General features: G+C 37.8%; 52 protein-coding genes (1 of these 52 running past the window's edge). 13 read left to right on the top strand and 39 right to left on the bottom strand.

Annotated elements, in window-relative coordinates:
- Positions 1 to 535: 535 nt before the first annotated feature.
- Entirely contained in the window at positions 536 to 745 is a 210-nt protein-coding gene (locus ACFSKV_RS16415) for a hypothetical protein (protein WP_380805151.1), read from the bottom strand.
- 631 nt (positions 746 to 1376) lie between these two features.
- Here ACFSKV_RS16415 and ACFSKV_RS16420 point away from each other — a divergent pair.
- Both ACFSKV_RS16420 and ACFSKV_RS16425 read left to right on the top strand, forming a co-directional pair.
- A complete protein-coding gene (locus ACFSKV_RS16420) occupies positions 1377 to 1535 on the top strand; it encodes a hypothetical protein (RefSeq protein ID WP_380805154.1) in 159 nt (52 codons plus the stop codon).
- 11 nt (positions 1536 to 1546) lie between these two features.
- Positions 1547 to 1909 (top strand): hypothetical protein, encoded by a 363-nt coding sequence (locus tag ACFSKV_RS16425; protein ID WP_380805157.1) that lies wholly within the window; start codon positions 1547 to 1549, stop codon positions 1907 to 1909.
- A 139-nt stretch (positions 1910 to 2048) separates the two neighbouring features.
- On the opposite strand, the gene ACFSKV_RS16430 is transcribed toward ACFSKV_RS16425, so the two are convergent.
- Positions 2049 to 2642, bottom strand: a complete 594-nt coding sequence (locus tag ACFSKV_RS16430) for an NYN domain-containing protein (RefSeq protein ID WP_380805158.1) — start codon at positions 2640 to 2642, stop codon at positions 2049 to 2051.
- A 314-nt stretch (positions 2643 to 2956) separates the two neighbouring features.
- On the opposite strand from ACFSKV_RS16430, the gene ACFSKV_RS16435 reads away from it, so the two are divergent.
- Complete coding sequence (locus ACFSKV_RS16435) at positions 2957 to 3232, top strand: hypothetical protein (RefSeq protein WP_380805160.1); 276 nt, start codon at positions 2957 to 2959, stop codon at positions 3230 to 3232.
- Between the two features lie 18 nt (positions 3233 to 3250).
- On the opposite strand, the gene ACFSKV_RS16440 is transcribed toward ACFSKV_RS16435, so the two are convergent.
- The gene (locus ACFSKV_RS16440) at positions 3251 to 3463 is read right to left on the bottom strand and encodes a helix-turn-helix domain-containing protein (protein ID WP_380805162.1); all 213 of its coding nucleotides are present in this window, start codon (positions 3461 to 3463) and stop codon (positions 3251 to 3253) included.
- Positions 3464 to 4239: 776 nt separating this feature from the next.
- Here ACFSKV_RS16440 and ACFSKV_RS16445 point away from each other — a divergent pair.
- The 4 genes from ACFSKV_RS16445 (at position 4240) to ACFSKV_RS16460 (ending at position 11012) form a co-directional block, all read left to right on the top strand.
- Positions 4240 to 4452: a hypothetical protein gene (locus ACFSKV_RS16445; RefSeq protein ID WP_380805165.1), complete on the top strand. Its 213-nt coding sequence runs from the start codon at positions 4240 to 4242 to the stop codon at positions 4450 to 4452.
- Positions 4453 to 4790: 338 nt separating this feature from the next.
- Complete coding sequence (locus ACFSKV_RS16450) at positions 4791 to 6446, top strand: TlpA family protein disulfide reductase (protein WP_380805167.1); 1656 nt, start codon at positions 4791 to 4793, stop codon at positions 6444 to 6446.
- 4 nt (positions 6447 to 6450) lie between these two features.
- A complete protein-coding gene (locus ACFSKV_RS16455; RefSeq protein ID WP_380805170.1) occupies positions 6451 to 9645 on the top strand; it encodes a SusC/RagA family TonB-linked outer membrane protein in 3195 nt (1064 codons plus the stop codon).
- A gap of 11 nt (positions 9646 to 9656) precedes the next feature.
- On the top strand, positions 9657 to 11012 hold the full coding sequence (locus tag ACFSKV_RS16460; RefSeq protein WP_380805174.1) for a RagB/SusD family nutrient uptake outer membrane protein: 1356 nt from the start codon (positions 9657 to 9659) through the stop codon (positions 11010 to 11012).
- An 88-nt stretch (positions 11013 to 11100) separates the two neighbouring features.
- Here the strand turns inward: ACFSKV_RS16460 and ACFSKV_RS16465 are convergent, their stop codons facing one another.
- From ACFSKV_RS16465 to ACFSKV_RS16615, 31 genes are all read right to left on the bottom strand, one after another.
- The gene (locus tag ACFSKV_RS16465) at positions 11101 to 11337 is read right to left on the bottom strand and encodes a DUF6520 family protein (protein WP_380805177.1); all 237 of its coding nucleotides are present in this window, start codon (positions 11335 to 11337) and stop codon (positions 11101 to 11103) included.
- Between the two features lie 1377 nt (positions 11338 to 12714).
- Entirely contained in the window at positions 12715 to 12849 is a 135-nt protein-coding gene (locus tag ACFSKV_RS16470; RefSeq protein WP_380805180.1) for a hypothetical protein, read from the bottom strand.
- A 233-nt stretch (positions 12850 to 13082) separates the two neighbouring features.
- A complete protein-coding gene (locus tag ACFSKV_RS16475; protein ID WP_380805184.1) occupies positions 13083 to 14303 on the bottom strand; it encodes a hypothetical protein in 1221 nt (406 codons plus the stop codon).
- 811 nt (positions 14304 to 15114) lie between these two features.
- Positions 15115 to 15792 carry a haloacid dehalogenase-like hydrolase gene (locus ACFSKV_RS16480; RefSeq protein ID WP_380805187.1) on the bottom strand — a complete coding sequence of 226 codons (678 nt, stop codon included), beginning with the start codon at positions 15790 to 15792 and terminating at the stop codon, positions 15115 to 15117.
- Positions 15779 to 16963 carry a glycosyltransferase family protein gene (locus tag ACFSKV_RS16485; protein WP_380805189.1) on the bottom strand — a complete coding sequence of 395 codons (1185 nt, stop codon included), beginning with the start codon at positions 16961 to 16963 and terminating at the stop codon, positions 15779 to 15781. The genes ACFSKV_RS16480 and ACFSKV_RS16485 overlap by 14 nt, the downstream gene beginning before the upstream one ends.
- A 15-nt stretch (positions 16964 to 16978) precedes the next feature.
- Complete coding sequence (locus ACFSKV_RS16490; RefSeq protein WP_380805194.1) at positions 16979 to 18106, bottom strand: glycosyltransferase; 1128 nt, start codon at positions 18104 to 18106, stop codon at positions 16979 to 16981.
- Positions 18107 to 18228: 122 nt separating this feature from the next.
- The gene (locus ACFSKV_RS16495; protein WP_380805198.1) at positions 18229 to 18615 is read right to left on the bottom strand and encodes an endonuclease domain-containing protein; all 387 of its coding nucleotides are present in this window, start codon (positions 18613 to 18615) and stop codon (positions 18229 to 18231) included.
- A gap of 123 nt (positions 18616 to 18738) precedes the next feature.
- Positions 18739 to 19950 carry a glycosyltransferase gene (locus ACFSKV_RS16500; RefSeq protein ID WP_380805201.1) on the bottom strand — a complete coding sequence of 404 codons (1212 nt, stop codon included), beginning with the start codon at positions 19948 to 19950 and terminating at the stop codon, positions 18739 to 18741.
- Position 19951: 1 nt separating this feature from the next.
- Positions 19952 to 20782, bottom strand: a complete 831-nt coding sequence (locus tag ACFSKV_RS16505; protein WP_380805203.1) for a glycosyltransferase family 2 protein — start codon at positions 20780 to 20782, stop codon at positions 19952 to 19954.
- 161 nt (positions 20783 to 20943) lie between these two features.
- Positions 20944 to 21654: a sulfotransferase gene (locus ACFSKV_RS16510; RefSeq protein WP_380805206.1), complete on the bottom strand. Its 711-nt coding sequence runs from the start codon at positions 21652 to 21654 to the stop codon at positions 20944 to 20946.
- A gap of 109 nt (positions 21655 to 21763) precedes the next feature.
- Positions 21764 to 22843 carry a glycosyltransferase gene (locus ACFSKV_RS16515; protein ID WP_380805209.1) on the bottom strand — a complete coding sequence of 360 codons (1080 nt, stop codon included), beginning with the start codon at positions 22841 to 22843 and terminating at the stop codon, positions 21764 to 21766.
- The gene (locus ACFSKV_RS16520) at positions 22844 to 23758 is read right to left on the bottom strand and encodes a glycosyltransferase family 2 protein (protein WP_380805211.1); all 915 of its coding nucleotides are present in this window, start codon (positions 23756 to 23758) and stop codon (positions 22844 to 22846) included.
- Positions 23759 to 23890: 132 nt separating this feature from the next.
- Entirely contained in the window at positions 23891 to 25255 is a 1365-nt protein-coding gene (locus ACFSKV_RS16525; RefSeq protein ID WP_380805214.1) for a hypothetical protein, read from the bottom strand.
- A gap of 408 nt (positions 25256 to 25663) precedes the next feature.
- On the bottom strand, positions 25664 to 26269 hold the full coding sequence (locus tag ACFSKV_RS16530; protein ID WP_380805217.1) for an acetyltransferase: 606 nt from the start codon (positions 26267 to 26269) through the stop codon (positions 25664 to 25666).
- Between the two features lie 3 nt (positions 26270 to 26272).
- Positions 26273 to 27349, bottom strand: coding sequence for a DegT/DnrJ/EryC1/StrS family aminotransferase (locus ACFSKV_RS16535; RefSeq protein WP_380805219.1), 1077 nt, complete (start codon positions 27347 to 27349; stop codon positions 26273 to 26275).
- 1 nt (position 27350) lies between these two features.
- A complete protein-coding gene (locus ACFSKV_RS16540) occupies positions 27351 to 29060 on the bottom strand; it encodes an ABC transporter ATP-binding protein (RefSeq protein ID WP_380805222.1) in 1710 nt (569 codons plus the stop codon).
- A 123-nt stretch (positions 29061 to 29183) separates the two neighbouring features.
- Positions 29184 to 29825: a methyltransferase domain-containing protein gene (locus tag ACFSKV_RS16545; protein WP_380805224.1), complete on the bottom strand. Its 642-nt coding sequence runs from the start codon at positions 29823 to 29825 to the stop codon at positions 29184 to 29186.
- 161 nt (positions 29826 to 29986) lie between these two features.
- Positions 29987 to 30907: a hypothetical protein gene (locus tag ACFSKV_RS16550; protein WP_380805227.1), complete on the bottom strand. Its 921-nt coding sequence runs from the start codon at positions 30905 to 30907 to the stop codon at positions 29987 to 29989.
- Positions 30908 to 30910: 3 nt separating this feature from the next.
- Positions 30911 to 32353 carry an MBOAT family O-acyltransferase gene (locus ACFSKV_RS16555; protein ID WP_380805230.1) on the bottom strand — a complete coding sequence of 481 codons (1443 nt, stop codon included), beginning with the start codon at positions 32351 to 32353 and terminating at the stop codon, positions 30911 to 30913.
- A 4-nt stretch (positions 32354 to 32357) separates the two neighbouring features.
- Positions 32358 to 33533: a hypothetical protein gene (locus ACFSKV_RS16560; RefSeq protein WP_380805232.1), complete on the bottom strand. Its 1176-nt coding sequence runs from the start codon at positions 33531 to 33533 to the stop codon at positions 32358 to 32360.
- On the bottom strand, positions 33523 to 34035 hold the full coding sequence (locus ACFSKV_RS16565) for a hypothetical protein (protein WP_380805234.1): 513 nt from the start codon (positions 34033 to 34035) through the stop codon (positions 33523 to 33525). The genes ACFSKV_RS16560 and ACFSKV_RS16565 overlap by 11 nt, the downstream gene beginning before the upstream one ends.
- 709 nt (positions 34036 to 34744) lie before the next feature.
- Positions 34745 to 35743 carry a hypothetical protein gene (locus ACFSKV_RS16570; RefSeq protein WP_380805237.1) on the bottom strand — a complete coding sequence of 333 codons (999 nt, stop codon included), beginning with the start codon at positions 35741 to 35743 and terminating at the stop codon, positions 34745 to 34747.
- Entirely contained in the window at positions 35740 to 36414 is a 675-nt protein-coding gene (locus ACFSKV_RS16575; RefSeq protein WP_380805240.1) for an FkbM family methyltransferase, read from the bottom strand. The genes ACFSKV_RS16570 and ACFSKV_RS16575 overlap by 4 nt, the downstream gene beginning before the upstream one ends.
- A 149-nt stretch (positions 36415 to 36563) precedes the next feature.
- Positions 36564 to 36992, bottom strand: coding sequence for a sugar 3,4-ketoisomerase (locus tag ACFSKV_RS16580; protein WP_380805244.1), 429 nt, complete (start codon positions 36990 to 36992; stop codon positions 36564 to 36566).
- 534 nt (positions 36993 to 37526) lie between these two features.
- Complete coding sequence (locus ACFSKV_RS16585; RefSeq protein WP_380805246.1) at positions 37527 to 37751, bottom strand: hypothetical protein; 225 nt, start codon at positions 37749 to 37751, stop codon at positions 37527 to 37529.
- Positions 37752 to 37806: 55 nt separating this feature from the next.
- Positions 37807 to 37980, bottom strand: a complete 174-nt coding sequence (locus tag ACFSKV_RS16590) for a hypothetical protein (protein WP_380805249.1) — start codon at positions 37978 to 37980, stop codon at positions 37807 to 37809.
- 13 nt (positions 37981 to 37993) lie between these two features.
- Positions 37994 to 38221 (bottom strand): type II toxin-antitoxin system MqsA family antitoxin, encoded by a 228-nt coding sequence (locus ACFSKV_RS16595; protein WP_380805252.1) that lies wholly within the window; start codon positions 38219 to 38221, stop codon positions 37994 to 37996.
- 682 nt (positions 38222 to 38903) lie between these two features.
- The gene (locus ACFSKV_RS16600; protein ID WP_380805254.1) at positions 38904 to 40316 is read right to left on the bottom strand and encodes a hypothetical protein; all 1413 of its coding nucleotides are present in this window, start codon (positions 40314 to 40316) and stop codon (positions 38904 to 38906) included.
- 1026 nt (positions 40317 to 41342) lie between these two features.
- Positions 41343 to 42284: a UDP-glucuronic acid decarboxylase family protein gene (locus tag ACFSKV_RS16605; protein WP_380805256.1), complete on the bottom strand. Its 942-nt coding sequence runs from the start codon at positions 42282 to 42284 to the stop codon at positions 41343 to 41345.
- A gap of 205 nt (positions 42285 to 42489) precedes the next feature.
- Positions 42490 to 42690: a hypothetical protein gene (locus ACFSKV_RS16610; protein ID WP_380805258.1), complete on the bottom strand. Its 201-nt coding sequence runs from the start codon at positions 42688 to 42690 to the stop codon at positions 42490 to 42492.
- A 402-nt stretch (positions 42691 to 43092) separates the two neighbouring features.
- Positions 43093 to 43599: a winged helix-turn-helix domain-containing protein gene (locus ACFSKV_RS16615; protein ID WP_380805261.1), complete on the bottom strand. Its 507-nt coding sequence runs from the start codon at positions 43597 to 43599 to the stop codon at positions 43093 to 43095.
- Positions 43600 to 43758: 159 nt separating this feature from the next.
- Here ACFSKV_RS16615 and ACFSKV_RS16620 point away from each other — a divergent pair, with 159 nt between their 5' ends.
- On the top strand, positions 43759 to 44109 hold the full coding sequence (locus tag ACFSKV_RS16620) for a four helix bundle protein (RefSeq protein ID WP_380805263.1): 351 nt from the start codon (positions 43759 to 43761) through the stop codon (positions 44107 to 44109).
- Between the two features lie 503 nt (positions 44110 to 44612).
- On the opposite strand, the gene ACFSKV_RS16625 is transcribed toward ACFSKV_RS16620, so the two are convergent.
- Entirely contained in the window at positions 44613 to 45581 is a 969-nt protein-coding gene (locus tag ACFSKV_RS16625; RefSeq protein WP_380805266.1) for a UDP-glucuronic acid decarboxylase family protein, read from the bottom strand.
- Between the two features lie 1180 nt (positions 45582 to 46761).
- Here ACFSKV_RS16625 and ACFSKV_RS16630 point away from each other — a divergent pair.
- A complete protein-coding gene (locus ACFSKV_RS16630) occupies positions 46762 to 47964 on the top strand; it encodes a DEAD/DEAH box helicase (RefSeq protein WP_380805269.1) in 1203 nt (400 codons plus the stop codon).
- Between the two features lie 447 nt (positions 47965 to 48411).
- Here the strand turns inward: ACFSKV_RS16630 and ACFSKV_RS16635 are convergent, their stop codons facing one another.
- On the bottom strand, positions 48412 to 49251 hold the full coding sequence (locus ACFSKV_RS16635) for an alpha/beta hydrolase (protein ID WP_380805271.1): 840 nt from the start codon (positions 49249 to 49251) through the stop codon (positions 48412 to 48414).
- Positions 49252 to 49680: 429 nt separating this feature from the next.
- Here ACFSKV_RS16635 and ACFSKV_RS16640 point away from each other — a divergent pair, with 429 nt between their 5' ends.
- Positions 49681 to 50022 carry a hypothetical protein gene (locus tag ACFSKV_RS16640; RefSeq protein WP_380805274.1) on the top strand — a complete coding sequence of 114 codons (342 nt, stop codon included), beginning with the start codon at positions 49681 to 49683 and terminating at the stop codon, positions 50020 to 50022.
- 634 nt (positions 50023 to 50656) lie between these two features.
- Here ACFSKV_RS16640 and ACFSKV_RS16645 read toward each other — a convergent pair.
- A complete protein-coding gene (locus ACFSKV_RS16645; protein WP_380805277.1) occupies positions 50657 to 51496 on the bottom strand; it encodes a 1,4-dihydroxy-2-naphthoyl-CoA synthase in 840 nt (279 codons plus the stop codon).
- Between the two features lie 82 nt (positions 51497 to 51578).
- Here ACFSKV_RS16645 and ACFSKV_RS16650 point away from each other — a divergent pair, with 82 nt between their 5' ends.
- Positions 51579 to 52646 carry an AMP-binding protein gene (locus tag ACFSKV_RS16650; protein WP_380805280.1) on the top strand — a complete coding sequence of 356 codons (1068 nt, stop codon included), beginning with the start codon at positions 51579 to 51581 and terminating at the stop codon, positions 52644 to 52646.
- Positions 52643 to 53065, top strand: coding sequence for a DUF2141 domain-containing protein (locus tag ACFSKV_RS16655; protein WP_380805282.1), 423 nt, complete (start codon positions 52643 to 52645; stop codon positions 53063 to 53065). Before ACFSKV_RS16650 ends, ACFSKV_RS16655 begins: the two co-directional genes overlap by 4 nt.
- A gap of 1 nt (position 53066) precedes the next feature.
- Here the strand turns inward: ACFSKV_RS16655 and ACFSKV_RS16660 are convergent, their stop codons facing one another.
- On the bottom strand, positions 53067 to 54206 hold the full coding sequence (locus tag ACFSKV_RS16660; protein WP_380805283.1) for a DEAD/DEAH box helicase: 1140 nt from the start codon (positions 54204 to 54206) through the stop codon (positions 53067 to 53069).
- Between the two features lie 1051 nt (positions 54207 to 55257).
- Between ACFSKV_RS16660 and ACFSKV_RS16665 the strand changes: the two genes are divergently transcribed.
- A complete protein-coding gene (locus tag ACFSKV_RS16665; protein WP_380805287.1) occupies positions 55258 to 56439 on the top strand; it encodes an ATP-grasp domain-containing protein in 1182 nt (393 codons plus the stop codon).
- Positions 56440 to 56854: 415 nt separating this feature from the next.
- On the opposite strand, the gene ACFSKV_RS16670 is transcribed toward ACFSKV_RS16665, so the two are convergent.
- Positions 56855 to 57671, bottom strand: the final stretch of a protein-coding gene (locus ACFSKV_RS16670; protein ID WP_380805290.1) for a M16 family metallopeptidase. The gene runs 1922 nt beyond the window's last position; the window shows 817 of its 2739 coding nt (coding positions 1923–2739); its start codon lies beyond the right edge, outside the window; its stop codon occupies positions 56855 to 56857.

Genomic DNA, 57671 nt, shown 5'->3' on the forward strand with positions numbered 1-57671 from the left:
AAACTGCTTTCGAGAATCTTTGCTGTCATAGATAGAGATTCACCATATGTGGACATTTATAAGTACGCAGCTTGAAAATAATTAACAAAATTGTACTATTCCACTTGCTTTAACCTTAGAATACAGACAGGCCTGCCTTTGTCGAAGACAGGCCTGCAAAAGCATTCAGGCAGGCTTGGGCCCTATCACTGTAGTCTCCTGACTGCTTCCTAAAAATTCACATTGCTTATCGCCGGCGATCCCAACCATTCTCTGATCTCACTTACCGCGCCGGCCTGCCTGACTGGCAAAGGCAGGCTCTGGGGTCGGCCTGGCATTATCAACCTGGGGCTGCGGGCATTCTGCCCTTACCCCAGGTTATTATATCTATCGCCCCTACAGGGCTATTTCGTTCAAGTTCATGCTCTAGTATACAACTAGGGATTCGTGTCAATCCGCAAGCTTCGCGCCTAATCCCTTTTCACATTCCCCTTCAAATGCACATTTTCATCAAAGTCTATCCAGATGCCAAACATAAGATTCAAAATTTGTGTAATTAGTGTAATTTGTGGTTCAATAAATCCTTTTCCCCAATAGTACCGAGCTCCCCAATTCTCAAAGCTCCCACTTTTCCGAAATCCCCCCTTCGAATTCCGAAATTCCTCCCTTCATTCAGTATCGCCGGCGATTCTATCCATTCTCCGATTCCATTTAGAGCGCCGGCCTGCCCGCCCGAATGGGGGCTCTGTGGTCGGGCTCGCATCATCAACCCAGGGTTCCGGTCGTTCCTCCCTCACCCTGGGCTACCGATAGACCGCCCCGCCTGATCGGACGGGCAGGCCCTACAGGGCGGTTCCAAGCTCATTCCAAATAACATCTCTTGAAAAGTAAGAGTGAAATTTCAAGGTTTCTAACCACGACACTTGTCAGACGTGGCGGAACAATGACAACCTTTCCCCTTCATTCCTCACTCACACTCCATTCTACATTTTTAATTCATCATTCTAAATTCTGTCCCCCCTCTGTGTTACTCTGTGCCTCCTCTGTGTAACTCGGTGTAATCAAAAAAATCATTCTTAAACAGAACCGATCTCCCCAACTCACAAAGCTCCAACCACGACACTTGTCCGCTACGCCACAGGCGCACAAGCGTGGCGGAATAATGACAACCTTTCCCCTTCATTCTTCTTACTTCATCCTTCATTTAATTCTTAATTCATCATTCTTCACTCATCACTCTAGATTCTCAACCCTTTTGCCTAGGCTCTTAAATACACATTTATCACTATCTGCTGCTCCCCAATCCCCCATCATCTTTAGTTTTGAATTTCAAATAATCTTATATAACTTGTTTAAATGGAATACGTTAATCAATTTTGTAATCCGATTTAACTTATATGGCATTAACGATTAAGAGCATTCCTGTTCTAAAAGAAAAGGAAGCCGAAAATTTTGTAAAAAAGGCAGAAAAGGCCGCTTCAAAGAGCTCTACTGTAGATTTCAGTAAGGAGTTGAAAAAAACACATGCCATTTTAAAAAAAGCAAACATGATGTAAACATTTGAATATTGGGCTTTTTACTTGATAAATGTACTTTTTCTCTCCTAAATAGGGAAGTTCTAAATAATACGAATCATTTTGATTGCGGTCACCAAGATCTCAATGACTTTTTTAAAAATGATGTACTTGATTACTCTTCACAGCTATTGGGAAAGTCTTATTGCTTTTTATTGGATCAAGACCCAAAGACTATTGTTTGTGCTTTCTCCATATCCAATGATAGCATTAAAGTGAATTTTTTACCGAATAATAGCTTTAAATTTTTGTTTGGAGATGAGGCACAAGAAGGTCAATATACTGGAATTGCAGAAGAAAAACCTGTTAAAACAAGGCTCATGTATTATGATTTGATTGAATTAGTGGCAAAATGATTATTCCAATTACTTAATAATTCAAGTACAAGAATCCCCATCAATTAAAAATCCCCAATCATAGATAATTATCAATTCATTTAACATCCAAATGTGGAAAGCAATAATGATTTGTTAATTCATTGCTTGCCACATTTCCTCAATTTTGAATTTTTGGTCTCCTGATTTTTGAAACTAATCCGTCAATGTGTTCAAAAAGATGTGGCTTTATAGGATTCCACATGGGGTCAAGTAAAAAATCTATATCTTCCCTACGTGCCAATTTTGCAGCCGGTACGAAATCGCTGTCCCCAGAAATTAAGATAATTTGATCAACCTGCCTCTTTAAAGTAATGGATGCTATATCTAATCCTATTTTAATATCTACCATTTTTTGGTTAAAGTCAAATTGCACATCATCTTCTGTCAGGTCGTCCACTGCAATTTGTTTGGAAAGTAGTTCCTTGGTTTTAGATGGTTTAATAATCCATCTTTTCCTATCTTCTAAAATTCCAAGACGAAGAGCTATCTTTCTCTTCTTCTTTAGTTCTTCAAAAAATGCATATTGAAATTTATACTGATCAGTCTTTGAAAAATCAATGGACTTACCCGTAATTGGGTTATGCTGCTTTTTGTTATAGGGTAAACAATCATAATAGAAAATCCTGTATAAATCGTAAGTTTCAGACTTGGCTTGGGTCAGGTGTTTCAAGCACATTTCCCAAAGGTCTTTTGCTGTCCTTTCAGGATCCATGTTCTTAATTTTATTTATGGTTCGATACCGTTTAAGAAAGAATCCTCCGTCAACTAATATTGCTGTTCTTCTTTTCATTTTAAAAAAAAAGCTCCAGGTTCGGCATTCTCGCTATTTTATAAAGAATTGAGAATACTTTGCCAAGAGCATTATATAAAACAAATTTATATAAATTAGTCCAAGATTGCAAGTCCATATTGCTTTACTCTGAGTTTGCATGACTATAAGTCCACTTGAAACCCTTTTCCAATAGGATCTTTTTTTGAACAGGGTTTGATTATTTTATCCCTTTTCCTATGCAAATTTTTAAACCTATGAAATGGGATTATACTTGTAAAGACTGTGGTGTCAACACCAAGAAAGGGAAGATCAATTTTTATGGAGTGACCGAAGAATTATGGGGAAAATACGGAGTGGGTAAGGGGATGCTTTGCCTGGAATGTTTCAAAAAAAGATTAGGTAGGGAATTTGTCAGGGAAGATTTTATTCCATGTTTTTTGAATTATTTTGTAAATCCGGTTGTAAGGGACATTATTAAGCCTACGGAGGAAGAAGTTAACTGTTTATTTCATAAGTTAAGGAAATACTAAATTTTTTAAAACAATAAACTAAGTTTTATTGGATACAATTAAGATTCTAACATCTACATCCAAAAATTCTGCTATTTCAAATAACCTTTGTAAAGATGGTTGTGCTTTATTTGACATCCATCTTGAAACTGTCTCTTCTTGAATTTTGAAATGTTCAGCTATGTCCTTATTTGATTTCCCTGAATCAGCTAAAACTGCTTTAATTCTATTATAGCGTTTGATTTTATCCATTAGAAAACTGCCAAGTTTCCCAAATATAAAAAGTTTTGGAAACTTGAATTTTCTTAAAAATTGATTATTTAAGTCAAATAAATATTTTTTTTAATCAATTAATTGACTTTAAAAATCATTTTAACTAATTTAGTAGCGGATTTAAAAATTAAACATTTAAATCTTTATATCATTAATTTGCGAATTCTTCGATAAAGTATTCGATAGCATTTGCACTTTAACGTCTCGTCTTAGAAAACTGCCAATTTTCCATTAAGACACGGGAAGTAAAGTGAAAATGCTCACGCCTTTGGCGTGGGCTCACTTTTCGTGTCTAAGGTATGGCAGTACCACTAAGTCGGTAAGTTGAGTCCCACGCCTCTTTTTTGGCAAAACTCTCCTACTAAGACGTTCTATATAAATCATAATTCTATGGAACAGGTATTTATTTGTTTTACTTCAAATCAAGAAAGCCTCACACGTTTGTCATTAGGAGTGCAAGTAAACCTGTACCAACTTTTCTCTCGAAACCTATCCCAATCTGAACTCCAAAAGAACGTCATCAAATCTCCGGTTTGATGATATAGCTTTCTGGTAAGGAAAGATAGCCTGATCTCTTCAGCCTAAATACCGGCTTGGCCCTTTCCTTTCTACCTGTCCGCTGCAGAGGATAGGGTATTCAAAGTACAAATCTTATTTCTGAACGATCAGTAGCCGCCAAAATGGTAGCCTGGAAGAACTTTGTCCGGTCATTTTCAGGCACCCTTCCGCGCTGCTTCTGATCCTAAACTGACTGCATGAAAAAATTGATACAATCATGCTTCCTGGGACTCCCATGTCTCTACCGGAGTATCAAGTACGGAAGAAATCACAAACTGGGACATTATACCTGCCCCAATGAAAGTTTCCGGGCCATGGTATACCTGGGCAGAAAACATCCCTATCTCCTCTGCATATCCAAATCCATCATAGTGAAATACCTGGAGACCAAAGCCAGACTAAAAACATAACCACAACAAAAATGAACCCACTTACAACCACTGCAATCATAGGATTGCTATTTGACGACAGCTGAAAAGTTGCTGGTCACCCCCATAGGACCCCCACCGTGTCTTTTCTCATAAAGGTAAACGATACAATAGACCCAAATGTAGCTAACGGAAACACAGAAGGTGACGGTACTACAGCGGTGCGGGGCCGGCCATAATGCCCCAAATCCAGATAATCAGGACAAGGCAGGCCGGAGCCTGGAGCTGGATCGGAATCTATTGGTGATCAGTCCAATAGTACGACTGCCCTCTCCCGGCTTCCTTTTAATCAAATTCAGAATCAAAAATGAACCAAACTTATGTCTAAAAATAAACCGGGACTGTTCCATCAAAAAGCGAATTACCGTGCCATACACAATCCAATGTTATTCATGGTCATTTTCTTCTTCCTATCCGGGAATTGGCTTTTTGCCCAAAACCAAGGAACATCCAAGTCCATCAATTTTTATCTGGAAATTGATTCCCAGGAAGATCCGGGAGAAGTGCAGGCTTTTCTCTTTACAGATTTTCTTTGGTCAAGCCCTAATCTCTTTCCGCACCAGATAAAAAAAAGTGCTCCCAAAACGGGGGAATTTATCCTTGGAACCTTCGGGAAAAAAGTATTCAGCTGGACATCTTCTCCTATCGAATCTCCAGGTTATCTGAGCCTGAAAATTGGCAAATCCATGATTTTCCGGGATTACCTAATCCTCCCGGGAGATAGTGTATTTATGTTGATGGATGATAAAACAAAGAAAATTGTTTTTTCCGGTCCTCATGCAGCTGGCTTTGAACTTCAGAGAGCAATACAGGAAAAAACACTGGAAAATACATTTTCCACCCAGAGAATGATTCTTTCCAATGATCCTGAATCACTGCTCAATGATGAAAAAAACCAGATTGCCCTGCAAAAAAATAAAGGCGGGTTTTCAATTCCCGTTCATATCAAAAAACTGGACCATTGGGAAAAGTTCGGGAATCTAAAAAACTTCGATCCTGATCAACACCTGACCCTGTGGGATGAATTTTCTTCCACCTTTCCCGTAAATGAAGAGGACTTAAGAGGGCAAATCCTTAAAACGGATTTTATTTCACAAACTCTTCTAGCACATTCTCTTGAATTCAGAATGCTCTTTCAAACAGCGTCGAACCTGTCAGATAAGGTTCTGTTGGACAGTCTTGAATCCCTCTACCGGGTCCAATATGCAAAGATCAAACCCCGGCCTGTTACCGCAGAAGCAGCTTACCATTCAGCAGCCTTTTCAAAAGCATTCGTAGATTGGGCCAAACTTGAAAATTACTTTTCAGACGGTGAACTGGTATCTATCCTCTACCGGGAATTAGACCACTTAGCCTTCCCCCCATTAAAAGAAAAGGTTCTGGCTTACTGTCTTGCAAGGAATTCCAAAATATTGGACAATCCCGCCAGGCAGGTATCACAGCTGCTGGACAGTACCCAAACCCCTTGGATACGTGAAAGGTTGACCGATCTGGAGGCCTCACTCCAAATCGGAAAAGAAGTATCCGGATATAAATTTACAGTTAGCCAGGGTGTGACTATTGATCTTGCCCAGTTTAAAGGCAAAGTCCTCCTTTTAGACTTCTGGTTTACCGGCTGCAGCGCCTGTGTCAAACTCTATTCTGACATTCTATCCAAACTGGAATACCATTACAAAGATAATCCTGACTTTGCTATAATATCTATCAATACAGATAAAAGTGAAAATTCCTGGCGTAAAAGTATTCAGTCAGGAAAATACACCTCCCAGGAGGGATATAATCTATATGCCGGTTCTGAGGGACATCCAATAATTAAAGACTTCAGAATTTTCAGTTATCCCTTTAAGCTGCTTTTAGACCATAATTTAATGCTCATCCATTCGGGATCCTTTCCCGAAGACCTCGAAGGGTATATCTCAATGATTGACCATGCCCTTTCCAAAATTGAAACCCCTTTCATTCACCAAATCGACTAACACTATGATAAAAAACCTACAGATAACCATCATCATGTTTTTTCTGTCAATCATTGCCTTTGGACAGACCAGATATAAACTTTCCGGAACTGTTATCGATGCTGTTTCCAACGATCCCATCCCGGGGGCATTGATTAGGGTCCATGATAGCCCGACAGCAACAGTTTCAAATGCTGATGGCAATTTTGAACTCTCCTTAGAACCCGGCAAATATCCCATTTTGATCAGTTTCATAGGCTATCAAAGCCAAATGATAAATTTGGAGATACCATATCCTGAAACTTTGGTCATCAGCCTTGCTCCCCAGGACATCAACCTTGAGGGAGTAGAAATATTCAGTACTGGATTTCAGACCTTAAGCAAAGAGAGAGCAACAGGCTCATTTGTGGCTATTGACAATGAACTCGTAAACAGGCGGGTAAGTACCAATATTTTGGACAGATTGGAAGATATCACCTCCGGACTGATCTTTAACAGGGCCGGGGCAACATCTGACCTCATAAGTATCAGGGGAAGAAGTACAATATTTGCCAATGCCCAGCCTTTGATTGTCATTGACAATTTTCCATATGACGGCCCCCTGGAAAACATCAATCCCAATGATGTGGAATCCATGACAGTCCTCCGCGATGCAGCTGCCGCATCAATCTGGGGGGCACGGGCCGGAAATGGAGTTATAGTAATCACTACAAAAAGTGGAAAGCAAAACCAAAAACAAAGAATCTCTTTCAACATCAACACCAATATCATTGAATCTCCGGATCTCTTTTATGAACCAATCATGTCAAGCGCCGAATTGGTAGATGTGCATAGCCTCCTTTTCTCTAAGGGTGTCTTTGCAAACAATGAGCTCTCACCTTTCAGGTTTCCTTTGCCACCGGCAGTTGAAACTCTGATCGCTGCCAGAGACGGTATTATCAGTGAAGAACAGAAATTAATGGAACTTGATGCGTTCAGGGCCAATGATTCCAGAAGGGACCTGGAAAAGTATTTTTATAGACCGGCCGTGAATCAGCAGTACGCTCTGAATTTTACAGGTGGCGGCAAAAATCATGGCTATGCTTTTTCGGTAGGCTATGACAATAACAGGGAACCAATTGTCGGAAACCGTAATGACCGGCTTACTTTGAATTCTAGAAATAACTGGAAACTTTTTTCAGAAAAATTATCAGTTGATCTTGGGATTTATTATGCCCAGACAGGAAGTTTTAAGACAACCGAACCGCCGGGACCTTTGGAACCTGTTCTTTATGAAAGGCTTTCTGACGGATCAGGCACCCCACTTCCTATCGTAAGAGGATACAGCACACGTTTCGTAAACAGTCTGGATGACAGGTTACTGGACTGGCGTTATTTCCCTTTGGAAGAAATCGGAGCCCTGGACCACAGGAACAGTTTCAGGGATATCAGACTTAATGCAGGGCTTTCTTACAAAATACATGAGGACCTGAAAATTGAAGCCCTCCACCAATTCTGGCAGGGTGTCAGAACACTGGAAGATCATAGTCCGATCAATACATATTTTACAAGGAACCTGATCAACTTATTTACCCAAACACTTGAGGATGGAGGTTTACTGAATGCCGTTCCTGTCGGGGATATCCTCCAATGGGGGCTCTCCCAATCAAAGAGCCACAATTTCAGAAGTCAGTTACACTACAACAAATCCATCAATGATCACGAGATTACGGCCTTGGGTGGAATTGAAATCAAAGATTGGGTTACAGAGGCCAGAACTACCAGGTTCTATGGTTACAACAGGGACCTTGGAACCAATCTACCTGTCGATTATGCCAACCTATACCGTAACTTCCATTTTCCCTTGCTCCAGACCCGCATTCCTTCTGGGGAATCTTCCACAGGGACAACCGAAAGATTTGTTTCATATTATATGAACGCTGCTTACCATTTCAAAAGAAAATACGGATTATCAGCTTCGGCAAGGCGAGATGCCTCCAATCTGTTCGGGGTTGAAACAAATCAAAAGGCTGTACCCCTTTGGTCAGTAGGAGGATCATGGATGTTGAGTGAGGAAAGATTTTTCAGTTCCTCAAAAATTGATTTTCTAAAATTTAGGACAACCTACGGGTACAACGGTAATGTGGACAGAACTGTATCATCACTGACAACCGCTTTATTCTTTGGCGGCGGAGCCAATAGATTGACAGGACTGCCATTTGCCCAGGTTTCCAACCCGCCCAATCCCAACCTCAGATGGGAGCGGATAGCAATTACTAACCTGGGATTGGATTTTGCGGCTTTTTCCGATAAAATATCCGGTAATATTGAATACTACCGAAAAAGGGGATCCGATCTTATAGGAGTCAGACCGTTCCCATCATCTTCCGGTGTTTCCACCTTCAGGGGAAATTTTGCAGATACAAAAACTACCGGGATTGACCTGGTACTCAATTCCCTGAACATTAATACACCGAATTTTAGCTGGAATACTACTTTCCTATATAGTTGGATCAATGAAAAGGTTACTTCCTACGATCAGGAATCACCTGTTTTGACCTATATGTCCCTTGCTGATGGATCAGGACCTGCCACACCCTTAATGGGACGTCCCTTATTTTCGGTGTACAGTTTTCCCTGGGGAGGGCTTGACCCGTCCACCGGCCAGCCTATGGGGATTTTAAACGGAGAACCCAGCATGGATTATGGCGCTATCATTTCTTCCACCTCACCGGAAAATATGATCTTTCACGGATCCGCCCGCCCGACACATTTTGGAGCCGTAAGAAACGACCTGAACTATAAAGGATTCTCCCTTTCTGTAAATGTGGCTTTTCGGTTGGGCTATTATTTCAGAAACAGGTCGGTAGATTATAATGAACTCCTAAATGGCAGGTTAACCCATGCAGATTTCTCAGAAAGGTGGCAGGGGCCAGGAGATGAATCAATCACCTATGTTCCATCTTTTCCTGATGGTCTGAATCCAAACAGGGATAACATCTATCGGTTTTCAAGCATCCATGTAGAAAGGGGAGACCATTTTAGGCTTCAGGATATAAGGTTTTCTTATTCCTGGCCGGTTTTCCAAAATAAGTCAGTATCTATAAAAAATGCAGAAGTATACGCTTATGCCAATAACTTGGGGATTATCTGGAAGGCAACAAAAGCTGAAATTGACCCAGATTTTCCTTTTACAAGACCTCTTAGAAGTATAGCCTTTGGACTCCGTTTATCACTTTAAAATCAAAAATTATGAATAGATATAAATTCCCCATTCTGTTAAACCTGACCCTGATATTTCTTTTTGTATCATGTGATGATTTCCTTGATGAAAAACCCAATAGGGCACTGGTGACCATGGATTCATTGAATGACCTTCAGGGGCTGTTGGACAATACCCTCAACGTGATGAATCAAAAAGCCTTTCTTCAGCTGTTTGTTTCCGATGAGTTTTACACAAACAGCCAGGGACTTGCCGGCCTCCAACCTTATCTCCAGAAAGCTTTTACTTACCAACACCCACCCTTTGAACAGGACCTTAACCTGTTGGACTGGAGGACTTTTTACAGACAAATATTTTATGCAAATATTGTCCTGGATGAAATAAATAAAATTGTTCCGGTAAACAGCAATGAGGAAGAAATTCAGAATCAAATAAAGGGACAGGCCCATTTTCACAGAGCATTTGCCTATTTCGGTTTGGTCCAACTGTTTTCTCCTCCATTTGGGCCTGCGGAAAACAATAGTCAAAGGTCAATACCGGTGAGAAAATCACCTGATCCCAACGTTTTACCCATGAGGCCGGACCTTTCTGAGATTTATGGGTTAATTGCTGAGGACTTAAACTTAAGTGTACAATTATTACCTGATAAATTTGAGCCTAAAACCAGGCCATCAAAAATGGCTGCACATGCTATGCTCGCAAGGACCTATCTCACCAAAAGTGAATACCAGAATGCAAAAAAGCATGCAGAGGCTGCTTTGGCAATAGAAAGTACACTTATAGATTTCAATTCTCTTAATCTCTCACTTTTGAACCCTTTTGCACCCTTTAACATAGAAACTGTTTTTTACGTGGAAAACCAGTTCAACTCCTTCCTCACCGGACAATTGGCAATGGTCAACCCATTATATCTCTCTTTATATAAGGATGGAGATTTAAGAAGATCAGCTTATTTCACAGAAAGACCTACAGGATGGGTCAATTTCACGGGCTATCTTACAGGGACCAATAGATATTTTGCAGGAATTTCCACTTCTGAAATTTATCTCATTCTTTCAGAATGTTATATCAGAGAGGGGGATTTTTTGGCAGCAACCGAATTATTAAAGAAACTGGAAAAATCCAGGTTCAAAGAGGGCTTTTCTACAGAACTGGAAATCAATAGTGAACAGGAAGGCTTGGAGTATATAATGGAAGAGAGAATAAGAGAACTTTTTGGAAGAGGGACGGTATGGACGGATATCAGAAGGTTCAATTTAGACTCAAGGTTCCAAAGGTCAATTTCGAAAACAATTGATGATACGGTATATGAATTGCCTTTAAATGATCCCAGGTTTACCCTTCCGGTTCCCCCAAGAGAAGTTGAGCTGGATAATTTAAACTAGGAATTACTCCTTTCTATATCAGTCAGAAAAAAATTAAAGTCCAAAACTAAAAAAGAGCCGACAAATAATCGGCTCTTTTGACAATTGATCACTGAAGCTCAAACTTTCCCATTTCAAGGGGAGTACTGAAATCAGGGCTTGCATAGGTACAAACCTCTTCAATTTCCCTATCACAGTCATAATTGAGATTGGACACTTCTGTCCAGACCCCGTTAATTTGCTGATAGGCTGGCTGGTTTGAAACCGACTGCGTAAACGCAAACGCAAATACTGCTGCCAAAACGAATACTCCTGCACGTAGCAGGTTTTTAATTGAATTTTTCATAACTTTAAAATTACATTTAGTAAATGATCCCGGTCGTTTCGATCCTGACCTGTTGACCTTTGGAGAGGAACGGCCGGTTTGATCCCCTCACTCCCCGATCCCCTACCTCGTAAAAAAACCGGAAGATTTATGCCTCATATCTTCTTTCTTTTCTGGTTCAAGTCTCTGACTTGGACCCCAACAACGCAGTATCTTGACTGCTTCCTTACAAATTCACATTCCATATCGCCGGCGATCCCAACCATTCTCTGATCTCACTTACTGCGCCGGCTCTGTGGTCGGGCCCGCATCATCAACCCAGGGTTCCGGTCGTTCCTCCCTCACCCTGGGCTACCAATAGGCCGCCCCGCCTGATCGGACGGGCAGGCCCTACAGGGCGGTTCCAAGCTCATTCCAAATAACATCTCTTGAAAAGTAAGAGTGAAATTTCAAGGTTTCTAACCCCGACACTTGTCAGACGTGGCGGAACAATGACAACCTTTCCCCTTCATTCCTCACTCACACTCCATTCTACATTTTTAATTCATCATTCTAAATTCTGTCCCCCCTCTGTGTTACTCTGTGCCTCCTCGGTGTAACTCGGTGATATTAAAAAAATCATTCTTAAACAGAACCAAGCTCCCCAATTCTCAAAGCTCCAACTATGACAACGCGAAGCAGACAACCATGACATCCACAAATCTCCACTTGAAACCAATTCATTCTTAATTCAAAATTCTTCATTCAACATTCCCCACCCTTCCCCTATACTTACCCTATACATACGCCTATGAAACAACAAAATCCAAGATTTCATTGTACTTTTCCAAGAGGATTATTTTTGGCAATTTACCCTCATAATCTGACTACTTCCTAAAAATTCAAATTGCTTATCGCCGTCGATTCCATCCATTCTCCGATTCCACTTAAAGCGCCGGCCTGCCCGCCCGAATGGGGGGCTCTGTGGTCGGGCCCGCATCATCAACCCAGGGTTCCGGTCGTTCCTCCCTCACCCTGGGCTACCGATAGACCGCCCCGCCTGATCGGACGGGCAGGCCCTACAGGGCGGTTCCAAGCTCATTCCAAATAACATCTCTTGAAAAGTAAGAGTGAAATTTCCAGTTTTCTAACCACGACACTTGTCAGACGTGGCGGAACAATGACAACCTTTCCCCTTCATTCCTCACTCACACTCCATTCTACATTTTTAATTCATCATTCTAAATTCTGTCCCCCCTCTGTGTTACTCTGTGCCTCCTCTGTGTAACTCGGTGTAATCAAAAAAATCCTTCTCCTACAGAACCAATCTCCCAAACTTACAAAGCTCCAACTATGACAACGCGAAGCAGACAACCATGACATCCACAAATCTCCACTTGAAACCAATTCATTCTTAATTCAAAATTCCGCATTCAACATTCTTTCCACTTCCCTCCTCATCACCTCAAAATTCCCCTCCACCGTAAACCGCTCCTTCACCAATTCCAACCCCTTCTCCCCCATCCTTTTCCTCAACTCCGCATCCAGGATCAAGGTTTTTAAGGCCTTGATTGTAATCCCATATTAGGTTTAATAGTCCATTTCATACTCCCAAAAACAAAAAAATCCGCCATGCGGACTTTTTGAGATTGGTTAATACAATGACTTAATATTATAATAATTGGTCGGTAGAATGAATTAAAAAACCAATTTGCCAAACCTGCAAAGCTCCTACTTACCGAAATCCCCCTTTCGAAATCCGAAATTCCTCACTCTTCATTCTACATTCATCCCCCCACTTTCCTCGCTATCGCATCCCTTTTCTTTTGAGCAAACGCAATCTTACTCATAATATATTCCCTGCGCTCCAACAAATGAACCTGATAAATATAGATCAAGAAAATCAAGAAATAAACAAAAGTCATATTCTTCATCCTTACCATTATCCCGAAATTACTCATAGCACCTGCAAAGGCAATGGAAGACAACAAGAATGTCAAAAACATAATTTTAATAGCATTGGGTGCTTTTTGATATCCTTTTATGGGATTGACTTTTGTGAAGATTGCGATTGTCAATAATAGACAAATCAGGTTCTCTACGGAATTCAACAAACTGGAAAAATTATGAGCATCAAAGAATAATGGCCTGTACAGAAATGTAAAAACTTTCAGTGGATAAGGATAACCTGACATATCTACAAAAGACTTTCCGTAACTCAAATTCCCACTGGATGTATTGAAAACACCCTCAATGTTTTCAACATTCAATTCATCAATCCTCAAAAACTTTAAGACCTCATCATAGATAAAGATAAACCCTACAATAGCCAATGCAAAAAACACGAGCTTATAAGACAAATGGAGTTTACTATCTAAAATCAACATGATGGAAGTGGACAATAAAACGATAAAAGCCATATGAGGGCGAACGTGATAGAGTAATACCGCACTCAGAAATACCAAAAACACATATTTTCTCAAATCCCTTATCCCATAAAAAAACATGGCGATAAATAGAAAAACCAAAGAGTCTTTCCCAATTCCAGAAGACCAGAAGTGAAGGCTTGGCAATAAAAGAATATTAGGCCAAATATTGAAAGCTTGGAGGCTGACTTTATTAGCTTTTAACAAATCCTGACCTGCCAAAAACAGTAAAATAAAAGCCCATGCTGAAACACTGGCATATAAGAAAGTTCCGGTCCAGAAATCCAAGCCCAGTGTTCTGGAGAAGGGATAATTGATAAAAAACACAAAATAATTATGGGTACCATATGCATCCCACCAAGATTCAAAATTGAAGTGGCGAAATTTATCCCCCAAATTCCAATAAAAACTGGTATCCGTTCCCTTGGCAAACCATCCATAATAAAATCCAATTAGAATATGGTAGTGCACCAATAAAATTGAAAAATTTACTCCATTTGAATTTGTTCTATGCCTAACAAATTCAGAAATCAAGATTAAATTGATCACATACATAATAATTCCAAAAAATATATCTCCCATATTTTATCAAGTCATGCTTTCCCTTGAATACTTCCCTGTCCCCATTAGCAACAAAATTCCCAATCTAAAAACAAAAAAATAGGCGGTACTGTAAATAAAAATGGGTGTAAGACCTAGCCCAAAAGTTAAGAAGAAGGCTAACATTAATGTTACTGTATAATATTTAACGCGAAAATAATCCAAGGAACCTATCATTTTTTTCAACCATACTATTTTATACTTGGGCTTCACAGCATGTTCTAAGGTTCTTAAAATGGGAAAAGAAATTAGAATTACAATAAATGGTTCAAAACCAAATTTCAATCCTAAAAAAACCAATGGAAAAATTGAATATTTCAATAAACACAAAACAAAATAAGTAAGAATGTTCCATCTAGATCGAATTTGATTGTGCATGTAAAAAAATAACCTTGCCAATATTACCAGTGATATCAATAAAAAAAGTTGTCCATTGGATAACAAACCTGACAAAAAGAAGATCAGAATTATCACCCCGAAAATTAAAAATCTAGCAATTAAAATGTCCTTGAAATTTTCCTCTATAAAATTTATTTCCTTTTCTTGAATCCTTAGATTAGGATGGGTTTCCTTTTTAATAGTTATTGCATCATTTTCCAAATACCCAATCTCATAAATACTCATCCAGGCGACAAATGCCATAAGAAAAGAAAAGAGATGAGGAATAACTTCAACCTGATAAAAACCAAAAAGAAAAACCATCAAAAAAAGTGGATAAATCCATATCAGAGATAACTTCTCTGGAAGACTTTTTAATCGGGAATAAGTCAGGTAATAAAAAGGGATGACGAACTTATACATGTAAAATTTCAGCATGTGGATGGGAGGCCAATAATCTTTCCCATTTTTTTAAATTCCGTTTTTTGGAAATGACAAAAGCTTTTTCAGCTATTTCAATCAATGCAATATCATCCAAATTATCGGTGTACACAAAAAATTCGCCTGCCTGAATACTAAAATTCCTTTTTATGGTTATTAGTTTTTGTCCCTTTAGGTCATGAGCCAATTTTCCAGAATAAATGCCATCCTCTGATGTTTCCAAGGTTGACGCAAAGTATTCATTCACCTGGAAACTATCAGCAATAGCTTTGACAACCGGTCCCAAAGATGCGCTTACCAAAACTACCCTCTTATTTTCTTCTTGGGCTTTCTTCAAGATGCTTTGTGTTTTTAAGAACCTTTTTGAATTCAACACATCAGACACAAAAAGATTTGCACAACGTTCTACCTCATACGAATTTTCATGCCTTAGCAACCCAATCAAAAAAGATCGTAAATCTGCTTTTATGCCAATCTTAGATAAAGCAACAATAATTACCTTTCCCGGCAAGGACAATAAAATCCGGATCAACCAATATTTGAATCTATCCTTATCTCTAAAATAATATTCCAAAAAGCTATAGGTGGTATTGGCATGATAAAGCGTACCGCAAACATCAAAAAGATAAATATCCTCTTTACCCTTCTCCATATTGTAATGCTTGGTGATACAAGACTGCTGATCTTTCCAAAGAAAAATGTTCTTGAGCAAATTGGATCACTTGGTCTCTTCTATCCTGATTCACGATTCTTTTGATCCAATCAACCAAACTTTCAGGATCAACAGCTTTCATTGGATCTAGGGAAAAGGCAAATTCCTGAGTTCCCAAAAGCTCATCCAAATCTCCAATTCCAGGATTATAGATCAAAGGCAAGCCTGCACTGATGTATTCCACCACTTTAATCGGGGCAACTCCCTGCATGGAAAAACTTGGTTTGCGGAATGAAATACCAATATGCGCCTTTGCCAACTCTTCCTTTACCTGCGCTGCATGAACAGATTTAATCTCCACACTGGAGAATATCTGGGGATAATTTTGCTGAATATAATCCCGGGCTTGCCCGATTTGAAAGGTCAAGATTTTGAACATGGCATCGGGAAAAGTTGTTTTGATGATTTGGAAGGTTTCCATCATTTCTGGAAACATATATTGCGGTCCTAAGGATCCTGCATATACCAAGGTGAGTTGTTTTGGCTTAACTATCAAAGTGGCATTTTCACCACTTATAAAAGTCCCATTATTTACCACAAAAACTTTACCTCTATCAAATCCTTTTCCACCATTTTGAACAATTATTTCTTTGGCTTTTTGAGTTCTGCAGATTATAGAAGCTGCTTGATGATAGGCCTGATACTCGATTCTTTTAAAAAACTGGTACCGCCAACTATTTTTGGATAATCCTGCAAAATCAATTCGCTCCTCTAAAGGAAAGCCATCTGCATCCCAGACCAAGAGATATTTTTGATTTTGAAATAAGGCTTTTACAATAAAATAGGCATTGACTGCTCTCGGCATAATAACTTCTATTCCATGCTTTTCTGCATATTTTTTGACCCGATAAATATCCAGGAATTTGGCATTCAACATCCCCAATAAAGCTGATTTTGGGGAAGTTGGAATACCCAAATAACGAATCCCTCTTGATTCTAAATCTTCTTTTCTTTGCTTAATTTTTTTTTTGTTTGTTGAAGTAAACTGGATAATATGAAATTCGTATCCATACCTCTCTTTAAGCTTATAAAAAATAGGGGCAAACAAGTTTTCCAAATAGGTCACTTCCGGCCCATCCCAACTCACAAACAAAACTTTTGTAAACTTCAAGATATGAATAGTTTTTCAGGAAATTAATCCCTTTTCCTTTAAAAGCTGTAAGTACAAATTTTCCACCTCCTGACAGTAACGATCAGCAGTATAATTCGCCATGGCCCTTTCATAGGCTTTTTCTCCCATTAATTTTCGCAGTTCAGGATCTTCAATCAGGATTTTTAACTTTTTAGCAATTTGATCTGGTGAAAAAGGAGGTACCAAAAATCCTGTCTCTCCATCTATTACAATATCCTGAAGCCCTCCAACCTTGGTAGCTATTACTGGCAATCTTTGTAACATTCCCTCAGCAGCCACCAAACCAAACCCTTCATGTGCCGAAGGCAAACAGAAAACATCCATAATCTGATAATATGAATCTGGTTTTTCCTGAAACCCTACCGGAATAAATTGATCTTGGATTCCTAATTGGTTAGAAAATTTCTTTAACTCATCAAAATCTGGACCCTGTCCTACCAACAAAAATTTAAGTTTAGGATTATCCAATAGCTTTATTGCCTGCAAAATATCTGAAAACCTTTTTACGCTATCATGTACCCTTCCCACAGATCCAATCACCAAATCATCCTTTTCAATTCTGAGGCTTTTTCTAATATGAAATATCTCCTGATCTGAACAAGTTTCTGGAATATCTACTCCATTATTAATCAAAACAACCTTTGAAGAAGAAATCTTTACTTTTTCCTTTAAAAACAAAACCACCGAAGGAGCAATACCGATTACCTTATCCGCAAAAATTGAATAAACTCTCTGTAAAAAAAGTGCTTTTTTCGACCGTGTTGACGGAAAAGATGTTTCCTCCAAAATGACTATTGGTACTTTACCAAATAATCCTCCAACCGTGGCCATACTCATCCCTTCAAATACAGCCCCATGGATTATATGTGGTTGATATTTACGAATTACATCTAGCACCTTTTTGTACTTTCCCCACTCAAAAGGGCCCTTAAATGGTCCCACTTCAATGATCTCAACCCCTAGCCTTTCTAATTGATCTTTGATCGGTCCTACAGCTTTTGTACAAATAATTTTTAATTCGTATTTGTTAAAATCCAAACTCTTGGCAAAAGTCAGCCTGATCCTTTCTACCCCACCAGAGGAAATCGTCTCGATACAATGTAAAAGGCGGATTTTTTGCATATTTTTCACCCCATCCCCGACCCTTCCCCTGAATGGGAAGGGAGGATGGTTCCAATTGAAGTTTAATCTTAAAGTTACTAACACACGTCTTCGAAGACGTACAAGTCCCCCATGTGGGGGATTTAGGGGGTAGTCAAAGAAATAACCTTACTCCTCAAAACAAACAACACCTTTTCCATTTCCTTTTCTACTTCTTCATTTTGAAACCTTAAGACCTGTAATCCCAATTCTTCCAATTCATAAGTCCTACCTTCATCATATTCTTTGGAATCATTGGATTCATGAATATCACCATCTATCTCGATCACCAATTTCAGTTCATGGCAATAAAAGTCCACAATAAAATTCCCTATGGGATGCTGCCTTCTAAACTTAAACCCCAGAAAATTTTTATTTGAAACCTCATTCCAAAAAAGGGATTCTGAATGAGTCATCTTTTTTCTTAACTCCCTTGCTCTTTCGAGAACCAAGGGACTAGCTCCATAAAAAAGATTTTCATTGTAACTCATTTCTTTCTCCACATCCCCGACTCTTTCCCTGAATGGGAAGGGAGAATGGTTTCAATTGAAACTTAATCTTTAAAATTATTAATACTCGAATTCGAAGACGCATAGGTCCGCCTACAGGGGGATTTAGGGGGTGGTATAAACCTCCATCAACCTCTTCACATAATTCTCCACTGAGTACTTTTTCCCAGCCTCTTGCGCCTTCTCACCAATTAATTGCCTTTGTTCATTAGACAATTTCAAAACCTCGAGCATTTTACTTTTTATATCATAAGCTTTAAGAGGGTTTATCAAAAACCCTGTTTTACCGTCCTCCACAATTTCCCTTGGCCCACCCTGATTGGTCACAATGCTAGGCAATCCACAAAGCATAGCCTCAACCAATGAAATGGAAAAGCCTTCAGAAAAAGAAGGTAAAACAAAGGCATCTGCTTCTTCCAAATATGGAACTACATCCTCATGAAAACCCCAAAAAAATACATTTTCTTGAATTCCAAGATCCTTTGCCAAAACTTCTAAAGTTCCTTTTTCTGGTCCATCTCCCACTATCCATAATTTCAAATCCAAGTCTTGATTCTCCTCAACAATCTCCGCGAATACTTTAACTAAAGTATCCAAATTCTTCACCGGCACCAACCTACATGTCGTCACAAACACAAATGGCTTTTTACTTTCCCCATTGTTTACGTCACTCTGCCTGCCTGCCTTTTCGGCAGGAGCAAAACGAAGAGCCCCCTCAACTTTAGAACTTTCTGCCACATCTCCTTCCTCTTTCCCTGAATTCTCTTCCTTTTCTCCGATCCCCCTTTCACCTTTTCCCTTTTCCCTTTCCCCTAAACTCACAGGATTATACACCACCTCCACCTTCTCTTCCTCCACTTCCCCCAATTCCACAATTCTATCCTTTACTGCCTGAGAAATTGCTATCACCTTCGTCGCAGACTTATAAACCCATTTAAAAATCAACCTCCATTTCCAGTCATGCTTAGGAAAACCAATTTCTTCTCCAATTCTAACTGGCACACGCGCCATTTTTGCAGCGATCAACCCATGAAAATTGGCCTCTGCAGCTGATGTATGCACAACATCTGGTCGAATATTTTTAAGTAATCTATATAACTTAAAAATCAATAAGATATTAGGTATTTTAAAATTTTGATTAAGATGAATTGGATGTGTCCCCATTGACTTAAGATCTTCAGAAATCTTGCCTTTTTTACCTAACACCACAACACTAAGTGACTGATTTGAAAATAACTTAAAGCCAATTACAGTATGTTTAACTCTCTTTTCCACTCCCCCAAAATCCAATAAAGGTATGATTCTTATGATCTCCAATCTAAAAATATTTGAAATTAAATTGATCTTTTGCCAGTCCCTTGATTGTATAGTATGAATTAGCAAGTATTTGCTTTGTTAACTCAAAAACACAAAGAAAATCAAATCTTCCTCTCTTTAACATTTCTAATAATAATAGAAATCTTGCTTTAGTTTGATGAAAGTAATATGAACTACTTGTATTAGAACTTATTCGCCTATGCCCTCTTCTAACCAGATAAATAATTTCTTTCAAATTATAAATTTGAGAATGTTCCAAATCCAAAAGTGCTATACTATTCATCAACCATTCCTGAGAATTCATTAAAGAATTTGAAAATGGTTCTTGATTTAATGCTTCTTTTTTCCAAAGAATAGCTCCTAAATGCCACCTAATATTGTTCTTTATATGATCATAAAAGAAATTATTTGATTCAAATGATCTTGACCATAAATCCTTGAGGTTATCCTTATTCTTAAAAAAATTTTGGCTATACCCTAAACAAACTTTTATGTTCCTATTTTCCTTTAAGACTTTTATTTGTAATTCTAAATTATTTTCCTTTAAAAGATCATCCGAATCAACCCATTTTATGAAAGTTCCAGAAGCCAGGGATAAACCATAATTTCTGCAAGCATTTGCACCTTTTGGCAAATTATTTGGCCTCTTAAAATACTTTATTCTACTATCTTGTTTTTCATATTTTTCAACGATTTCATGAGTGTTATCAGAAGATTCATCGTCAATTATTAATAATTCCCAAAAAGGATAACTTTGACCAATAATGCTATCTATTGTTTCTCTTAACAATTCCCCTCTGTTATATGTAGGGATTATAATTGATACGGTCATACTTTTTTTAAAAGTTTTTTAAGTATACTGAATGGGGAAACTTAAAACTACAAGCACTTAAAAATATTCGATATCAAAGAATTAATTAAATTATTGATCTCCGTTTTTTCATTAGGAAGTAAGTCTTTCAAAATATTATTATCGAATAGAATTATATTCTCTTATGTTGTTTTATTCAAATGTGGGAATTTATTTGAGTTGGTTTGTACATTTAAAAAATTTGCAAGCCTTTTATAATCTCCGGGGTTTCCAACATTTATTTTTATAAAATTATTGGGTCTATTATCAAAATAGCTTTCCACATCTTTATTATGTTTTAAATAATTATTGATATAATATTCTCTATCATATAAATCAACTTCTGGATAATTATAAAATATTTTTTTTGAATCAAGTGGCATACCTTTATATCTATAAATGGCTTCCTCCAAATCTTTTGGAGTTGGTGGAAGCTCCTTATTTGAAGACCAAAGCTTACTATGAAATCTTACTAAAGAATTGAACCATTGATTTTCATCGTCTCTAACGGTTAAAATGAATTTTGAATTTGGGAAGGACAAATCTAATTTTTTATAAAGGTTCGGTCTTGAAAAAGGAGAATCTTGAAAAGCATCGGCTGAGTGACAATATTTTATTATTTTTTCTTCATTTCCTGTTTTGCCCCACTCAAGCCCTAATATTTCAGCAATAGGTTGGTTTCCAATATTAAAACCAAAGTCATGCAGTACTTTTTTTACGGTAGTTGTTCCAGTTTTATTAAAACCAATCACAAAAACTTTATTATAACTTCGGTCAGTGATCTTACTCTCAGTTTTTTGAGGTATTTTATTTATCCTAATTGAAATTGGTAAAAAGGGAAGTTTAAATTCCATAAAATGACTATTTAGATTTAATGTTAAATCAAAATTGTACTAAAATTGCCAAGAAATAAAAAATTACCTTGACTCAATAAGCTATTCATTAAATCAAAAAGTGTTATTCTTACTTATTTACTTTTAAAACTTGAGTGAATAAATCAAGCCATTTTTTCATAATTATTTCAGTTGAATATTCCTTGGCTTTTTCTTTTGCACTAAAAACAATCTTATTTCTCAACTTTTTATTACTAATTAATTCCTTCATACTAATAGCAAGGTGGTCTATGTTATTCATTTTTACGAGAACACCAGTTTCTTTACTTAACAAGGTAATGGGACCGGAAAAGGTTTCATAAGAGATCACAGCATTATAACTGTTAAACGCTTCGAGAATCATGATTGAAAAGCTTTCTGATTTTGAGGTAAGAACTAAAATCGATGATTCTTTCAATTTATTTGGGAAATTATTTACCGCAGGGAAAATTTTTAAGGTTGAACATTTCTTATCAATCAAATTAAAATATTCTTGTAAATTCTCTTCTTCATCATTTATATAAATATGATATTCCCAGTCATCAAATTCATTAAAAAGTTTATTCCAAGCCTTAATCTGATGTTCGTATTGTTTTAATTTATCATTCCTGCCTCCTGAAATAATGATATTTTGTTTTTTTAAATCATTAAAATTATAATCACTAATTGATAGGAAATTGGGAATTACAGCGATATTATTTAAGTTATATTTAGATTTTTCTAATTCATTAAGGACAACCACTTTTGAATAAAGCTTGTAAAAAAATCTTTTGACAAAAAATGATTGTTGAATAACAATCGTCGCTGAGGCGTGAATTTCTAAAATTTTTGGTATGCTTGTTTTTACAAATGGAAGAATGAAAAAATCTATACTTGAAAGCAAACTAATGCAAATATCAGCATTAAAGTCAGAAATAATTTTTCGAACCTTTTTGTAAAAATAATATCCATATTGAATTTTTTGAAGAAAATTTAATCCGTGATAGGTTTTTTCAATATTGTAAATTTTCAACTTTCCATCATACCTTTCTTCAAAAGGTAAAGAATGCCTTTTCACAATAACACAAACATCGTACCCCTGATTATTTATAAGCCAGTCTACTTTTTTGTTAGTAATAGTTGATATTCCCCCTAAATCATTTAAACTATTTAGCAAGTAAACAACTCTCATCTATTTTTTCTTCATTAAATTTCTAAAGTATAAAATCAAATATTTTACCGAATAACTTCTGAAAAATAATTTCATAATAGTGGATATCGATTTTGAATATTCTCCACTATTGAATAATGCATCAGAATAAAACAATAAGTACTTATAATATTTATTTTTTAATGATCTGACATTTTTATTTTTAAAGTATAATTCCTGATAACATTTTAATCCAATCTCTGTCCTTTCAAGGTATGATTTGGATGAATAAACTCCATTTTCATGAATTCTGTAAACTGAAGTAAAGGAACTGATAATAGCTACCTTTCCCTTTAACAGGAAATAGTAAAAAAGATGTACATCTCTAAAATATTCATACCTTTCATTTTCGTTAAAATCAAAGCATTCTTTTCTAAACATTAATGTTTGAGTACCAAGATGCCATCCCTTTTCTAACTTTTCAATATCTAATTCTATAAAATCTTGGTCTATGAAAAACTTTTCATAGCTATCATTTTTAAAAATGTTTTCTCTTTCATGAAGTAATTTAAACCTAGTGAAAATTAAAGAATAAGACTTGTTCATTTCCAGGAAGTTGACTTGTTTATGAAGTTTATACGGGTCAGTCCAATAATCATCTCCTTCGCAAAATGCGATATATTTACCAGTACACTTCTTTAAAGCCCAATAAAAATTTTTTGACATCCCTATATTTTTTGAATGTCTAAAATATTCTATGGAATGTTTACCGGATTGTTTTTTTAAAATTTCCTGAATGATTTCACCTGTTTTATCAGTGGAGGCATCATCTGCTATAATCAATTCCACTTCAAAGTCACATTTTTGCATGAGAATACTTTCAATAGCTTGGATAATAAATCTCTCATGATTAAATGTAATCATACAAACTGAAACCTTGGGAAAATTTTCAGTCATAATGTTCAAATGATTTTACCTTCAAAATCAATAAAATTTTAATAAGGTTTCTTGAGTTATACTACCCAAAATTTCATATTGAAGAGTTTATAGAAAAAATAATATTTAAACTTTAACACTATTCTAGGTTTATTATAATAACTGTTTTTTAATTGTATAAATTTCAATTGAAGATTCTAAAGAAGTCTTCGTTAATTCAAAATCTTCTAGGATATTATCATTTTCAATTTCAAACAATATGTTTGCTGCTAGTTTATTGGTTTTTCCCATAAATCTAGTATTAATTGAAGATGAATAATTTGCAGCTTTTGAAAATACTGGTTGAAAAACAATATAATTTTTAATAAATTTTATGATTTCTTCAATCTTATTAAAATTACCGATTACAATTCCATTTTTTACATATCCATAATAATCACTTAATTCTGGAACTAAATCAAAATATAAAGTAGGTGTATTTGTAAATAATGCTTCTTCAATAATACTGCTATTCCCTGCTACCTGAAGATCGATATCCTTTAAACATTCAAAAGAATTTTCGATAAAAAAATCACTAAGTTGAATTTTACTGTCAACTAATTCAAACTTTTCGCCAGAAATGGAAGGATGTAGTCTAATTTTAATGAATTTCACATCTTCCAATTTCGCCAGCTTAAGAGCTAAATCTTCATAAAGTTTGACCTCATGTGATTTATTAACTGATAAAAGAATTTTTTTTTGTTTTGGATTAAACTCTCTTTTTTTATTCAAATACCTATCTGCTTTCATATTACCAATGCAAAATATCTTCGTTTTTGAATGGCTAATTTCAAAATAAACTTCCGCAGCTAATTCTGAATTCAATAAAGCATAATCAAATTTTAGAGGGGGAAATATTTCAGAAACATTAGCATGTTGAAAATAAACAGATTTAATTCCATTATTTCTTGCTGCATACAAAATTCCAACATTAATATTAGTATGGTCATTAGCCATAATTATAATTTTTGGCTTTTTTATTTTGAAAATAATATTAAAGAAATGGAAACATGAAATAGTAAAAAATATTGTTTCAAATATTTTTTTACCAGGAATCTTATTTCCAAAATTCTCAATCAAATACCTATTATTGGAATTGTATAAAAATGGCAAGATGAAAACTTGGATTAAGTAAATATAGAATATTGGTAAATTTGAAAATTCAACAATATTATCCTTATCAATAAATTTATTCTTAATCCCTGTGAAATTGCCTTCTAATTCAGTAAATAAAGGTTCTAAAGCAACATACTGATTATTTGACCCTAGGAAAAATAAAAATTTTTTAAACTTAAAAGGATTAGTAATTCCAAAATTAAATTTTGCAATTTGTTTAAATAATTTCCAAATTGAAGAAATCCAAATCTTTAAAAAAGTTTCGAATGGATTATTAAAAGTTGAATGTACACCTTTTTTTTCAGCTAATTTTGAAGTGACAAAAAGTGAATGATCAATTATTTCTTTGTATAATACATTCATGAAACTACAAATTTTCCTTACTCAAAACACAGTCTTTAAAATTAGCTATGAACTAATTTTATAAATGATCTTGAACCATCTAAATTTTAGTCCTTTTTTCTTGTATTTCCTTAATTGATTTTTTTTCCCACTTTAAATAAAAAAACACATAAAAGCACAAAAATCCTTTGCTTTTTATTTATATTTTTAAATTCATATTCAGTCATTTTTCCCTCAATTCTTACACTCAGAAACAAATATTTACAGTACATCCACTATCATGAAAAATTATTAAACCTGGAGCTTAGAAAATCATAGCTAGCAAAAAAGATAAGAACGTTTGTTCGTTCCAGTTTCATAAAAAACAATCCAAAAGAACTGGAATATTACTAATAAAAGTAATTCTTAAGAAATATAAAGCGTAATATTCTAATATTTCCCAGGCACACCTTTAACAATTACGCCATCAGGAATATCATTAGTAACAACACTTCCTGCCCCAACAATAACATTATTACCAACTTTAACATTAGGCAAAACCGTTGCATTTGCACCAATCGATGTAAAATTCCCAATTTGCACTTTCCCTAAGATAACTGCACCAGGATTGACTTCACTAAAGTTTCCTATTTCAACTTCATGATGAACTTGAGCACCAGTGTTTATCAAAGTTCCAATCCCTATTTTTGTATTAGATCCTACAAAACAAAAATTTAAAATATCTACTTGATCAATTATCGAAAATTTCGAAATAATAGAACCTTCTCCAAAAATGGGGAAACAGACCCCACCTAAGGATTCCATGAATTTATACAGCTTATATCTGTATTCAGGGTTTCCAGTACCTAAAATAAATCTGGAATCTCTTTTGAAATGGCTTATGACTTGATCTTCCGAATTCAAAATAGGATATTTTTCATTAAAAATCTTAATTGAATTGATATTGTCAAAAAAGAATAGATCTTCGGTCATTTCTCTTGAAATTAATATATCTAAAAGTTCCAAGGCATGACCACCTGCTCCAGCTACAATCATCAATTAGTTATTTTGAATCCTTAATAAAATCCTAGCTATCATCCTTTGTTCTTCCTTAGTTAAGGTATGATAGAGTGGTAAACATAAAACCCTTTTTGAAATCTCATCCGATATCGGACAGTTGCCTTCCGTATAGCCAAGTTGGTTCAATCCTGGGAAGAAATACCTCCTTGATCCAATCCCCTGATCCTCTAAGGCTTTCATGCTTTTCTCAAGTTGCAACTCATTGGAAAATAGAACTGGAAAATAGGCATAATTATAATATTCAATCTGATCGGTTTTTGGATAACCTACCCTTAATCCCGATAAAATTTCATAGTAGTATACCGCTTGCTTTTTTTTCTTTTCCAAAATATTGTCCACATGATTCAAAACAGCGAGTCCCATTGCCGCATGGAATTCAGAGTTTTTCCCATTGATCCCAATACCATTAAACCTTTCAAATCCATCATGCCCAAAATTCCTCAAATAGGCCATCTTTTTCAATATTTCAGGGTCTTTGGTCACAACTCCTCCACCCTCAATGGTATGAAAAAGCTTGGTCGCATGAAAACTGCAAGTTGAAATGTCACCGTATTCAAAAATGGATTTTCCTTTAAGTTTTACACCAAAAGCATGTGCTCCATCATAGATGACTTTTAAGCGATATTTATCCGCAATCTGTTGAATTTTTTCCACCTCACAGGGGATTCCATAAACATGCGTTGCGAGGATAGCAGAAGTTTTATCAGTAATCGCTGCTTCAATCAGATCAGGATTGATAGTGAGCTTATCTGGAAGTATATCTACAAATACCGGCTCACATCCTTCCCATATAATACTTGTAGTAGTCGCTACATATGAAAATGGCGTAGTAATGATTTCTCCTTTTAAGCCTAAGGCTTTAATCGCAAGTTGAAGTGCGATGGTTCCATTGGACACAAAAAGTAAATGATCCAATCTTAAATACTCCTTCAATCTTAACTCAAGCTCATTGACCAAGGGGCCGTTATTGGTTAGCCAATTTCGGTTCCAAATGCCATCTATGTACCGATCATATTCTTCTCTAGGAGGAAGAAAGGGCTTTGTTACTGGTATCATATTATAATTTTTGAAGTCTCACCATTTCCTTAAACTTATCGTTTATTTCAAGCAGTTCATAAAAATTAGAAACTGATTCAATCTTTCCATGATTAAATAAAACTACTTGATCGGTGTTTTTGATAGTTGATAGTCTATGAGCTATGATTATGATAGTAAGTTTACCTTTATATGAATCTATATTTCTTTGAATGATTTTCTCAGTTTCTGAATCCAATGATGAAGTGGCCTCATCCAAGATCAAAAGGTCTATCTCTTTAAAAAACTCCCTGGCTATGGAAATTCGTTGCTTTTGCCCACCACTCAAATTAATTCCGTTATTACCTAATAAAGTATTTTCTTTATTTCCCAAACTCATGACAAAGTCAGTAATTGCTGCCTCTTCCATGACTTTCCAAAACCTTTCCAAATTTTCAGGTTTAGATTCTGACCATAAAGTAACGTTGTTAAATATGGTATCATTAAAAACAATTGGTTCTTGGGTAATATAACCAATTCTCTTTTGGAATTTAAACAAATTCAAATTGGAATAATTAACTCCATCCAAGAGGATTTTACCCTCACTTGGAGGCATTAATCCTGCAATTAAGTTGACCAAAGTTGTTTTACCTGAACCTGATTCTCCAACAAAAGCAAATGTTTGGTTTTTGGATAAATTCAGGTTAATATTTTTTAAAATCAGTTCATTTCCATAGCTAAATGAAACATTTTTTAATTCGAATCCTTTTTTAAGAACCTCAAAATTTGATTTTCCGAATTTTTGCTGTTCTTTTTTAAGTGTCATTTGAAAATCACTAATATTTTCCAAAGAACCTGACATATTCAAAAAACTGTTCCAGGAAGTTTGCAGAGCCATTAAAAAAGTCAAAGACCTATAAAAAAAGAGCAGGGACAAAATAATCAGACCTAAGGCCTGATCAAAATAACTAACTTGGACTAGAATAACAACTACCACTAAAGCGATAGTAATTGGTTCCCTTATCGCTTGCAATATAGCACTGTAATATCCTGTTTTAAGGTTATGATTTTCGATTATTTGAACTGCTTTCTTCAGTTTTTCTGAAAAAAGATGGTTAATACCTGTCGCTTTCAAATACTTAAAAAATGCTACTTTTTGGATCAATAAGCCCTGGTAATTATGACTTTCAGAAGTTATTTTTCTCGATAATTCTTTGGTTCTTTTATAAATAAGCTTAAAAATAAGGTTGGATAATATACCTCCTAAACTCACCAAAATTGCAAATTGTGGATTGGCCAATACCGCAAGAAAAATATAAACAAACAGCATGACTGCCATTTGCATGGACATAAAATACGACCTATATGCAGCAGCCACCCTTTCTGTTTCCCCACTTAGCGAATTCTGAATTCTACCTGCATCGGCAGTTACAAAAGCTTTGTAATTGTAATGCGTCAGGTAATCAATATTCTCCAAACGAAGCTTTTTGATAAAATACTGCTGGACAATCACCCGGTAATAAATCTCTGCAAACTTGGCAATACCTTTTAAAACAAAAAATAAAAGCATAACCAGCAAAACTGTTTTCAAGTCTAAGGTTAAACCAAAAGTCTTCAACCCTTTAACTAAGAATCCCAAATTACCCATAGCTTCGGAACTAGCCTCCGCTTTTCCATCTACCATTTCTAACAATGGTAAAAACATGGCCAATCCAAACCCATCCAATAAGCCAACTAGAATACTTAATGACAAAGCAAAAAAAATTCTATGCCTTAGATGAATGTAGAAATAAGTAAAATGTGTGAAAAGTTTTTTTACAATCTTCTTAAGAAAAACCATGAAAATTGATTACATAATTTAATAGAATATGAATCCCTATTTCGAGTAAAAATAAAAATCTGCAAATGAAGAAATTTCATTATTACCGTTGAAAGGATATCTGTTAGGTACTACAGCTACAAGGTTAAAACCTTTAATATTACTTTCAATCCAATCTGTAAATTTTCTGTGTTTAACATGAGCCGATGTGTTATTATCCTCGAAATTTGAGGAATAAATAATAACTTTCTTTTCAGCAGCATTAAATAATTGTTTCATGTATTTTTCAAACACATTATCCTCTACCAAATGAAAAATCACATCTAGAGACAACACTAGTTCTGCCTTTTCTGCTCGATAGTCGCTTAAATGTTTAAAAGTTTTAGTTGGATCTTCGGAAAATTTATTCTTGCAAATATTAATCGCTTCAAAGGAGACATCAAAGCCTGAATAATTTTGAATTAGAAGCAAATGAAGTTGATTTCCATCCCCACAACCAAATTCGACTACATTATTAATATTATTTTCTTTAATAAAGGAATTGATAACTTCTCCTTTAAACTCAGCCAATTTACCATACGATCCTGGCCCGGAATTTCCTCCCTTTTTATATCGTTGGTTCCAATAATTCCCAGAATTGAAGAATAACTTATTCTTTAATCTCTTAATTTTCTGTTTAATCCTGTTTAAATTACTCATCTCTAATGTTTATCCTAAAATATATTATAACAATAGATTTTCTATATTTAAATTGATTTGAAAAAACTATTTAAGTGATTTTTTAAATTAAGCAAACAAAATTTGTTTTATGAAAAACATAAAATACGAAGATTTAAATCCTCAAAAACAATTACCCATTTTTATTGATTTTTTATGATCCAATCTGAAATAAGCTTTGTTACGTCTTTGGCTGAACCTGATGTCAAATGATTACCGTCAGTATACTCAAAATCTGAGGCCATTGAACTTAAATTTAAAAACGGTACATTAAATTGAAGTGACAATTGTTCCATTTTTCTTTCAAAATCAGGAATCATTTTTTCGTCAATTTCCAAAATCGCTGGGTCACTTGGAAGCCTGACCAAGTAAACATCACCTTTCATTGATAATTCATCAATCAAACTTTTTAAACTTAAAAATCTTGTTTCTGAGAAAGACTTAGTATTTAAATAATTGGAATATTGCGCTAGCTTTGATTTTAGGACCTTTTCATAATTTTTTTCTTTTATACCCTGGATCTCAAGCCAGCCGTCTTTGTGTAAAATCATTGAGTTATTAGTGAAATAACGCAATAATATTTCATAATAAGAATTTATGTAATGAAAAAATAGATAATCAAGATTAAAAATAACACCATTAACCGATTCGATTGAATTTAAAAACAAGCCATTTTCTACAAAAAGATCCTCATTTTCAGGATCAATTTTTTCCGAAACCAAACTCCAAGGATCGATTGTTAAGATGAAAATACAGTTTAAACAATTAGAATCTAGCTTTTCTAAAATTCTTTTTTTGTAAACTTTTCCATAAGGAGAATGAATCACAGTAAACGAGAAATTAAAAATCTCATCTTCTCCAATTAATCCTAACTTTTCATTTAAAACAGAAGGAACAAGTCCTTGTGCCGAAGTTGATGTTCCTAGTATAAGGTTTCTTTTCTTTCCTGTTATTAATCTCTGATAAAATGGATCTGCTGTTCCATTTTCTAATAGAAAAATTACTAAAAGACTAAAAATAGTCAAAAAAGAAAACCATGTAGTTTTAAGGATAAACCTATTCAAAACCTAAAACTGAAAATAAATAAACTCCTGAGATCTTCTTGCAAATAAAAACACAATCATCACCAGACTGTAATATAAACCATACCTATAAATAGCTGGCTTGGCGAAAGCCATTTTTTGAATGGCAAAGTCATGCTTTCTTCCCATCCATTCCATAATTACAAAAAACAAAACAATACCGGCAAATAAGTAAACTCGCATGTTCATTTGAGGCATTGAAAACAGATCAATAGAAAATAATCCGAATAAATAATCAATTGCAAAACTTACATCTGGCGATCGGAAAAACACCCAGGTTAAAGTCGTCAACAAGAAAGTAATCAGGATTTGGGTAAATTCTTTTAAACTTGGCAGCATGGTATTTTCAGCCACCAAATCGGTATTGATCCTGTTTTTCTTACTCAAATAAAGCGGTAGAAAATAGATGGCATTTAAGCCACCCCAAACAATAAACGTCCAGTTCGCCCCATGCCAAAAACCGGATACCAGGAAGATGATAAAGATATTCCGGATTGCCAAACCCCTACTTACCCTCGACCCTCCTAAAGGGATATACACATAGTCCCTGAACCAAGTGGACAATGAAATATGCCATCGCCTCCAAAACTCCGCAATATCCCTTGAAAAATTCGGATAGGCAAAATTCCGCATCAGATCAAAACCCAAGAGTTTTCCTGTTCCGATCGCAATATTGGAATACCCTCCGAAATCCCCATAGATCTGGAAACTGAAAAACACTGCTCCTATCAGAAGATTGATTCCAGGTTGACTTTCCGGATTTTTGAATGCCTGATCTACAAATACCGCACAGTTGTCCGCAATCACCATTTTCATGAAAAAACCCCAAAGGATCTGCCGCATGCCGTCCATGGCTTTGGTATAATTGAATACCCTATGCTTGAAAAACTGTGGCAAGAGATTGGATGCCCTTTCTATTGGTCCAGCTACCAGTTGAGGGAAAAAGCTGACATAGGCAAAGAAAGCCACCGGGTCTTTGGTGGGCTGGATTTGTTTCCTGTAGATATCGATTGTATAACTCATCGTCTGAAAAGTATAAAAACTGATCCCCACCGGTAGAATCAATTGTAATGAATACTCATTGGCCTGAAACCCTAAAGCATTGATGGCCTGTATGGTAGAATCAATAAAGAAATTGAAATACTTAAAGAAACCTAATAATCCAAGATTCACACCCAAACTAATCCCCAAATAGACTTTTCTCTTAAAAGTCTCTTCTTCCTGTCCAAGCTTTAACCCTGTCCAATAATCCACCAAAGAACTAAACGCAATCAAACCCAAAAACCGCCAATCCCACCAGCCATAAAACACATAACTGGTTACCAGAATAAAAGCATTCTGAGCTTTCAAATGCTTCTGAAACACAAACCAGTACAGCAAGAATACTACCGGAAAAAATAGAAGAAATTCGAAAGAGTTAAAGAGCATAATTTTATCTTAAAATTTTAATCTCTTCCAATAAAAAATAAACAGGTAAATTGATCAAAAATGATATAAAAACAAAAGAATATAAGGCTAGTTTTTGATATTTTTTGCCCTCTATGTTCTTAAGAATACTTTGGAAAAACACAATAAAAAGAATCAAAGATACAGGGGATAATATTCTATAATTGAAACTATCAAACGGTGAAATTGACCGAAGTATTATAATCATGACAAAGTAAAATCCTGCAGAAAAAACCATTAACCTTTGACCTAAATCTAAGTTAAATTTAACTCCTCGGTAAACGAAAATTATTACTAAAATCTGTAAAAGAAGCAGTCCTATAGCAAATGAATCTTTATTACCTACAAACCAAAGGTTCCTTGCAAATGCGAAAACATTCAGCAATCCCCTAAAGAGATAATATGTAAAATCAGTCCAAGACTCCAGTCCAATATACACCCTCTCTGCTCCCGTCATAAATCCTGTTTTTATGTAGTTGATTGCTAGATAACCTACAATAAAAAGCCCTGAAATCATTAATGAAACCAACAATCTTCTTGCGTCCACATACTCTTTTCTAGTGTATTGATAAATCATATATCCCAAAATAAATAACCAAAAAATAATCCCTGCATACCTAAGTAAAAAAAGACAGGTTAGACTTAATCCTACATGAAAGAGCTGCTTTTTCTCTTGCTCTTGGTTCAAGCCATAAAACAAAAGCAAGACGAAAAACAAAAAAGGCCCTTCAGACCAAGTGTAGGAATACACTTCTGTAAGTCCATAAGAGAAATAAGCAAAACTTGCCCAAATAGCTGACTGCTTATATTGAATGTATAATAAGACGAAAGATGCCCCAAGAAAAAACAAGTTGACTGCTTTACTGGCCCATAATAAATTCGGTATAACTAAACCAAAAAGTGCTATTAAACAGGGATATCCAGCTGGCCAAATCGCAAAATAACTTTCAACAGATTCTTGATTAAAAGGAAAACTAGTTGGCCCTGCAAAACCTTTTCCTTTCAGAATATTTTCAGCTACTTTTAAATAAAAAAATGAATCCGGAGATTGGTAATTTGTCGCTTCTGCATTAACCCGTAGAATTATACTTAATAATAGGCTTAAAAATAGAATTAGAAGTAGCCAAAATTCTTTATCGAACTTTACGTTATTATTTCCCATCCTTTGAACTAAGTACACTTCTTGAACTAAGTATAAAAAGGATAGGTAAAACAGGTAATAAAAACCTTCCGTCCCAATCCACCGACATCATACATACACTTAATGCATGGAATACTATGTATATTAATGCGGAAATTTTCAATCCTTTAGAATGATTACTGTTAAAAATCCCCCTAATGAAGTAAACATAAATTGGGACAAGAAATAGAATAGAAAACATATTATGCCAAAAAGACCAAAATGGCCTGACATGCCCAAAAAACAGAAACAGTTTTCCAAAGAAGAGTTTTAACCAATAGACCGGCTGATGATAAATAAAGCAAAGCATTTGAACCAAAGGTAATTGATCATTATTGGGTAAAATCATGTTTTCCGGCCTATCGATAATTAGCAAATCATAATAAGGAATATTTGAATATTGGGTCACCCCATAAATCAATTCACCAATTTTATAATTTTCGATAAATCCAAAAGTACTGACCATTTGATTGGCTAAAGCCAAAATAAGGATTAGTCCAATAAAACCAAACAACCATTTTAACTTGGTATTCGAATGATTTTTAAAACCAAAATAAGATAAGCTAAAAACCAAAGCTCCCAATAAAGCTATTCCTGTTGGTTTGGTAAATATAGTTAGCCCTAAAATCAGAATTCCTAAAATCTTTTCAAGGAAAGAAATTTTTCTCTTATATAATCTAGTTAAAAAATATAGGGATATACAGGTCAGGCTGATAAATATAGATTCACATAGGATGTATGAATTAAACAAACTTATTTTAAAAAATAACAAGAAAAGGAAACAAGTTAAAAAAGCTAGTCTTTCATTCTTATACAAGACTAGGCTCGTTTGATATAAACTCATTAATCCAAAAAATGCCAATATATATTGACCTATTATAATTGAGGCAATACTATCATTGATTAATGTAGTTAAAAGAATAAATAATACATAGGTGATATACCAAATATTATGTGGGTCTATAAAAAATCCTTCATTTTTAATTTCAGAGGCATATTCCAAATACCTTGGAGAATCATTGACTACTTTAATACCTAGTTCATAAAGTAAAATACCATTAATGAAAATAAAAAAAGCAGTCAGTATTAAGATATTATTACTTCTTTTATCAAAAAAATTTTCTCCAATATCAATTACTTTAAAATCCAATTTTTGAATTAATTAAAGAAATAAAATTTAATTAACTGGGAAATCATAAGGATTCTGAATTCAACAAATCTGTAAAAAAGGAATATACACTAACTATAATTGGCTTACCCCCGAAACTTTCTTTCCAATTTACTAATCCTTGATTGATCATTCCTGTTACCGGAAAATGGGACACCCCCATATTGAAAAAGGATTTATGAGAAAATTCTTCTTCTATCAAATGGCTCATCAAATAATCTAAACACCTTAATTTCTTTCCTAAAGGTAAAGCAGCCGTGTACTGTAAATGAGCTGTTGTATCAGTTGAAAATACCAGAGCACCCCCAAGCATCTTTTCACCAGAAAAAACAGCATAAAAAAGGATTTGATCAGGAAAAATCGATTTCAAATACTCAATCTCTTGAAGGGAATGGGTTGGCTTTACCCCATGACGTTTTTCAAGATTCGGTACTAATATCTCTTCCCAAAATGATTTCAGATCTGAAGATTCTCTTATTTCAATCCCATTTGCTATTGCTTTTTTTCTTCCCCATTTTTTCCCCCTATCTTTTACCCTAAAAGGAAGTGAGGTACAATGATGGACAGCAGTAAAAACGGATTTCCCTCCGGTGTTTTGAATCGCTATCTTTAATTCTTTTTGCGATTCCTTTGCGAAAAAATCCGGCACCATTCTGACTTCCAAGCGCTCTATTCCCAGATTTTGATAGAATGCTTGAGTGTTTTCAATTATTTCCTGTATATCCTTTAATCTCAATCCATCCAGCATAAGCCATCCAGCATAAGTCAAACCCCTGTGGGAAAATACAGTATTTCCCTCCCTTTCAGCAGGAAAAATAGCCACAGGAACATCTTCATGATAAATCACCAGAGAAGCATCCTCAAACCTGTCCCCGTGGTACTCTATAAATTCCCTGCGGTGCAGAAAGGTGCCATTGATGCTGTTGTCCAGCACCAGATCCCAGTCTTTTTTCAAATGAGCTTGGTAGGATTTAATAGCGTATTTCAAATCCTTGGAGAGAAGAATGCCTGAATCTGTCATCATGAATCCGAAGGCATAAAGTACAAGTTCTTCAAGACATACCCCTTAAGATCGTAACCCTTTTGCTGCATAAAAAAGACCATAGGATGTATTGCTCTATTCCGAAAATCAAAAGTCTCATCTTCCACCACCACCAATCTGGGGCGGTACCGATTCCAATCCATTCCTTTTAAAACTTCGAGATCATGCTCCTCCGCATCTACGCCCAATAAATCAAAGTCTTTCGGTGCATGGTACCTATCCAAAATATCTGTTAGGGTGGTACTCTGCATCACCTCTTCCTTAACTTCCAATCCTTCTTGTTCAAAGTCTCTCAAAAATCGGGCATCAGTGGTGGATAAAACATTGTTTTGAACCTGATAGAATGTTCGGCTTGTAGCAATGTCTGAAACCAGGGCGTGTACAGCATGGTCTTTAGGCCTAAAAAACTCATATTTTTTGATCAAGTTCTTATTGGCATCAATGCAAATCCCCCTCCATCCTTTTCTATACAAGCTGTAGGTATTTGAGAGAAATTTGGGATGATTGGCCCCTACGTCCACATAAAAACCGTTATAGGTGATTTTAGCTTTGAGCAGGGATTCAATAATCCTATCCTCTCCCGTGAATGCAAAAGAATATTTAAGACTCCTTCCCAGCACCAGTCTGTTGAGGCTGGAAAATATTATTCCCAAGGTCCTGAATAAGCTGGATATTGGAAAACGGAACGTATAGAATTGACGAAAACAGCCCTTGATTTCTTTCCATACCAGTCCATAGAGAGTAAAAAAGGCTCTACTGAAAGAATTTTTATATAAAAGGTTTTGAATAAACCTGTTTTGAATCACGCTGGATATATGTTTTTCAATTTCCAGTCCATAAATACCTCCCAATCCTTCAAATAATCCCCCTCCTCAAACTTCTCCGAACAAAGCACCAGGCAAATGGCATCTTCCGAAAAATCGAAAACTTCACGCCAGATTCCTTCCCGCACTAAAAGTCCCTCATTCGGCTGATCCAAGTTGAAGGTCCGTGTTTCTTGACCATCATACAACCTGACCTTAAAACTCCCCTTGACCGCTACCATCACCTGTTGGTTTTGGATATTAGCATGTTGCCCACTTTTCCTTTCTGCTGTCACATCATAGAGATAGTACACCCGCTGCACTTCGAATGGAATTTCCTGAAAGCTGTGAGCAGACACTAAATCTCCATTTTCAGAGTTTTGTTGATAGAAAGGAATCAGAAAACAGTCTTTAAGCCTTGTGGTCATGTATCAGGATCTTGTTCTCTATTTGTACGGTAGTTGAATTCCTTCTTTCAGCGCAGCGTTTTATTCAAAACCTTCGAGGTTCCAAAAACCTCAAAGGTTAGCTTCACCCAGCTCCAGCTGCTTTCCCGTTACACGGAACAAGTCGTGTTCTTCTTTCGTCTTGTCCTAATTTAAACGCTAGAACTTCTTAACAAAACCTCTCCTTGCCCCTTTTCTTAGTGCTTCTTAGTGGCCTTAGTGGTAAAATAAAAAAACTCTGTGAATCTCGGTGCATTCTCTGTGTAACCCTGCCGGCTGCAGGCGGGTCTGTGTAATTCAAAAATCAATTATCTGCGCCCTTCAGGCTCCTTTGGGGAGTCAAGACGTACGATTTGATCCGAATCAAGTAAAATTTCAGGAAGTTTACTCTAAACAAAAGCCAATACAATATGCTCATAATCACCTACAGGTTCAGTAAGACATAATGCAGGTCTTACTTTTGATGTTTTAAAATCTTCAAAAGGAAAAGATACTAATACGAAGCTGTATTTTATTTCAGATGGCTTTTCCATCATATAATGAATAAATATCCTCTTCCTTATCTTTTAAAAAATCAAATGCAGGGTCTTTTGAAATCATTTTCAGCCATTCCATCTCCTCATTTAGATCTTCTTCCATAAGGATTAAAATTTTCACATTTTTCCCCGCTTCTTTTAAATCAAGATCCAGTTTTAAGTGGCCTTTGCTATTTGTCTTTGATTTTATTTCAATTGCTTTCATTGTACTTTAACCCAATATTCAAAATTTAATTTACAAAAAATAAAGTAAATTTCATTTAAACTCCATACTTATTCAACGTACCCTCAAGAAGCGCGTCAAGTTCTTCTATTGACAAATGGTTTTCAGGAGAATTCAATGATAGTTTTAAATCATCGTGTAATTCAGACTTTAGCTTCTCCAAATTTTGAATTTCCAAAACATCAACTTTATCTTCAAGAAACTTATCCATATTCTAAAAAGTTTCAGGCTACATTTAACTTAACAACTTCCGGCTCAGCACCTTTTTCATAAGCTTCCTGCCCCTTTTGCATTACCACCTCCGTGGTTGCTTCATCTAAATAATAGTGCCCACAGTTCTGACAGACTTCTGCTGGAACATGCTTCAATAAGACAATAGTATTTCCCCGCTCCAAAGTTACAGTTACATGCCCTGGCGCTGTTTGACCATTTTTACAGATTGAACACTCCATATCTTTATTTTTTGTACAACAGCATGTGCATTCTACTGGGGTTCCTACTTGCAGCAGGCAGGCGTGGAAATTCGAAAGTTCTGCGCCTAATTTCATTACTCATGCTGCTATGATGATAGTAAAAGAATAAAATCCCTAACAACATTAAAATCGAGTTAATTAGTGAAATTAGCGAAATTCTTCATTTCTAATTCTAAATTCCACATTAAAGACCTCTCCTACCGTCCCCGCCTGAACGGAACGGGCAGGGAGGTGACAAGGATAAGCCTATCTCTTTCTCTACCATTCTGAGATATTTATCCCTTTTTCTCCGTGACCCTCTGTGCCTCCTCTGTGTGACTCTGTGTAATTCAAAAAGATTTTATCCCAAAGAACCAAGCTCCTCAACCCTTTCATGCTCCAACCCGACACTTGTCCGCCGTGGCGGAACCACGACAACTTGACAACTATGATAACTCCTCACTCTCAACTCCCCCCTTTTTACTTTTGCCTTTTGCCTTGGCTCTTATATAAAATCCTTAATGAAATCCACTATTCCTTAATGGTTCAAAAAAAACTCGCTCTTCTCTATGTGTACTATGTGATCTATGTGGTGAAGAAAAATCATGTATATCTATAGAACCGATCTCCCAAACTTTCCAAGCTCGCTCATTCCGAATTTTTAATTCTTCATTCTAAATTCTCAACCCCTCACATACCTCCTCTTCCCCCTTTCCAACAATACCAACAAGGCGATAAACAACAACAATACCACCACCATCACCCAAAGGTCCTGCGCATGCCCGAAATGCATCCAATACCGCTGGGCGGGAAATCCTCCCCTTTCCCCTGCAACAAAGGCTTCTTTCATTCCAGGGACATTAAGCTGTACCCAAAACATGGACAATATCAGGTTCAGCCCGGCAATCTTCCATACATCCTTCCATAAAATCCTATACCGCCGGATGGCCTTCATCAATCCCAAAAACAACAGTGGCAAAAATGGAACCATCGTACTCGAATCCGGATGCAGGGCAAACACCAAAAGCAAGGCCATGGCCAAAGTAAAACCAATGCCCAATAAGGCCGTCTCTTTCAGTACCCGGTACATAAACACCAAAGCAAGCGGGATGATAAGCCCAAAGAACATCAGGTGACCGGCCAGGAAATCCAAGGGAAACCTGAACAAGGCCTCCACAAAGGCTTGACCTAATTGACGTAAACTCACATTGCTGTTGCTGCCGGATAACAGCCACAGAAGAATGGAAACTACCAAAAGCCCCCCAAAAAAGAGTAAAATCCTTTCAGATTGAAGCTTTTTGCCAATATATTTCCATGTTTCCGACCAGTTGATCGGAGAAGTTCTTCCTATCCAGAAAAGGAAAGCAGCCAAAGCCATCAAAGCAATCACAAAACCCAAAAGGGAACTCAAGGAATCTTCCATCCTGCCGCTTACCCAAGCTAAAACAAACATTCCCAGAATAAATAACCCCACTACTATCAACGCCAATCGGGAAGGTGGCTTTTCAACCTCATAAATACTGAGTTTATCACCCGGCAATACCATCAATAACAAACCTATAGGCAATAAAAAAGGAGAAACAAAAGCTCCCGCCAAGGAAACCAAAAAGAGTTTGTTTTTATCGTAACGAATGAAATAATTCACCTGCCCAAGGCCAATCGTCATGGCTGCCAAATCCGTGGAAAAGGGGTTGTACCATACTTCCTTGAGTATAAAAAAATTGAAAAAGAGCAAGACAAAAGCCAGGGCCTCAATAGCTCCTTCAAACCGGAGTTTTTTCATAATCCTAAAAAACCAAAACACCCCTAATCCCAAAATCAGGAAATTCAGGATCAGCATTCCGCTCATCAGTGGGGCCGGTTCCAGGTCCAGACCAAAAATCACATAAATCACATGCACCAGGGCAAAGGGCAGGATATGTTGGAGTTGCCAGATATTATAACTGTCCTTATCGATCACATCCACAAATTCTATGGCCACCTGCCGGAAAAAAAGCCCATGACCAAAAGTGCCATCATTCACAGGCACTTTCTCCCCAGGAATCTGGAAGAGCACAATGGCAAGGAGAATGGTGATGAGGATTATTCGGGGCATTGGATGGTGGGATGTGGGATGTCGGATGTAGATGTCCGATGTGGAAATTAACTATACGTCATGTTGAGTGAAGCGAAACATCTCTGTTGTCCTACTTCTGTTGTCCTGCTTCTCCAGAAGCTGGACTTTCTATTAATTCTACTGGTTCAGTCGTGCCTTTGTCGAAGGTCCCATGATCCGCCAAAGCGGACAGGCTTGGTTAGTCCCATTTACAAATTCCAATCTTTGTGTAAAATTAAAAGCGCAGCTTTTATCAGCGTTCATCATCATTCATCTGTGGTTCCATTTCATCCGCGATCATCCGCCAAATCTGTGTCATCCCTGCCCGTCCGATCAGGCGGGAGCGTTCCATTGACATCTAAGTTTCATATCGCCGGCGAAGCCATTTATTCTTCAATTCCACCTACAGCGCCGTCTCTGTAACCGGGCTGGACATCATCAACCCCGGGTTGCGGTAAACCTTACCAGGGGCTTCCCGTATTTAGCCCCTACAGGGCGGTTTCATTCATTTTCCAATTCCTAATCTTCGTATGACCAAAAAGCGCAGCTTTTCTATGTGTTCTATGTTCACTATGTGGTGAAATTCGAAAAGCGAAGCTCTTATCTGTGTTTATCAGCGTGTATCCCTGCCTGCAGCAGGCAGGTGTGGTTACCCATTTTTAGCCCTGCCTGATCGGACGGGCAGTTCCGTTCATTTAATGTCTAGAAAACCCACATCAAGCTGCTTGGTGTTCTTGCTACCTCTGAAACTGGGAAAAAACGTCTAAATTGAAAAAGCCAAATTTCCCACAAAATCTTTAATTTCTTTGGGTCCTTGGTGCGCTTCGTGGTTCAAAAAATCCTTTTCTCCTACAGAACTGATCTCACATACTTACACTCTGTGCATCCCTGTGTAATTAAAAAAACATTCTGCTACAGAACCAATCTCCCAAACTTACTAAGCTCTAACTTGACAACATTGATACATCAATTTAGACAAATTCTTAATTCTTCATTCCCCATTCTTCATTCCTCATTCCCCATTCTTCACTCTTTCCTCAACTGTCCATCAAAATATTCAATCGTCTTTCTCAGCCCATCCCAAAGGGCTGTTTTTGGCTCCCAATTCAGTAAATTCCTCGCTTGGGTGATATCGGGTTGTCTTTGCTTGGGATCATCCTGGGGAAGGGGTTTAAAAATCAGCTCACTTTTGCTATTGGTGAGTTCAAGGATATTTTCCGCCAATTGGATCATGGAAAACTCCACGGGATTTCCCAGGTTGACAGGACCGGTGGTACCCTTTGGGGTCTGCATCATGGCATGCATTCCATTGATCAGATCATCCACATAGCAGAAACTCCTGGTTTGCTTTCCGTTTCCGTAAATCGTAATCGGTTGGTTCTGCAAAGCCTGTAAAATAAAATTACTCACTACCCTGCCATCATTCAACTGCATATTCGGGCCATAGGTATTGAAGATACGGATGACTTTGATGTCTAAATTATGCTGCCTGTAGTAATCAAAAAACAGGGTTTCCGCACATCGCTTTCCTTCATCGTAGCAAGCCCTTGGGCCTGTCGTATTCACATTGCCCCAGTAGGTTTCCGGTTGGGGATGTACGGAGGGGTCTCCATAGATTTCAGAAGTACTGGCCTGTAAAACCCTTATTTTCAACCTTTTAGCCAATCCCAACATATTGATGGCACCCATCACTGAGGTTTTGGTGGTCTGCACCGGGTCAAACTGGTAATGAATCGGACTTGCCGGACAGGCCAGGTTGTAGATTTCATCTACTTCCACAAACAGCGGAGTGGTCACATCATGCCGGAGCAGTTCAAAATTCTTATTGTCCAGAAGGGGTAAAATATTCTGCCTTCTTCCGGTAAAAAAATTATCCACACAAAGCACTTCATTGCCTTGTTTGAGAAGTTTTTCGCACAAATGTGAGCCCAAAAATCCAGCCCCGCCTGTTACCAATATCCTTTTCATTTTTTATATATTATCTTAACAAAATCTATTTTTTAATCCACTGGTTCAAGTCTCACGACTTGGACCCCATCATTGCAGTCTCCTGACTGCTTTCTTTTCCATTTACAGTTCTAATCGCCCGCGATTCCATTCATTCTGTTGTCCTGCTTCTCCAGAAGCTGGACTTTTGTTTTCGATGACGGATGTCAGATGTCCGAAGTGGGATTTAACTCAAATGGTTCAAGTCTCCTGACCTGCCTGAATGCTTTGGCAGGCAGGCTTGGACCCCTTCATTGCAGTCTCCTGACTGCTTTTTAATGAATTTACGTTTCTTGTCGCCTGCAATTCCATTCATTCTCCGATTCCTCTTACAGCGCCGGCCTGCCTGACTGGCAAAGGCAGGCTCTGGAATAGGGCTGAGCATCATCAACCCGGGGTTAAAACCCCAGGCTACCGATAGACCACCCCCATGGGGTGGTTCCTAGCTCATTCAAATAACATCTCTTGAAATGTAAGAGTTAAATTTCCAGGTTTCTAACCACAACACTTGTCCGCCGTGGAGGAACCAGACAACAATGACAACTTTTTCACTCCATTCTTCATTCAACATTCTTCACTCTTCATTCTAACTTCTCCCCCTCTGTGCATCCCTGCCTGCTGCAGGCAGGTCCGTGCCTCCTCTGTGGCTCTCTGTGTAATTAAAAAAAAAATCTTACTTCTTTAGAACCGATCTCCCATCCTTACCAAAGCTACCTCATTCCTAATTCATCACTCTTCATTCTACATTTCCCACTCCCTCATTCTTAATTCATCATTCTTAATTCTACATTCAAGATCCATACACCAAAAACCCTCCTACTTCCTCTGGGTCTTCTTCCTGAATGCTCACGACTACCTTTCGATTGAGTTTTTCATAGGTTTTGTCAATCAGAAAATCTAAGTACTCCAAATCCAGCTCCTTCCCGATCAAAAGCATTTCGATGGTACCGGAATCAATTCCCTGGGCATAATCCCCCACGATATAGGCCTTTTCCACATTGCCCATGCGTAGGACGATTTTCTCCATCAGTTCATCCAAGCCCAGAAACTTGGAAACCATATTCTTTATCTCCTGAAAAAAGGGATGGGATTCATTGGCCCTATAAAGCTTGGTTTTGCCATTTTCCCCGGCCTTCAGCAAGCCGGCCTCTGTCAGGCGGTTCAATTCCACCCTCACCGAATTCGTCGATTCATCAAACTCCTTCGCCAAAGAACGCAGGTATCCTGAATTGCTATGCGAAAAAAACTTCAGGAGAAGCTTGATGCGGGTTTTGGAAGTTACTAATGAGTCGAGCAATGGAATGTTAAATTTTGAATTAAGAATTTTGAATTAAGAATTCCTTCTTAATCGATTACAAAAAAAATTAAAAAAGGCAAGATAATTGACTGAAAGTTAAACGGATAAATTGGGGTATGATTAAATAAAATTTTCTTTTTTTGGTAAAAATAAAACCTTATGAAAAATATAATACTTGAAAAATCTTATCAGTTTTCAGAAAGAATTCTTAATGTTTATTTCTTTCTAAGAGAAAACAAACATTTCCGTTTAGCTGAACAAATAGTTGGGTCTGGTACTTCCATTGGAGCAAATGTAGTTGAAGCACAAGCTGCTCAATCCAGGAATGATTTTATTTCAAAATTATGCATTGCTTCAAAAGAAGCCCGTGAAACAGAGTTTTGGTTAAAACTATTCAATCGAAAAGAATTGCTCCAAGACTATCCTGATTATGAATATTTAAGGGACGAAATCAAAGAAATCATCAAAATATTGGATTCAATTATCCTTTCTTCAAAAGAAAAAAAATGATTTTGATTGGACCTTGGATCTTTCCTGATTCTAAATTCTTAATTCCTAATTCAAAATTCCACACCAAGGTCCTCTCAGTCCCATCCTGACACCTACAAAAATCGAGTAAAAATATTACTCGCGAGTAACAAATTTACTCGGTGTACTTACTTTTGCAAGGATTTTTAAAAAAAAATCATGGAAATAATGTACAAAACAGAAAATCACCAACATACTACAAATTGCTCCCTCTTAATGTAATGCGATTTTCCCAGGTAGTGCGGTTTTCCTAAACCGCATACTTTTAAAATAAAAATCCTTTTTCAAAATCATTAATACAATTGCAAGTTTTCCGATTTACAAAATCGGAACTACAATGTAATGCGATTTTCCTAAATCGCATCCCAAAAAACTATCCGATTTACAAAATAGGAACTACAAAAAAAGGCTGTACCTAATTAAAGGACAGCCTCTTTTAATTTTTTTATGATATAATTTATCTTCAAAAAGAAATTGATCCCATATTACACTGCCTGAGCAGCAAACAATTTCACTTCTTTAACCAATTGGGAATCAAAATATTCAATGGTTTTGATCAAACCTTCCCTAAGCTGAACTTTTGGTTCCCAACCCAAAACATCTCTTGCCTGGGTGATATCTGGTCTTCTTTGCTTGGGATCATCAATCGGAAGCGGTCTGAAAACCAATTCGCTCCGGCTATTGGTCAGCTCTAAAATAAGATTGGCCAATTCAATCATGGTAAATTCTCCCGGGTTTCCAATATTGATCGGTCCGGTCACTTCATGTGGAGTCCGCATCAATCTGCACATTCCATCTATCAGATCGGAAACATAACAGAAACTTCGGGTCTGGCTTCCATCTCCAAAAATGGTAATCGGCTTGTTCTGTAATGCCTGCATGATAAAATTACTGACAACCCTACCATCATTGGCCTGCATATTGGGTCCATAGGTGTTAAAAATACGCATCACCTTAATCTGAAGGTTATGTTGTCTATAATAGTCGAAAAAGAGAGTCTCAGCACAACGCTTACCTTCATCATAACAAGCCCTGGGCCCGATTGGGTTTACATTTCCCCAATAAGACTCCGGTTGCGGATGGACTGCCGGATCACCATAGACTTCCGAGGTGCTGGCCTGCAATACCTTTACTTTAAGTCTTTTGGCTAATCCCAGCATATTGATGGCACCCAAAACAGAAGTTTTGGTAGTCTGCACCGGATCAAACTGATAGTGAATGGGACTGGCAGGACTGGCTAAATTGTAAATTTCATCTACCTCTACATATAAGGGTGAAGTGATGTCATGGCGAAGCAGTTCAAAATTTTTATATTCAAGCAGTTCTGAAATATTCTGTCTTCTTCCTGTAAAAAAATTATCCACACAAAGAACCTCATTGCCTTCATTGAGTAATTTTTGACATAAATGGGAACCTAAAAAACCTGCCCCTCCTGTGACTAGAACCCGTCTCATAGTTTAGAATTTAAAGAATTACAACAGTTAACCATAATTTTTATGTAAAATAAATTAAGAATGCTCGAAATTCCAAATACATTTTTAACTATTTGAAAATTTTTTTTTTGTATATAAAATTAAAATTGAATAAACCTTTTCACCCCATTGGATCCAATAATTTAATTGGTTTAAAAATTATCATCTAATTAAACACACTCCTGTGGTTCAATTGGTTCAAGGATCTATTGACTTGGACCATAATATTGCAATCTTCTTACTGCTTTCTCAGGAATTCACATTTCTTATCGCCGGCGGATCCATGCATTCTTCGATGCCATGTATTGCAACGGCTTTTGGATTGGGCTGGGCATGTTTTACCCAAGGGGTTAAAACCCCTGGTTATTTTATCATTCGCCCCTATGGGGCTTTTATGTATATTCACGATTGGAATCCTACTGGGATTCGTGTAAATCCGCAAGCTTCGCGCCTAATTTTTTTCCCATATTGCTTTGATCATAGAAAAACATAAAGAACCCTAACCTCCTTAAAATCAAAGTAATTCGTGTAATTCGTGTAATTCGTGGACTTTTTATCCGTGTCCATCTGCGTCCATCTGTGGTTAAAATAAAAAAGCGAAGCTTTTAACACGCTTTTTATTAATCAAGAGTTGTTTTTCCAGCTATCAGTGGCTGTCAGCCCGGGTACGGTTCTCAATTTTGGTCATCAATTATCAAGCCCTACGTCCTAGTTCTGGCCTAAAAACATCCTTAGTATGCTTAGCCGCTTAAATTCAACTCCTATCGGAGTTGGGCGGGCCGGGAGATCCGGATTACACCTTCCCCAGGTAAAAACCCGGGGCAAATAACCTTCGGTATTTGACGCTAATCGCGTCGTACCCCCATAAAGAACTATCCTCCCAAACTTTCCAAGCTCCAACCCGAAAACTTGACACCTGTCCACCGTGGCGGAACTATGACAACCCGACAACCTCCATTCCTTCATCCTTCATCCCTCCTAACTTTTCACTCTCCATTCTCCATCCATCCCTTCCCTCCTATCCATTATCTTTTCCCAATAAAAACCCTTACCTTTGTACAACTTTGTAGAAAGAAACGGCAAGTTGTAGGCCGGTTTAATCAAATACTTCAGGCTGCCATAGAAATTACAACATCTTTTCAGCCATCCTATTCCCGCCCCAATGGCATTTCAATCTTTAAATTTAATTGAACCTATCCTTAAGGCATTGGCCAAGGAAGGTTATACCAACCCTACTCCCATTCAGCAACAGGCTATTCCGTTGGCTTTAAAAGGGCACGATGTTTTGGGTTGTGCGCAGACCGGAACCGGAAAGACCGCCGCATTTTCCATTCCCATTATACAGTTGCTGGCCCAACAAAAACAGAGAAGGCCGGGAATCAAAGCCCTGATCCTGACCCCTACCCGGGAATTGGCTATTCAGATCGATGAAAGCATCGCTGCTTATGGTTCCTTTGCCCATATCAGGCACACTGTAATCTTCGGAGGTGTATCCCAACTCCACCAGACCAATGCCCTAAAAAAAGGAGTGGAAATATTGGTGGCCACACCTGGAAGACTCCTGGACCTGGTCAACCAGAAATTCATAGACCTCCGTCAATTGGAATTCTTTGTCCTGGATGAAGCAGACCGCATGTTGGATATGGGTTTTATCCATGATGTCAAAAAAATCATTGCCCTCTTGCCTCCAAAAAGGCAGACCCTATTTTTCTCAGCCACCATGCCTCCGGAAATTCAAAAGCTGGCGGATACACTTTTGAAAAACCCAAAGACGGTGGAAGTTACTCCGCCATCCTCTACTGTGGAGAAAATAGGGCAAAAGCTGTATTACACCAATAAATCCGATAAACCTAAACTCCTTCTTTACCTGTTGGAAAAAGAAGAAATAGACACAGCCTTGGTATTTACCCGTACCAAGCATGGAGCCGATAGGGTGGTAAAAGCTTTGTTGAAAGAAGGAATCAAAGCAGCAGCCATCCATGGGAACAAAAGTCAGAATGCCAGGCAAAATGCACTGAACGGTTTCAAATCCGGGAAACTTAGGATATTGGTGGCTACCGACATTGCAGCCCGTGGAATTGATATTGATGAACTGGCCAATGTATTCAACTATGACCTCCCCAATATCCCTGAAACCTACGTACACAGAATCGGTAGAACAGGGAGGGCCGGAAATTCAGGTATTGCCATCTCTTTTTGTGACGGGGAAACGCTGAAAGAGTTGAAAGAAATCCAAAAATTGATCGGCAAAACAATCCCGGTGATAGAAAAACATCCTTATCCAATGGCAGCAGGAAGCATTGAAAAACCAGAACTTCCCAAAGCAAGAACCTCTAATCCAAAACGCAGATTTCAGAGGAGATAGTAATGCGATTTTCCAAAGTAATGCGATTTTCCAAATCGCATATCCTGATTGGAAAATTTGAAAAAAAAAACATCCTGGGAATCAATGTCCCAGGATATTTTTTTATGACATTAAATAGTTTATGGACATTTTTTTAACGCTCGGTCCTCATATCGCCGGCGAAACCACTCATGCTCCGAATACACTTTCAGCACCGGCTCTGGAGGCGGGCTTTCATCTTTTAACCCCGGGTTGCGGTAAACCTTACCCTGGGCTATTGAAAAGTTGAGCCCCGCCTGATCGGACGGGCAGGCCCTTCAGGGCTGTTTCAATCACTTTTCCATTAATCTAAAATGGAAATCAAGAGTGAAATTTCCAGGTTTCTAACCATGACACTTGTCCGCTGTGGCGGAACCCGACAACTATGACAACTTTTTCATTCACTCTTAATTCAAAATTCTACATTCTTCATTCAATCCTCTCCACAATCCACTTGACCACATCCCCCATCACTTCCTCTTTTTCAAATTCATTGATCAATTCATGGTAAAGACCTGGATAACGGTGAAAGGTTTTATCTGAAGAGGAAATCTTACGAAAAAACTCCTCTGTTCCCTTGGGATGGGTCAATGAATCTGCCGTTCCATGCATTAAAAGTACAGGAAAATGAAAGCTCTCTGCTGCCGAATCAATGTATTTCATCATTTTTGAAAGTTGATACCCAGGCCTGGCAGCTATGGGATCATGATAATTCAAAGGGTCTTCTTCGTATTTTTTTACTTCTAGAGGGTCTCTGGAAATTTTAGAACTGTCCAATTTGAGGACCTTGAGTTTAGGTGTCAAGGCACTTAACAAAGATGAAACAGCTATCAAAAATTTGGGAATATCATCAGAAGGTTTCAATGCAGCAGCGCTTAAAATAATACCTTTGGCCTCCGGCTTAAATTTTAGGGCATAAGCCGCTACAAACCCTCCTCCCATGCTATGCCCGAAAATGAAAGCAGGTAAATTCGGGAAATAGTTTTTTACCTTGCCAAACAGTGCATCAATATCTTTCAGGTAATCTTCATAGTTAGAAAAATAAGCGGTAGGCTTAGGAAGGGATGATTTACCATGTCCCCGACCATCAAAGGTGAAAACAGCTATTTCGGAATCAACCATCTTTTTTGCCAGATGGTCATAGCGTGAACTATGTTCTGCAAGTCCATGGACAATAAGAGCAGAGGCTTTGGGTTTCTCCGGCATCCAGGCCTGAAGGTAAAGTTTCAATCCGTCATGGGTGGTATAGGCTGTTTCGAGGTGGTTCATGGTACAGGAATATTGATTTGAAAATTCTTAAAAATCAATATAAGTTAAAAAATTATAAAACTAATGTTATACATATCAAGAGAAATCAGGGATTTTTGTTGATTTTGTTTTGGAGTTTGAAGCCTTAAATCTTCTAGATATCGCTCATCCCTACGGGATTTTTATCCCAAATTCAAAACCTTTTTTCCAAAGCTGAAGCATTGGGCCATTATGTCGGCCGATCCTACGGATCTTCCCCAGTCCCTTAAGAACGAAAGATAAACCAACCAGCAGGTCTCAGCCCTTTGACAAAGGACGAGTCCCATCGGGACGACCGATATACTAACCAGCGGGTTTCAAACCCTGGAAAAAGGACAACCTCTTATCCCCGATAAGTCCCATCGAGACGACCGATATACTAACGATTTTGGCAAAACCCTTGAAAGAAGAATGACAACCCGAAGCGGAGAACCATCTAAACTACCTCCTCCAAAATCCGAAATTCACCACTCTGTTCCTTATCGTCGTCTAATCCATTCATACTCCGATGCCAATTACAGAGCCGACTCTGTTACCAGATTGGCCAAAATTACCAAGGGTTTCGGTCGTCCTCCCTTTACCCAGGGCTATCCCGATTGCAGTCGGGACCACATCCCGATTTGCTTTTCTTCTCGGGACAGGCACTACAGAGTGGTTCCAGCCAATTGGAATTCCACCTTTCAGAATCTTCTCAAACTACAGTTCCTTAGAAGTAGGATTTATCAATGTGGTTTTTTAAAATCCAATCCCTAAAATATTACCGGTTTTCGTGTTAATCCGCAAGCTTCGCGCCTAATTCTTTTTCCCATTTCCATTCGAATCCACATTAACAGTCAACACCCTCTTAGCCGACCAATCCAGAATTATAAAAAAATTTGTGAAATTAGTGTAATTAGTGGTTCAAAAATATCTTTTTCCCTGATAGAACCGAATACCAAAGCTATCAATACTCCAATTTTTACTTTTGCCTCCCAAAATTCTTCAGGGCAAGTTTTTGCCTTGGCTCTTTTTTTTCCATCCAAGTTTCATATAGGCGGCGATTGACTACCAATCTTCGATCTCATGAATAGCGCCGTCTCAGGAACCCGACTGGCATCTTTTAACCCTGGGTTGCGGTAAACCTTACCCAGGGCTAATCAAGGTTGAGCCCCTTTAGGGCTGATTCGCCTATTTCCCAATTACACTTTTCAGAAAATCTCACCCCAATAGAACCGATTACCCAAAACTATCAAGGCATCTACTTTTTACTTTTACCTTTTGCCTTGGCTCTTTAATTCAAATCCTTAATGAATCCCTTAATTCCTCAACTCCTTAATGGTTCAAATCTCCGAAATTCCTCACTCCCCACTCTCCATTCATCATTCTTCATTCTTCATTCTCCTCTCACCTAAGGAATCCACTTAATATGTTTAAAATTCGGTTTTCTCTTTTCCAAAAAGGCATTTCTCCCTTCTTTAGCCTCTTCAGTCATATAAGCCAATCGTGTCGCTTCACCAGCAAATACCTGTTGCCCGACCATCCCATCATCTGTCAGGTTCATGGCAAATTTCAGCATTTTGATAGAGGTCGGAGATTTTGCCAGAATCTCCTGTGCCCACTGATAAGCCGTATTCTCTAACTCATCATGGGGAATCACTGCATTCACCATTCCCATATCCGCAGCTTCCTGCGCAGAATAATTTCTCCCCAAAAAGAAGATCTCCCTCGCTTTTTTCTGGCCTACCATTTTGGCCAGATATGCCGATCCATAGCCCCCGTCAAAACTGGTCACATCGGCATCAGTCTGTTTGAAAATCGCATGTTCCTTACTGGCCAATGTCAGGTCACAGACCACATGTAAGCTATGTCCCCCTCCTACTGCCCATCCCGGCACTACAGCAATCACCACCTTGGGCATAAAGCGGATCAAACGCTGCACCTCCAAAATATTCAGGCGATGATAACCATCTTCACCCACATATCCCTGATGGCCTCTGGCCCTTTGGTCTCCGCCCGAACAAAAAGAATATACACCGTCCTTAGGAGAAGGCCCCTCTGCAGAAAGCAAAATCACCCCAATGGAAGTATCTTCCTGGGCATCATAAAATGCATCATACAACTCAGCTGTAGTTTTTGGACGGAAAGCGTTTCTGACTTCTGGCCTGTTAAAAGCAATTCTGGCCACCCCATCACACTTTTTGTAGGTGATATCTTCATATTCTTTGGCCGTTTTCCAATTGATCTCCATGGTATTTTTGGTTTAATTTTTTCCTGCAAGATAACAGCCTTACGGGAATTTTGTTGATTTTTGGGTTTGGGACTTATTGGATATGGGCAAAATAATCATCAGGGAACAGGAATTTTCTTTTGAACAGATTAAAACAGGGAATTGGTCTGCGCAGGACCCCTATTTCGCACAGGCACTTTATTTTTGTAAGGATTGGCTAACCGGTAAAACGGAATTTGAACTTTCCACTTCCGGATCTACCGGAACTCCAAAAACCATCCAGGTAAACCGGAACCAAATGGAAATTTCCGCAAAAGCCACCAGAGATTTTTTTGGGATAGAAAAAGATGCAAAGCTGCTTTGTTGCCTGAATACTGAAATGATCGCAGGCAAAATGATGCTGGTCAGAGGGATGGAATGGGAGGCATACATTTACCTTATTAAGCCACAATCCAACCCCTTGGAAGAATTAAACCAGATCTTTGATTTTGCGGCTATGGTCCCTTTGCAGGTAGATACCTGTTTGCAAAATCCTGACACCTACCTCAAAATGCAACAGATCATAAACCTGATTATTGGCGGGGCCCCCTCTTCCCGGAGTCTGTTGGAAAAAATTGCAGAAATGAGGTTGAACGCCTATCAGACTTATGGCATGACCGAAACCGTCTCCCATATTGCTTTGGCAAAAATTGAAGGGGCGGAATTGGTCTACAAGGTATTACCAGGAGTTCAGATTGGAGTGGACCAAAGTAACAGGCTTTGGGTCAAAGCCCCTATGGCAAAAGAAAATATCCTCCAAACAAATGACGTAGTGGAACTGTTAAACTCCCAACTGTTTAAATGGATTGGAAGGGCTGATTTTACCATCAACTCCGGGGGTATCAAACTGCAACCTGAAATTTTGGAACCAAAAATGGCAGATGCTATTTTCCCCGTTTTCGGAAAAGTTGACTTCTTTTTAATTGGAAAAGAAGATGAAAAATTGGGTCAAAAAACAGTACTGGTAATTGAACATCCAAAGGATGAAAAAAAGGCATCAGATTTGATAATTGAATTGAAAAAAGGTCTTGAACGCTATCAAGTTCCCAAAGAAATCCTTTTCAATCCTTCATTTACAAAAACTGAATCAGGAAAAATCAACCGAATCGCATCCTATAAAAACTCTTTATGAAAACGATATTTCTCTTTTTATTTCTTGTTGGCGTTCTTTTCACAGACCAAAGCAGTGCAAACCTTACCTTAACGGTAAACAAAGTCAAAAATGACAAAGGAGTGGTCAGGGTGCTTTTATTTGACAAATCTGCTGGTTTTCCCGATGTGGTGGAAAATGCAGTCAGAAATGCATCTGTGGACATCAAAGGTGATAAAGCCGTTATCACTTTCAATAATTTGCCAGCAGGCACCTATGCCCTTTCGGTATTCCATGACAGTGAAAACACAGGGAAATTAAGAACCAATGCTTTTGGTATTCCAAGAGACGGTTATGGTTTCTCCAATAATGCCTCCGGAACCTTCGGTCCTCCTTCTTTCGAAAAAGCGGCCTTCAAGGTGAATGCAGGTGAAAATAAGGTCAGCATTGACCTGAAATGATTTAGAGCTTAAAATCAATATTCATCGCATCAATCAAGTCCACCCATCTTCCCATCTTTTTTTGAATAACCTTGAAATGATGTTCCTCCTCTTCTGAAACCAGGGAAATGGCTTCACCTTCAGATCCTGCCCTACCGGTTCTTCCAATACGGTGAATATAATCTTTGGGGGATCTGGGCAATTCATAATTGATGACATGGGGAAGGAGTTTAATATCTATGCCTCGTGCTGCCAGGTCCGTGGCAACCAATACCCTGATTTTTCCAGCTTTGAATTTGGTCAGGGCGTCGGTTCTGGCTCCTTGGCTTTTATCTCCATGAAAGGCTACTGCCTCTATTCCGTGCTTTTTTAATTTATTGGCCACATTATCAGCCATCCGAATAGAAGAAGTAAAAACCAAGACCTGCTGCCAGTTTCCCTCCCTGATCAAATGCCTCAATAAAGGCCCTTTGTATTCTTTAGGAACCAAATATGCTGACTGGGCGATCAGTTCCGGTGCAATCTTATCCTGCTCAATTTCAATCTTGATGGGGTGATGGAGCAATTTTTGGATCAATTTTTCCACCTCTTCTTCCATAGTCGCTGAAAAAAGGATGTTCTGCCTTTTCTTTGGAAGCCGGGACAAAATTTCATCCACCTCCAACTTAAATCCTAGATTCAATACCTTATCGGCTTCATCCAAAACCAAGACCTGCAATTCATCCAATTGGATAGCATTTTTAGAAAGCAGATCCAGTAATCTTCCCGGGGTAGCGACCAAAATTTCCGTACCATGAAGGTTGATCATCTGGGGATTGATGGACACTCCTCCGAAAACTGCCATGGTTTTTATCCTTCTGGGTAAAAACTCACTGAACATCTTTACTACTTGCTGAACTTGGGCTGCCAATTCTCTGGTTGGAACAATGACCAAAACAGGGATATGCCGGTCTTTTGGAGCATTTTTTTCGGCAAGTAGTTGAAGAATTGGCAAAACATAGGAAGCCGTTTTACCTGAACCTGTTGGCGCAATGCCAAGAATATCTTTTTTCTTCAAGATGGCCGGAATAGCCTGAATTTGTATAGGATAGGGATTTTCGTATTTCGCTTTGTTAATGGCTTCAATCAAGCGTTCGGAAAGTCCCAGAGAGGAGAAATTCATGTGAATCTATTTTGCCTAAAGTTAAGGTTTATCGCTGAGGTAATGACTATGGTTCTGAAATTGAATTTTTAAATGGAAGAGATGAGTCGGGAATGGTGGATCTTTGGAATGTTGGAGGGTTCGTTTCTATTTTGGATGAAGAGATTTTGAACCACTAATTCGAAGAAATTTTAAAAGTAACGTTAATAGCTAACTTTAAATAAGAGGTGGAAAGTAAAAAAAATCCTAAAAATGGATGGTATGGAAGGCACCCGCCAGATCGGACGGGCAGGCCCGCCTGATCGGACGGGCAGGGATAACGTGCCTGCCTGCTGGCAAAGGCAGGGATTTGGCGGATGTTCGCGGAAGGAATTTAACCACAGATGAATGTTGATGAACGCGGATATAAGTACCACGCCTGCCTGCTGCAGGCAGGAATTACACGGATTTCACTAATCTTCTAATTCTGGATTGATCGGATTATAGGTCTTTAATGTATATGTGGATTCATAAGTGCATTATAAAGGAATTAGGCGCGAAGCTTGGGAATTATCACGAATTCCTAGTAATAGACCAGAGTGTGAATTTGGATGGAGCCCTAAAGGGCCTGCCCGTCCGATCAGGCGGGGCTCAACCTTGATTAGCCATGGGTAAAGGGAGGGACGACCGGAACCCATGGTCAAATGACTGATAACGTATCGAGAGCCGGCGCAGTAAGTAAGATCGGAGCATCCATGTAATCGCCGGCGAAAAGGAATGTGAATTTGTAAGGTAGCAGTCAGGAGACTGCATTGATAGGGTCCAAGCCTGTCCTCCGTGGCGGATCACAGACCTGCCCGTCCGATCAGGAAACAGAAGTCCAGCTTCTGGAGAAGCAGGACAACAGACAACAGACAACAGACACGGACATCCTACATCCCACATCGGACATCGGACATCCAACATCTGTTATCCGGCTCTGAAATAAATATACAATCAAAAAAACAAACACCACATCAATTCTACCGCTGATAAAATTTACCCAAAAATCCCCTTTGATAAACTTACTTTTGTGCGCAAAATTGCTAATCAAATGATTTTACTAGATTACCCCTACACCTCCGATTTCCTAATTGAAACTGTGGTGAGGAACCAATTTCCAGTGGTAGCTACTCCCGAAGCCAAAGAAATCCTTCTGGGTAGAAATGCAAAACTGATCAGTGAAAAAGAAGCCATTGCATTCATTAAGGCCAATCCTTTACAACCTGTTTACACTAACTCAGAAAACAGCATAGCCTGGATACAGCAAAATCTCAAGGAGACAAGCCTACCTGACAAAATTGAGACTTTCAAAAACAAGTTCAGGTTTAGGGAACTGATCCAAGAATTCTACCCTGACTATTTCTTCAAATCTGCTTCCTTGATTGAATTGAGAAACCTGGAAATCAGCCATTTCAAGTTTCCTTTCATCATCAAACCAGCTGTCGGGTTCTTCAGTATCGCAGTGCATAAAGTGGACAGTCCCGAGGATTGGCAAGGCATTGTAAGTAAAATTGAAGTTCAAATGGAGAAAACCAGGTCTCTCTATCCCAAAGAAGTGGTCAGTAATACGGATTTTATCCTGGAAGAATACATTTCAGGGGAGGAATATGCCTTTGATTGTTATTTTGATCAAAATGGTAATCCTGTGATTTTGAATGTGCTCCATCATGTTTTCTCTTCAGAATATGATGTCAGTGATAGGGTGTACTATAGTTCTGAAGAGGTGATTTCTAAACTTCACCAACCTATTCTTGACTTTTTACATCAGATAGCTTCGAAAATTGATTTAAGAAACTTCCCCTTGCATATAGAAATCAGGGAAACCGAGCCCGGTAAAATCAATCCCATTGAAGTAAACCCCATGCGCTTTGGGGGATGGTGCACCACAGCAGACCTGACCTGGTTTGCCTACGGTATCAATTCCTATGAGTATTTTTTCCATTCCAAAAGACCGGATTGGGAGAAAGTTTTCGAAAAAAGAAAAGACAAAAAATACAGTCTTATCCTACTGGACAACCAATCAGATGTGGCCCAAGAGGATATTGCCTATTTCGACTTTGATGCCATTGCCAAGGATTTTGAAAAGCCATTGCATGTCCGAAAAGTGAATATGGATAAATTCGGGGTATTTGGTTTTCTGTTTACTGAAACCAGCAAAGGAAATGAAAAAGAGCTGGATGAAATCTTGCATTCCGATCTGAAGAAATATATGGTGTTGAAGGTTAAGAATTAGAATTATGAATGAAGAATGAGTAAATAAAGTTGTCATAGTTGTCTGCTTCGCGTTGTCCTAGTTAGAAACTTGGAAATTTCACTTCAACATTTCATCAATGGTTAATTGAAACATGATTGGAACCGACCTATAGGGGCGGCCAGTTGGTAGCCTAGGGTTTCAACCCTAGGTTAAAGGTTTGAAATAAGGATTCAGAGCAGGCGCTGTAAGATTAATCGAAGCGTAAATGGTTTCGCCGGCGAAAAGAACCGTGAATTCCTGAGAAGGCAGTCAGAAATTAGAATTGAATTGGTTTCATATGTAGAGTTGAGGTTGTCATTAATAGGTAAGGTGACATCTAAATTGAACATCCATTTTAATCCATAAAAAAACCACGGCCCGGGACCGTGGTTTTTTTATCATTTGCTATAACCCTTTATTTACTAAAATCCCCTGCCTTCACAATCGACATTTTGCCCAGGTCAAAATGACGCTTCATGGCTTCCTGGATCTGCTGCGGAGTAAGGGCATTGACCTTATCTTCCAACTCCTGATCCCATTCAATGGTCCTTTTCAGAAAAAGATTTCCATTAAGGGTGCCAGTGAGGAAAAAATCCTGCGAACGGTTCACAGACCTGTTCTGAAGCCATCCTGCCTTGGCTGCGGCCACCTCTTCATGGGTAAACCCTTCTTCCAGTACCTTAGTGATTTCCTCCCTGAATGCCTGCTCCAACTTTTCCAGATTTTCCGGCGCATAAATGGCATAGGTCTGGAAATTAGCCAACTTGTCTATGGAACCGGCACTAAACCATGACCCTACTCCATAGGACAAACCTTCCTTTTGTCTGATCCTGACTGCCAACCTGGAATTGAGGAATCCACCGCCCAACATAAAATCCCCTATCACCAAAGCAGGATAGTCCTCATGGGAATCATTCATCTCCAATTGTTGAATAGCCAAAAAGAAAGCATTGGGTTTGTCCGGGGTCTCAATAGCTTCATTTATTACTGGCTTATTGCCAGGACGGGAGATCAATCTGCTATAATCTGCCTTCGTATTCCAGTTTTCCAACATATCTTTCAGTCCTTCCAGTACCACTTCTTCATCAAAATCCCCTACAATAGCTACCGTTCCATAGTTGGCACCATAATACATTTGGTGAAAATCTTTGATATCCTGAAGTTTTATGGCTTTATGAGCCTCAATACTTTCTGAGAAAGTGGAAACATATCTGGGATCTTCCTTATCATAA

It is taken from the genome of Shivajiella indica (assembly GCF_042683085.1).
GTDB lineage: Bacteria > Bacteroidota > Bacteroidia > Cytophagales > Cyclobacteriaceae > Shivajiella > Shivajiella indica.

Coding starts and splice junctions, on each gene's coding strand:
- ACFSKV_RS16610 (WP_380805258.1), bottom strand. CDS start 42,690: ATGATGCTCAGCCCTATTCCAGAGCCTGCCTTTGCCAGTCAGGCAGGC.
- ACFSKV_RS16445 (WP_380805165.1), top strand. CDS start 4,240: ATGAAAAAATTGATACAATCATGCTTCCTGGGACTCCCATGTCTCTAC.
- ACFSKV_RS16440 (WP_380805162.1), bottom strand. CDS start 3,463: ATGGATAAAATCAAACGCTATAATAGAATTAAAGCAGTTTTAGCTGAT.
- ACFSKV_RS16450 (WP_380805167.1), top strand. CDS start 4,791: ATGTCTAAAAATAAACCGGGACTGTTCCATCAAAAAGCGAATTACCGT.
- ACFSKV_RS16560 (WP_380805232.1), bottom strand. CDS start 33,533: ATGGGAAATAATAACGTAAAGTTCGATAAAGAATTTTGGCTACTTCTA.
- ACFSKV_RS16460 (WP_380805174.1), top strand. CDS start 9,657: ATGAATAGATATAAATTCCCCATTCTGTTAAACCTGACCCTGATATTT.
- ACFSKV_RS16635 (WP_380805271.1), bottom strand. CDS start 49,251: ATGAACCACCTCGAAACAGCCTATACCACCCATGACGGATTGAAACTT.
- ACFSKV_RS16640 (WP_380805274.1), top strand. CDS start 49,681: ATGACAACCCGAAGCGGAGAACCATCTAAACTACCTCCTCCAAAATCC.
- ACFSKV_RS16530 (WP_380805217.1), bottom strand. CDS start 26,269: ATGATTGTAGCTGGAGCAGGTGGTCATGCCTTGGAACTTTTAGATATA.
- ACFSKV_RS16620 (WP_380805263.1), top strand. CDS start 43,759: ATGAAAAATATAATACTTGAAAAATCTTATCAGTTTTCAGAAAGAATT.
- ACFSKV_RS16590 (WP_380805249.1), bottom strand. CDS start 37,980: ATGGATAAGTTTCTTGAAGATAAAGTTGATGTTTTGGAAATTCAAAAT.
- ACFSKV_RS16435 (WP_380805160.1), top strand. CDS start 2,957: ATGAAATGGGATTATACTTGTAAAGACTGTGGTGTCAACACCAAGAAA.
- ACFSKV_RS16505 (WP_380805203.1), bottom strand. CDS start 20,782: ATGACCGTATCAATTATAATCCCTACATATAACAGAGGGGAATTGTTA.
- ACFSKV_RS16645 (WP_380805277.1), bottom strand. CDS start 51,496: ATGGAGATCAATTGGAAAACGGCCAAAGAATATGAAGATATCACCTAC.
- ACFSKV_RS16625 (WP_380805266.1), bottom strand. CDS start 45,581: ATGAGACGGGTTCTAGTCACAGGAGGGGCAGGTTTTTTAGGTTCCCAT.
- ACFSKV_RS16660 (WP_380805283.1), bottom strand. CDS start 54,206: ATGAATTTCTCCTCTCTGGGACTTTCCGAACGCTTGATTGAAGCCATT.
- ACFSKV_RS16490 (WP_380805194.1), bottom strand. CDS start 18,106: ATGCAAAAAATCCGCCTTTTACATTGTATCGAGACGATTTCCTCTGGT.
- ACFSKV_RS16420 (WP_380805154.1), top strand. CDS start 1,377: ATGGCATTAACGATTAAGAGCATTCCTGTTCTAAAAGAAAAGGAAGCC.
- ACFSKV_RS16605 (WP_380805256.1), bottom strand. CDS start 42,284: ATGAAAAGGATATTGGTAACAGGCGGGGCTGGATTTTTGGGCTCACAT.
- ACFSKV_RS16455 (WP_380805170.1), top strand. CDS start 6,451: ATGATAAAAAACCTACAGATAACCATCATCATGTTTTTTCTGTCAATC.
- ACFSKV_RS16595 (WP_380805252.1), bottom strand. CDS start 38,221: ATGGAGTGTTCAATCTGTAAAAATGGTCAAACAGCGCCAGGGCATGTA.
- ACFSKV_RS16580 (WP_380805244.1), bottom strand. CDS start 36,992: ATGACCACAAGGCTTAAAGACTGTTTTCTGATTCCTTTCTATCAACAA.
- ACFSKV_RS16655 (WP_380805282.1), top strand. CDS start 52,643: ATGAAAACGATATTTCTCTTTTTATTTCTTGTTGGCGTTCTTTTCACA.
- ACFSKV_RS16465 (WP_380805177.1), bottom strand. CDS start 11,337: ATGAAAAATTCAATTAAAAACCTGCTACGTGCAGGAGTATTCGTTTTG.
- ACFSKV_RS16480 (WP_380805187.1), bottom strand. CDS start 15,792: ATGGAGAAGGGTAAAGAGGATATTTATCTTTTTGATGTTTGCGGTACG.
- ACFSKV_RS16630 (WP_380805269.1), top strand. CDS start 46,762: ATGGCATTTCAATCTTTAAATTTAATTGAACCTATCCTTAAGGCATTG.
- ACFSKV_RS16535 (WP_380805219.1), bottom strand. CDS start 27,349: ATGATACCAGTAACAAAGCCCTTTCTTCCTCCTAGAGAAGAATATGAT.
- ACFSKV_RS16430 (WP_380805158.1), bottom strand. CDS start 2,642: ATGGATCCTGAAAGGACAGCAAAAGACCTTTGGGAAATGTGCTTGAAA.
- ACFSKV_RS16650 (WP_380805280.1), top strand. CDS start 51,579: ATGGGCAAAATAATCATCAGGGAACAGGAATTTTCTTTTGAACAGATT.
- ACFSKV_RS16510 (WP_380805206.1), bottom strand. CDS start 21,654: ATGGAATTTAAACTTCCCTTTTTACCAATTTCAATTAGGATAAATAAA.
- ACFSKV_RS16515 (WP_380805209.1), bottom strand. CDS start 22,843: ATGAGAGTTGTTTACTTGCTAAATAGTTTAAATGATTTAGGGGGAATA.
- ACFSKV_RS16475 (WP_380805184.1), bottom strand. CDS start 14,303: ATGGGAGATATATTTTTTGGAATTATTATGTATGTGATCAATTTAATC.
- ACFSKV_RS16665 (WP_380805287.1), top strand. CDS start 55,258: ATGATTTTACTAGATTACCCCTACACCTCCGATTTCCTAATTGAAACT.
- ACFSKV_RS16600 (WP_380805254.1), bottom strand. CDS start 40,316: ATGCCCCGAATAATCCTCATCACCATTCTCCTTGCCATTGTGCTCTTC.
- ACFSKV_RS16520 (WP_380805211.1), bottom strand. CDS start 23,758: ATGACTGAAAATTTTCCCAAGGTTTCAGTTTGTATGATTACATTTAAT.
- ACFSKV_RS16585 (WP_380805246.1), bottom strand. CDS start 37,751: ATGAAAGCAATTGAAATAAAATCAAAGACAAATAGCAAAGGCCACTTA.
- ACFSKV_RS16495 (WP_380805198.1), bottom strand. CDS start 18,615: ATGAGTTACAATGAAAATCTTTTTTATGGAGCTAGTCCCTTGGTTCTC.
- ACFSKV_RS16415 (WP_380805151.1), bottom strand. CDS start 745: ATGATGCGAGCCCGACCACAGAGCCCCCATTCGGGCGGGCAGGCCGGC.
- ACFSKV_RS16570 (WP_380805237.1), bottom strand. CDS start 35,743: ATGATGACAGATTCAGGCATTCTTCTCTCCAAGGATTTGAAATACGCT.
- ACFSKV_RS16525 (WP_380805214.1), bottom strand. CDS start 25,255: ATGAATGTATTATACAAAGAAATAATTGATCATTCACTTTTTGTCACT.
- ACFSKV_RS16545 (WP_380805224.1), bottom strand. CDS start 29,825: ATGAGTAATTTAAACAGGATTAAACAGAAAATTAAGAGATTAAAGAAT.
- ACFSKV_RS16555 (WP_380805230.1), bottom strand. CDS start 32,353: ATGCTCTTTAACTCTTTCGAATTTCTTCTATTTTTTCCGGTAGTATTC.